This is a genomic window from Stenotrophomonas sp., from assembly GCF_031995405.1.
Classification (GTDB): domain Bacteria; phylum Pseudomonadota; class Gammaproteobacteria; order Xanthomonadales; family Xanthomonadaceae; genus Stenotrophomonas.
In genome coordinates, this window is record NZ_DAMAGC010000028.1 from 1 (window position 1) to 41,260 (window position 41,260).

At 67.3% G+C, this 41,260-nt stretch carries 39 protein-coding genes and 1 pseudogene; 22 read left to right on the forward strand and 18 right to left on the reverse strand.

What is annotated here, in order from left to right:
- The 7 genes and pseudogenes from RTO53_RS07160 to RTO53_RS07190 all read right to left on the reverse strand — a co-directional run.
- Window positions 1-526: pseudogene (locus RTO53_RS07160) on the reverse strand (ATP-binding protein); the annotation flags it as partial.
- Window positions 523-1,866, reverse strand: coding sequence for a sigma-54 dependent transcriptional regulator (locus tag RTO53_RS07165; RefSeq protein ID WP_312237134.1), 1,344 nt, complete (start codon window positions 1,864-1,866; stop codon window positions 523-525). The gene RTO53_RS07165 and the pseudogene RTO53_RS07160, both read right to left, overlap by 4 nt.
- Window positions 1,867-1,946: 80 nt before the next feature.
- Entirely contained in the window at window positions 1,947-2,366 is a 420-nt protein-coding gene (locus RTO53_RS07170) for a PDZ domain-containing protein (RefSeq protein ID WP_312237135.1), read from the reverse strand.
- 1 nt (window position 2,367) lies between these two features.
- A complete protein-coding gene (locus tag RTO53_RS07175) occupies window positions 2,368-3,588 on the reverse strand; it encodes an ABC transporter permease (RefSeq protein WP_312237136.1) in 1,221 nt (406 codons plus the stop codon).
- 16 nt (window positions 3,589-3,604) lie between these two features.
- Complete coding sequence (locus RTO53_RS07180; protein ID WP_312237137.1) at window positions 3,605-4,909, reverse strand: ABC transporter permease; 1,305 nt, start codon at window positions 4,907-4,909, stop codon at window positions 3,605-3,607.
- 7 nt (window positions 4,910-4,916) lie between these two features.
- A complete protein-coding gene (locus tag RTO53_RS07185) occupies window positions 4,917-5,636 on the reverse strand; it encodes an ABC transporter ATP-binding protein (protein WP_256776914.1) in 720 nt (239 codons plus the stop codon).
- Window positions 5,637-5,682: 46 nt separating this feature from the next.
- Window positions 5,683-6,951: an efflux RND transporter periplasmic adaptor subunit gene (locus RTO53_RS07190; RefSeq protein ID WP_312237138.1), complete on the reverse strand. Its 1,269-nt coding sequence runs from the start codon at window positions 6,949-6,951 to the stop codon at window positions 5,683-5,685.
- A 203-nt stretch (window positions 6,952-7,154) separates the two neighbouring features.
- Between RTO53_RS07190 and glmS the strand changes: the two genes are divergently transcribed.
- The 3 genes from glmS to RTO53_RS07205 all read left to right on the forward strand — a co-directional run bounded on the left by glmS (window position 7,155) and on the right by RTO53_RS07205 (window position 10,023).
- Complete coding sequence (gene glmS / locus RTO53_RS07195) at window positions 7,155-8,996, forward strand: glutamine--fructose-6-phosphate transaminase (isomerizing) (RefSeq protein ID WP_312237139.1); 1,842 nt, start codon at window positions 7,155-7,157, stop codon at window positions 8,994-8,996.
- Window positions 8,997-9,427: 431 nt separating this feature from the next.
- Window positions 9,428-9,859: a CBS domain-containing protein gene (locus RTO53_RS07200; RefSeq protein ID WP_312237140.1), complete on the forward strand. Its 432-nt coding sequence runs from the start codon at window positions 9,428-9,430 to the stop codon at window positions 9,857-9,859.
- Entirely contained in the window at window positions 9,856-10,023 is a 168-nt protein-coding gene (locus RTO53_RS07205; protein WP_312237141.1) for a hypothetical protein, read from the forward strand. Before RTO53_RS07200 ends, RTO53_RS07205 begins: the two co-directional genes overlap by 4 nt.
- A 45-nt stretch (window positions 10,024-10,068) precedes the next feature.
- On the opposite strand, the gene RTO53_RS07210 is transcribed toward RTO53_RS07205, so the two are convergent.
- The 5 genes from RTO53_RS07210 to gloA all read right to left on the reverse strand — a co-directional run bounded on the left by RTO53_RS07210 (window position 10,069) and on the right by gloA (window position 14,993).
- On the reverse strand, window positions 10,069-11,520 hold the full coding sequence (locus RTO53_RS07210) for a UdgX family uracil-DNA binding protein (protein WP_312237142.1): 1,452 nt from the start codon (window positions 11,518-11,520) through the stop codon (window positions 10,069-10,071).
- 1 nt (window position 11,521) lies between these two features.
- Window positions 11,522-12,820 (reverse strand): putative DNA modification/repair radical SAM protein, encoded by a 1,299-nt coding sequence (locus tag RTO53_RS07215; protein ID WP_312237143.1) that lies wholly within the window; start codon window positions 12,818-12,820, stop codon window positions 11,522-11,524.
- Between the two features lie 77 nt (window positions 12,821-12,897).
- Entirely contained in the window at window positions 12,898-13,743 is an 846-nt protein-coding gene (locus tag RTO53_RS07220; RefSeq protein ID WP_312237144.1) for a hypothetical protein, read from the reverse strand.
- A gap of 124 nt (window positions 13,744-13,867) precedes the next feature.
- Window positions 13,868-14,296, reverse strand: a complete 429-nt coding sequence (locus RTO53_RS07225) for a VOC family protein (RefSeq protein WP_312237145.1) — start codon at window positions 14,294-14,296, stop codon at window positions 13,868-13,870.
- A gap of 169 nt (window positions 14,297-14,465) precedes the next feature.
- Complete coding sequence (gene gloA / locus RTO53_RS07230) at window positions 14,466-14,993, reverse strand: lactoylglutathione lyase (protein ID WP_312237146.1); 528 nt, start codon at window positions 14,991-14,993, stop codon at window positions 14,466-14,468.
- A 112-nt stretch (window positions 14,994-15,105) separates the two neighbouring features.
- On the opposite strand from gloA, the gene RTO53_RS07235 reads away from it, so the two are divergent.
- Entirely contained in the window at window positions 15,106-16,218 is a 1,113-nt protein-coding gene (locus RTO53_RS07235) for a PLP-dependent cysteine synthase family protein (protein ID WP_312237147.1), read from the forward strand.
- Between the two features lie 105 nt (window positions 16,219-16,323).
- On the opposite strand, the gene RTO53_RS07240 is transcribed toward RTO53_RS07235, so the two are convergent.
- Window positions 16,324-16,719 carry a hypothetical protein gene (locus tag RTO53_RS07240; RefSeq protein ID WP_312237148.1) on the reverse strand — a complete coding sequence of 132 codons (396 nt, stop codon included), beginning with the start codon at window positions 16,717-16,719 and terminating at the stop codon, window positions 16,324-16,326.
- A gap of 173 nt (window positions 16,720-16,892) precedes the next feature.
- Here RTO53_RS07240 and RTO53_RS07245 point away from each other — a divergent pair, with 173 nt between their 5' ends.
- Window positions 16,893-18,929 carry a M3 family metallopeptidase gene (locus tag RTO53_RS07245; protein WP_312237149.1) on the forward strand — a complete coding sequence of 679 codons (2,037 nt, stop codon included), beginning with the start codon at window positions 16,893-16,895 and terminating at the stop codon, window positions 18,927-18,929.
- A gap of 219 nt (window positions 18,930-19,148) precedes the next feature.
- On the opposite strand, the gene RTO53_RS07250 is transcribed toward RTO53_RS07245, so the two are convergent.
- Window positions 19,149-19,949, reverse strand: a complete 801-nt coding sequence (locus RTO53_RS07250; protein ID WP_312237150.1) for an SDR family oxidoreductase — start codon at window positions 19,947-19,949, stop codon at window positions 19,149-19,151.
- Window positions 19,940-20,533, reverse strand: a complete 594-nt coding sequence (locus tag RTO53_RS07255; protein WP_312237151.1) for a DUF1415 domain-containing protein — start codon at window positions 20,531-20,533, stop codon at window positions 19,940-19,942. Before RTO53_RS07255 ends, RTO53_RS07250 begins: the two co-directional genes overlap by 10 nt.
- 254 nt (window positions 20,534-20,787) lie before the next feature.
- Between RTO53_RS07255 and RTO53_RS07260 the strand changes: the two genes are divergently transcribed.
- The 3 genes from RTO53_RS07260 (at window position 20,788) to RTO53_RS07270 (ending at window position 24,585) form a co-directional block, all read left to right on the forward strand.
- Window positions 20,788-22,254 (forward strand): benzaldehyde dehydrogenase, encoded by a 1,467-nt coding sequence (locus RTO53_RS07260; RefSeq protein ID WP_312237152.1) that lies wholly within the window; start codon window positions 20,788-20,790, stop codon window positions 22,252-22,254.
- Between the two features lie 15 nt (window positions 22,255-22,269).
- The gene (locus tag RTO53_RS07265) at window positions 22,270-23,397 is read left to right on the forward strand and encodes an NAD(P)-dependent alcohol dehydrogenase (protein ID WP_312237153.1); all 1,128 of its coding nucleotides are present in this window, start codon (window positions 22,270-22,272) and stop codon (window positions 23,395-23,397) included.
- 87 nt (window positions 23,398-23,484) lie between these two features.
- The gene (locus tag RTO53_RS07270) at window positions 23,485-24,585 is read left to right on the forward strand and encodes a helix-turn-helix domain-containing protein (protein WP_312237154.1); all 1,101 of its coding nucleotides are present in this window, start codon (window positions 23,485-23,487) and stop codon (window positions 24,583-24,585) included.
- A gap of 62 nt (window positions 24,586-24,647) precedes the next feature.
- Here RTO53_RS07270 and RTO53_RS07275 read toward each other — a convergent pair whose 3' ends face one another.
- Window positions 24,648-25,130 (reverse strand): YajQ family cyclic di-GMP-binding protein, encoded by a 483-nt coding sequence (locus RTO53_RS07275; protein WP_088433794.1) that lies wholly within the window; start codon window positions 25,128-25,130, stop codon window positions 24,648-24,650.
- A gap of 78 nt (window positions 25,131-25,208) precedes the next feature.
- Between RTO53_RS07275 and RTO53_RS07280 the strand changes: the two genes are divergently transcribed.
- The 4 genes from RTO53_RS07280 (at window position 25,209) to RTO53_RS07295 (ending at window position 28,206) form a co-directional block, all read left to right on the forward strand.
- Window positions 25,209-26,105, forward strand: coding sequence for a DMT family transporter (locus RTO53_RS07280; RefSeq protein WP_312237155.1), 897 nt, complete (start codon window positions 25,209-25,211; stop codon window positions 26,103-26,105).
- Window positions 26,106-26,246: 141 nt separating this feature from the next.
- A complete protein-coding gene (locus tag RTO53_RS07285) occupies window positions 26,247-27,254 on the forward strand; it encodes a methionine ABC transporter ATP-binding protein (protein ID WP_312237156.1) in 1,008 nt (335 codons plus the stop codon).
- Complete coding sequence (locus RTO53_RS07290; RefSeq protein WP_312237157.1) at window positions 27,251-27,940, forward strand: methionine ABC transporter permease; 690 nt, start codon at window positions 27,251-27,253, stop codon at window positions 27,938-27,940. The genes RTO53_RS07285 and RTO53_RS07290 overlap by 4 nt, the downstream gene beginning before the upstream one ends.
- Window positions 27,937-28,206, forward strand: a complete 270-nt coding sequence (locus RTO53_RS07295) for a HigA family addiction module antitoxin (RefSeq protein ID WP_312237158.1) — start codon at window positions 27,937-27,939, stop codon at window positions 28,204-28,206. Before RTO53_RS07290 ends, RTO53_RS07295 begins: the two co-directional genes overlap by 4 nt.
- A 9-nt stretch (window positions 28,207-28,215) precedes the next feature.
- Here the strand turns inward: RTO53_RS07295 and RTO53_RS07300 are convergent, their stop codons facing one another.
- Complete coding sequence (locus tag RTO53_RS07300; RefSeq protein ID WP_312237159.1) at window positions 28,216-28,821, reverse strand: lipocalin family protein; 606 nt, start codon at window positions 28,819-28,821, stop codon at window positions 28,216-28,218.
- A gap of 161 nt (window positions 28,822-28,982) precedes the next feature.
- On the opposite strand from RTO53_RS07300, the gene RTO53_RS07305 reads away from it, so the two are divergent.
- Both RTO53_RS07305 and RTO53_RS07310 read left to right on the forward strand, forming a co-directional pair.
- Entirely contained in the window at window positions 28,983-29,339 is a 357-nt protein-coding gene (locus RTO53_RS07305) for a hypothetical protein (RefSeq protein WP_312237160.1), read from the forward strand.
- A gap of 34 nt (window positions 29,340-29,373) precedes the next feature.
- On the forward strand, window positions 29,374-31,470 hold the full coding sequence (locus RTO53_RS07310) for a prolyl oligopeptidase family serine peptidase (protein ID WP_312237161.1): 2,097 nt from the start codon (window positions 29,374-29,376) through the stop codon (window positions 31,468-31,470).
- 649 nt (window positions 31,471-32,119) lie between these two features.
- Here the strand turns inward: RTO53_RS07310 and RTO53_RS07315 are convergent.
- On the reverse strand, window positions 32,120-33,307 hold the full coding sequence (locus RTO53_RS07315; RefSeq protein WP_312237162.1) for a pyridoxal phosphate-dependent aminotransferase: 1,188 nt from the start codon (window positions 33,305-33,307) through the stop codon (window positions 32,120-32,122).
- A 112-nt stretch (window positions 33,308-33,419) separates the two neighbouring features.
- Between RTO53_RS07315 and RTO53_RS07320 the strand changes: the two genes are divergently transcribed.
- The 8 genes from RTO53_RS07320 (at window position 33,420) to hslU (ending at window position 41,009) form a co-directional block, all read left to right on the forward strand.
- Window positions 33,420-35,537: a S9 family peptidase gene (locus RTO53_RS07320; RefSeq protein WP_312237163.1), complete on the forward strand. Its 2,118-nt coding sequence runs from the start codon at window positions 33,420-33,422 to the stop codon at window positions 35,535-35,537.
- A 106-nt stretch (window positions 35,538-35,643) separates the two neighbouring features.
- Window positions 35,644-36,069: a YbaN family protein gene (locus RTO53_RS07325; protein WP_312237164.1), complete on the forward strand. Its 426-nt coding sequence runs from the start codon at window positions 35,644-35,646 to the stop codon at window positions 36,067-36,069.
- Between the two features lie 100 nt (window positions 36,070-36,169).
- On the forward strand, window positions 36,170-36,406 hold the full coding sequence (locus RTO53_RS07330) for a lipoprotein (protein ID WP_312237165.1): 237 nt from the start codon (window positions 36,170-36,172) through the stop codon (window positions 36,404-36,406).
- The gene (dapF, locus tag RTO53_RS07335) at window positions 36,399-37,250 is read left to right on the forward strand and encodes a diaminopimelate epimerase (RefSeq protein ID WP_312237166.1); all 852 of its coding nucleotides are present in this window, start codon (window positions 36,399-36,401) and stop codon (window positions 37,248-37,250) included. The genes RTO53_RS07330 and dapF overlap by 8 nt, the downstream gene beginning before the upstream one ends.
- Complete coding sequence (locus tag RTO53_RS07340; RefSeq protein ID WP_312237167.1) at window positions 37,247-37,924, forward strand: DUF484 family protein; 678 nt, start codon at window positions 37,247-37,249, stop codon at window positions 37,922-37,924. Before dapF ends, RTO53_RS07340 begins: the two co-directional genes overlap by 4 nt.
- 22 nt (window positions 37,925-37,946) lie before the next feature.
- A complete protein-coding gene (xerC, locus tag RTO53_RS07345; protein WP_312237168.1) occupies window positions 37,947-38,837 on the forward strand; it encodes a tyrosine recombinase XerC in 891 nt (296 codons plus the stop codon).
- A gap of 91 nt (window positions 38,838-38,928) precedes the next feature.
- Window positions 38,929-39,480 carry an ATP-dependent protease subunit HslV gene (gene hslV, locus RTO53_RS07350; protein ID WP_019183676.1) on the forward strand — a complete coding sequence of 184 codons (552 nt, stop codon included), beginning with the start codon at window positions 38,929-38,931 and terminating at the stop codon, window positions 39,478-39,480.
- Window positions 39,481-39,635: 155 nt separating this feature from the next.
- Window positions 39,636-41,009 (forward strand): ATP-dependent protease ATPase subunit HslU, encoded by a 1,374-nt coding sequence (gene hslU, locus RTO53_RS07355; protein ID WP_312237169.1) that lies wholly within the window; start codon window positions 39,636-39,638, stop codon window positions 41,007-41,009.
- Window positions 41,010-41,260 lie beyond the last annotated feature (251 nt).

Sequence of the window (41,260 nt, forward strand, 5' to 3'; positions counted from 1 at the left end):
CCACCGGCATGGTTTCCAGCACGTCCTGCATGCGCTGGCCTTCCAGTTTCCAGCCGTTGTGCAGCAGCCGGCGTGCGGCCAGGTTGGAGAACACCACGCGCTGGACGCCATCGCCGCCATTGGCCAGCAGCAGCATCGCCACCGGCGTGTTCTGCACCATCGTGTCCAGCAGCAGTTCGCGTTGCACCAAGCCCTGGCGCTGTTCGCGCAGCACATCACCCAGCTCGCGGTGGGCATTCACCAGGTCGCCCAGTTCGTCGTTGCCCGGCCAGTACACGCCGAAGTTGTACTCGCCATCGCGGTAACTGCTGGTGGTACCGGACAAGGCGCGCAACAACGAACGCACCGGTGCGGTAGCGCGGCGCAGGCTCCACCACATCACCGACAGCAGTACGACGATGGAGATGCCGCTGATCCACCAGCCATGGTCCAGCCAGTAGGCCAGGTACCAGGGGAAGGCCGCTGCCAGCGCCAGCACCGGCAGCAGGCGCAGGAACAGCCGGAAGGTGAACGAGCTGCGCTTCATTCGCGCGGAATGCCGTAGCGGTCCATGCGCCGGTACAGCGCCTGGCGGCTCAGGCCGAGCTCGGCGGCGGTCTGGGCGATGATGCCGTGGTTGCGGCCCAGCGCCGCTTCGATGTGGCCCCGGTCCGGGTCGACCGTCGGGCTGGCCGGACGCGGCGCGCTGGCCGCACGCGGCAGGTTGAGATCGCCGGCTTCAATGCGTGGCCCTGTGGCCAGCAGTTGGGCGCGCTGCAGCACATTGCGCAGTTCGCGCACGTTGCCCGGCCAGGCGTGCCGCTGCAATGCGGCGGCTGCGGCAGGGGACAACGGCTTGTCGCCGTCCATGAAGCGTTCGGCCAGCGGCAGGATATCGCCGGCACGTTCGGCCAGTGGTGGCAGCGCCAGTTCCACGGTGTTGAGGCGGTAGTAGAGATCTTCGCGGAACTGGCCGTCGCGGATCATCGCCGGCAGGTCGGCGTTGGTGGCGCTGATTACCCGTACCTTGACCTGACGCTCGCGGTTGGAGCCCAGCCGCTCGAAGCGACCGGTTTCCAGCACGCGCAGCAGTTTCATCTGCCCGCCGAGCGAAAGATTGCCGATCTCGTCCAAGAACAGCGTGCCGCCATCGGCAGCCTCGAACTTGCCTTCGCGTGCCTTGTTGGCGCCGGTGTACGCGCCGGCCTCGCTGCCGAACAATTCCGCTTCGATCAGTTCGGCAGGAATGGCGCCGCAGTTGAGCGCGACGAACGGGCCCTTGGCCACCAGCGAATTGGCCTGGATGATCTCGGCGATCTTCTCCTTGCCGGCCCCGTTGGGCCCGGTGATCAGCACCGGCAGCGCCGAGCGGGCCACCTGGCAGGCCAGGTTCACCACGCGCTCGCTGGCCGGATCGGCAACCACCGCGCCACGCAGGTCGTAACGGGCTTCCAGCGCCGAGCGGTTGCGCTGCTCGCGCTCGCGCCGACGGTCGAGCTCGCGCCGGGTTTCAGACAGTTCCAGCAGGTTGTTGACCGTGACCAGCAGCTTGCGGTCGTCCCACGGCTTGGCCAGGTAGTCGGCGGCGCCGGCGCGGACCAGGTCCACGGCGCTGCTCAGGTGGGTCCAGGCGGTGAGCAGGATCACCGGCAGGTCCGGATGGCGGGCACGGATCTGCTGGAACAGGGCCTCGCCCTCCTCGCCCGAGGTGGTGTCCTCGGTGAAGTTCATGTCCTGGATGACCAGGTCCACCGGCTGTTGTTCCAGCAGCGCCAGGCCGGCCTCGGGCGACAGTGCGTGCAGGGCATCGATGTCGTGCAGCGAGAACAGCACTTCCAGTGCGGTGCCGACGCTGGCGTTGTCGTCAATGATCAGGATCGAAGGCATGCGGCATCGAAAGCCAGGAAGTGGGATCAAGAGTACCGGAGCGCCGGGCCAACGTGGTGCTGGCCCGGCGCTGACCGGCCTCAGTTGCGCGGGCTGGGCGGCGCGGGGGGGGCCGGCGGCGCCGGCGGCGCTGCGGGCGCTACCTTGCGCCAGGCGGCGGTATCCACGTCCAGGGTCGTTTCGCTGCCCTTGCGCAGCACCGTCATCGGCAGCCGCGAGCGGCTGGTGGTGGCCAGCGTATCGGTCAGGTCGGCGATCGTGCGTACCGGCTTGCCGTCGATGCGCAGGATACGGTCACCGCTGCGCACGCCGAAGTAGGCCGCCGGCTCGGTGGCGGTGATCCGTACCATGCCCTGGTTGGCATCGACGACCAGGTGATGGTCGCCCTCGCGCCACTCCAGGCGTCCGGTCTCGGTCTGGGTGGAGGTGGTGGCGGCCAGCGCGGGTGCGCTGGCCAGCAGGAAGGACAGCACGAGGGTGGAAAGCAGGGTCTTGCGCATATCAGGCACTCCGGGTGGCAACGGCGGGTGGAACGGCGGCGGCACGACGGGCCGGGCCGAAGACAGCGATCTGGCCGAGCAGCCACAACAGCACCGCGCCGATCGGCAGGTAGCTGATGGGCATGCGCGGCAGCTCGTAGTTGTTCATCAGGTACAGATTGATCGTGTAGGCCATCAACATGCCGAGCACGATGCCGACCGTGGCCAGCAGGAAGTTCTCGGTCTGGAAGTAGCGCAGGATCTGCCCGCGCGTAGCCCCCAGGGCACGGCGGATGCCGATCTGCTTGGTGCGCTGCTGCACCCAGAAGCTGGCCAGGCCGACGATGCCCAGCGCGGTCACCACCAGCAGGGCGACGCAGACGGTGATCAACAGGCCGACCATGGCGCGGTCGTTGGCGAAGTACTTCTGGCGCTGCTCTTCATAGGTACGCTTGCCACGCACCAGGCGGCTGGAATCAACGCGTTCCAGCGCTTTTACCGCCGCTTCGAGCACCTCATTGCGACGCGCCGGATCGGTGACCCGGATCAGGTAGAAGGCCTCGTCGTAGCCCATGCGCAGGGGCAGGATGAGCGAGAAGCGGGTATCGCCTTCGCGGTTGGTCGGGCGGGCCAGTTCCTTGACCACGCCCACCACGCGCAGCGGCATGTGCCCGCTGTAGACGGTCTTGCCCACGGCCGCGGTACCGGGGAACAGCTTGTCGGCGGCCGCCTTGGACAGAATCACCGCCGATCCGTTGGCTTCCAGATTCGGATCGTTCTTGGCGGCCTCCACGTCCTGGTACTCATCGGCCTGGAAGTCACGGCCGGCCACCATTTCCAGGCCCAGTGTGTCCACGGTGCCTTCGCTGCCGAAGTACTGCGACGCGCTCAGGGTGGGGCGCTCCTGGTCCGGTGTCAGGCCCAGGCTGGTGTTCCAGGAGTTGTTGCGGAACGGCATCTGGTTCAGCGGCACCACGCTCTTGACCCCGGGGATGCCGCGCAGCGCGGCCAGATCCTCGCGGGTACGTGCGGCCACGTTGACCTGGGTGCCGATGCCGCCCAGACGGACTTCGACCAGTTCGCTCTCGGCGATGCCGCTGGGCTGGTTGATCTTCTCGATGCGCTGACCGATCAGGAACAGCGCGTTGCAGACGATCGCGCAGGTCAGCGCGATCTCCAGCACGATCAGTGCGGCGGCGGTCTTGTGCCGGCGCAGCGTGGTGAGGATGGGACGGATATCCATGATGTGCTCCGGATCCTTACTGCGATTTGAGTTGGATGGCGGGCGCAACCTGCATGGCGCGCAGCGCCGGCAGGAACCCGGCCAGCAGGCTGGCGACCAGGGTCAGCCCGAAGGTCAGCAGCAGCATCTGCCCATCCAGCGTGGCCAGCTTGGCGTACTCCACCGGCTGCTGGCGCACGGCATACAGGCCGAGCGCCGCCAGTCCCAGGCCCAGCACACCGCCGGCCAGGCCGACCGTTCCTGCTTCTACCAGCGACTGCAGGAAGATCTGCGCACGGCTGGCACCCAAGGCCCGCCGTACACCGATCTCACCGCTGCGTCGCAGGAACTTGGCCAGCAGCAGGCCGACGGTGTTCACCAGGCAGACCAGCAGGAAACCCATGGCCAGCCACAGCTGCAGGCGCACGTCCCCCGGTACCACCTGTTTGTAATCCAGCCACGCCATCACGTTGCGCAGGCGGATGTTGTTGGGGCGCTCGAAGCGACCGGCCGCACGCTGCTGGGTGGAGTAGTTGTCCAGGTAGGCACGGTAGTCCGACGCCTGTGAGGCGCTCTCCAGCTCCACCCAGTACTGGATCCAGGTGCAGCTGGCGTTGAGCGAGGTTTCGTCGGTCTCGTTCTTGCGCCCGAAGCAGTCCATGTTGCCGTTGCGGCCGAACTTCAGGTCCATGGCGGTGGAGAACGGCATGAACACGTCTTCGCTGTCGCCGTACTTGCCGGTCTCCAGGTCGTAGAAGTGCGGATTCGGATTCCACGTGTCGAGCACGCCGATCACGGTGAAGGTATTGCCATCCATCCGCAGCGACTTGCCGACGCTGTCGGCGCCGTCGAACAGCTTCTGGTTGAGCGTGCGCGAGATCACCGCGACGCGACCGCGGCCCTCGTCCTGGTCGGCCTTCCAGCCGCGCCCGAACAGGAAGGGCGCATCGAACATCGGGAAGAAGTCGGCCGAGGTATAGCGGGCATCGGTGGTGAACGGGCGCAGCGCGCTGCTCTCCGGTTCCAGGGTGACGCCACCGCCGGTCATCATCGCCTGGTGCTTGGCGCGTTTCTCGCGCAGCAGGGTTTCGGCATCGAAGCGGGTCAGCTGGTCATTGGGTTCTTCACCGGCCTGGTAGCCCAGCATCGGCTGCGGGTCCAGCTGCACGTAGAACAGGCGGTCGCTCTTGTGCGGGATCGGATCGCCGGACAGCACGTGGAAGACGGTGAGGGTGGTCATCGACGCACCGATGCCCAGCGCGATGGCGATCACCATCAGCGCGGTCAGCACCCGGTTGCGCCGGAAGCTGCGCAGGGCCAGTCGGAAGTAGTAGGCGAGCATGGTGGCCTCAGTCGTGGGTGGTGGCGACGACAGCACGCGGGGTGGACAGCACCGGCTCGCGCAGCAGGTCGGTGGCCTGGCCATCGACGATGTGCACGTTGCGCTGCGCGCGGGCGGCCAGTTCCGGGTCATGGGTGACCATCACGATGGTGGTGCCGGCGGCGTTGATTTCCTCCAGCAGCTCCATCACTCCGCGTGCCATCTGGCTGTCCAGGTTGCCGGTCGGTTCGTCGGCCAGCAGCAGGCGCGGGCTGCCGGCCAGGGCGCGTGCGATGGCCGCGCGCTGCTGCTGTCCGCCCGAGAGCTCGGCCGGGTAGTGCTTCATGCGCGAGCCCAGCCCGACCTGGCCCAGCGCCTTCTCGATGCGCTGCTTGCGCTCGGCGGCGGGCATGCCGCGGTAGCGCAGCGGTACATCGACGTTGTCGAACAGGTTGAGGTCGGAGATCAGGTTGAAACCCTGGAAAATGAAGCCGATCTTCTGGTTGCGCAGCCGGCTGCGCGCATCGTCGCCCAGCTTGCTGACGTCCTGGCCATCGAGCATGTAGGTGCCGCTGGTGAAGGTTTCCAGCAGGCCGGCGATGTTGAGGAAGGTGGTCTTGCCCGAACCAGAGGGGCCGGTCACCGCGACGAACTCGCCTTCGCGGACATGCAGGTCAAGCGACCGCAGGGCATGGGTTTCCACCTGTTCGGTGCGGAACACTTTGGCGACCGCGCGCATCTCGAGCATGACTGTTTTCCTTTACCGTTCGTTGAGGATGAAATTCGTTGTGGAGTCAGTTGATGGACACATGATCGGCATCGCCGAACAGATCGCTGCCGGAAACCACGACGCGATCGCCGGGTTGCAGGCCAGAGAGGATTTCCACTTCGCCCAGGCTGCTCACGCCGAGCTTGACCGGGCGGCGCACCGCCGTGCTGCCGTCCATGACGTAGGCCTGGCCGTTGCCCTGTTCGACGAAGGGGCCGCGCTCGACCTTGAGCACGTTGCGACGGGTATCGAGTACCACCCGGGCCTGCATGCGCTGGCTCTGGCGCAGGCCCTGCGGCTGCTTGTCGGAGAAGCGGATGCGGGCGTTGACTTCACCGGCCACCACTTCCGGAGACACCGCGCTGATCTCGCCCGGGAAGGGCTGGCCGTTGCCGCTGGTGAGCTGGGCCGGGATGCCGATCGCCAGCTCGCGGGCGAAGCTTTCGGGCACCTTGATCTCGATCTCGAAGCGCGACAGATCGACCACGCCCAGGATCGGCGCGTTGGCAATCACGTTGGTGTGCTGGGTGGCCTGCACCTGGCCGACCTGGCCGTCGAACGGCGCGCGCAGGGTCAGTGCATCGACCTGGCGCTGTACTTCGGCCACCACCGCCTTCTGGCGCTCGGCCAGCAGGTGCTTGTTGCGCGCATCCAGGTCGGCGCCCTGGCCCTGCAGGCGTGCGTCGGTCTGCGCGTTGGCCAGCTGGATGTCGGCTTTCTTGAGGCTGTCATTGGCCTTGGCCAGGTCGATCTGCGGCACCGCGCCGCCGTCGAAACCGCGCTGGTAGCGCTGCAGGTCGCGGTCGGCGGCCTGCCGCTCGATGCTGGCCTGGTCGGTTTCCTTGCGCGCCTTGGCACGGGCCAGGGTGGCATCGAGGGTGGAGCGGCTCGCTTCGGCTTCCAGGCCGGCCAGGGTGGCCTGTTCCTGGGCAAGCTTGCTGCGCAGTTCCGGGCTGTCGATCACCGCCAGCTCCTGGCCCTTCTTGACCACGTCGCCGGCCACCACCTTCAGGTCCACGGTACCGGCGGAGATCGCATACAGGACCGGGCTGTTGGCCGCGATCACCCGGCCGTCGGCGGCGATGTCGCGGACCAGGTCGCCGCGGGTGACCTCGGCGATGCGCACCCGCGCCCCGTCGAACGAGCGGCTGGCGCCCAGCCAGGCGCGCACAGCGAAGCCGATCGCCAGCAGCACCACCAGTGCGGCCAGGCCCGGCCACAGCCAGCGCTTCCACGGGGCTGCCGTGCCGGCAACGGAGAGGGTCTGGTCCTGGGCGGAAGTGTCGCGGATCATCGGGCTCGTTCGCGGTTGGGTTGCCCAGTACAAAGCAGATCCCGTGCCAACTTTTGGCCATTTGAAATCAACAGCTTGCGAGCGCGTGACGGTTGTCCGCCTGTCCGCGGACACCCGCCGGACACTTTCGTTAAGCGGACAGCGGCGTCCCGGGCACTGGGCCCACGCTAGAATGCAAGGCTCGATACCCTGGATCAGAATCTATGTGCGGCATTGTGGGAGCCATCGCCAATCGCGATGTGGTACCGGTCCTCATCGAAGGCCTGAAGCGACTGGAATATCGCGGTTACGATTCCTCCGGCATCGCCGTGCTCGACCAGCGCCAGGCGCAGCCCGATGTGCGCCGCGTGCGCCGCACCGGCCGCGTGGCCGAGATGGAGAAGGCTGCCATCAGCGAAGGCTTCGATGCGCTGCTGGGCATCGGCCACACCCGTTGGGCAACGCACGGTGGGGTCACCGAAGCCAACGCGCATCCGCATATCAGCCATGGCGTGGCGCTGGTGCACAACGGCATCATCGAGAACCACGAGGAACAGCGTGAGAAGCTGCGCGCGCTGGGCTATGTGTTCGAGTCGCAGACCGACACCGAAGTCATCGCGCACCTGATGCACCATCACCTCAAGGATGGCGACACCTTGCTGTCGGCCCTGCAGCGCACGGTCAAGGAACTCACCGGTGCCTACGCGCTGGCGGTGATGAGCCGGGCCGAGCCGGACCACTTCGTATGCGCGCGCATGGGCTGCCCGTTGCTGGTCGGCCTGGGCGAGGGTGAAAACTTCGTCGCCTCCGACGTCTCGGCGATCCTCTCGGCCACCCGCACGGTGATCTTCCTGGAAGAGGGCGATACCGCCGACATCCGCCGCGACGGTGTGCAGGTGTATGACGAAAACGACCAGCCGGTGGTGCGCGATGTGCACCTGTCCGACGTGTCGCTGGCCTCGCTGGAACTGGGCCCGTACCGCCACTTCATGCAGAAGGAAATCCACGAGCAGCCGCGCGCGCTGGGCGACACCATCGAAGCGGCGATCGACGCCGGTGGGTTCCCGGCCGAGCTGTTCGGCAAGAATGCCGAAAGCGTGCTGGCCGGCATCGAAGGCGTGCAGATCCTGGCGTGTGGCACCAGCTATTACGCCGGCCTCACCGCGCGCTACTGGATCGAGTCGATTGCCGGGCTGCCGTGCAGCGTCGAAGTGGCCAGCGAATACCGCTACCGCGCCGCGTATGCCAACCCCAGGCACCTGATCGTCACCATCTCCCAGTCCGGTGAAACCCTGGACACGATGGAAGCGCTGAAGTACGCCAAGTCGCTGGGCCACCTGCATACGTTGTCGATCTGCAACGTGCCGGAAAGCGCGATCCCGCGCGCGAGCGAACTGGTCTGCTACACCCGCGCCGGCGCCGAGATCGGCGTGGCCTCGACCAAGGCCTTCACCACCCAGCTGGCCGCGCTGTTCCAGCTGACCGTGGTGCTGGGCAAGCTGCACGGGCGCATCGACGCCGCGCAGGAAGCGGACTACCTGGAGCAGCTGCGTTTCCTGCCGGGCAGCGTGCAGCATGCGTTGAACATGGAGCCGCAGATCGCCGCATGGGCCGAGCGTTTCGCCCGCAAGAGCAGCGCGTTGTTCCTTGGTCGCGGCCTGCATTACCCGATCGCGCTGGAAGGCGCGCTCAAGCTGAAGGAAATCACCTACATCCACGCCGAGGCCTATCCGGCCGGCGAGCTCAAGCATGGTCCGTTGGCCCTGGTCGACGAAGACATGCCGGTGGTGGTGATCGCGCCCAACGACAACCTGCTGGAGAAGGTCAAATCCAACATGCAGGAAGTGCGCGCGCGCGGCGGTGAGTTGTTCGTGTTCGCCGACCAGGACAGCAACTTCGTCGAGTCCGAGGGGGTGCACGTGATCCGCACGCCGCGTCATGCCGGCGTGCTCAGCCCGGTGGTGCACACCATCCCGGTGCAGCTGCTGGCCTATCACACTGCATTGGCACGCGGCACCGACGTGGACAAGCCGCGTAACCTGGCCAAGAGCGTGACGGTGGAGTGAGTCGGCGGCGTGCGCTGAGGCAGACGGATACGAAGGGGTGGCCCAGCCGGGCTACCCCTTTTTTCATGCCGCGCCCGGTAGAGCCACCCCATGGGTGGCTGCGTGATTCCCCGGTGGAAGCGCAGCCACCCATGGGGTGGCTCTACCGGGCAGGCGGTCACCGCGTCGCCGCCATTGGGTCGCGCCACCCGGCAGGGCGCCGCGGAACTTTAGTCGTGCCCGGCGGCGGCGTTCAGCGACGGTTTTAGCCGCGGTGCCATTCTCGGGGTCGTCAGCCGTTTTCGACGACGAACTGTCCCAGATCTGCAAACTCCTGGGCCAAGGTGCGGCCGTAGAATCGAGTGACCGAGGACCGGGCGCACGCCGTGCCGCCTGCCTCGCCGCAACCAGGCGCACCTCTCGACTTCAGTAACCTGCAACAGGAAACAAGAATGAACGTCCGCGAAGTTCTGCAATCCAAGAAAGAAGCCATCGTCACCATCGACGTGGAGGACACGATCGGTGCGGCCGCGCACAAGATGAGCGCGCACAAGATCGCTGCCCTGGTGGTGATGAAGGATGATGCGCCGGTAAGGATCATTTCCGAGAAAGACATCGTGCGCAGTCTGGCCGAAGACGGCCCGCAGGCCGGCAGGCGCGTCATTTCCAGCTTGCCGTCGGCTGGCCTGGAAGGCATCGCGCCGGAGGCGACCCTCAAGCAGGCCATGGCGCTGATGACCTACTCGCGCCACCGCCATCTGATGGTGACCGAGAACGCCAAACTGGTTGGCATTCTCAGCCTGGGCGACATCGTCAAGAACCTGCTGACCGAGCTGGAACTGGAAAAGGCGGTGCTGCAGGACATCTACATGGCGGCGCATTGACCGACCAGATCGACCTCGTGGCGTGGCGCTGCCGGCACCGACAATCGGTCGGCACCGGTAGGGTCATTGCCGCGTCGATCCTGCTCAACTTGGCGGTGCTCCGTCCAGACCCGCATGCGGGGGACTGCGTCGCCCTTGTGGGCTATCTGGCGTTTCAGCGCTGAACCGGTAGATTTTCCCGACCAGGCCGGCACGTTGCATGTCAGCCATCAACGCGCGCGCTGCGGACCGGTCAGCTGGCGAAGATCATCGACAAACAGCTGGTATGCCGCCGCACGCGCGTCGCCTTCGGGCTGCCGCAGCACCCATGCCGGATGCACCGTGGCGAACGCCCGGGTGCCGTCGTCCAGTGCGTGCCAGCGCCCACGGTTCTCCATCAGGTTGAACCCTGCCCCGAACACCGCCGAGGCGGCGCTGGCGCCCAGGCATGCGATCACCGCCGGGCGTACCTGCTCGATCTCATTCAGCAGCCACGGGCGGCAGGCGTTGATATGGGTTACCTGTGGCTTGCTGTGGATGCGCCGCTTGCCGCGCCGCTCGAAGCGGAAGTGCTTGACCGCATTGGTCAGGTACAGCGTGCTGCGATCGATGCCCAGCTCGCGCAACGCGCGGTCCAGCAGCTGGCCGGCCGGGCCGACGAACGGATGGCCGCTGAGGTCCTCCGCGTCGCCGGGCTGTTCGCCTACGAGCATCACCTGCGCATCGCGCGGGCCCTCGCCGAACACGGTCTGGGTGGCCGGCTCCCAGAGCGGGCAGCGGCGGCAGCCCGCCGCCGCCGTGCGCAGCGCATCCAGGTCGTCGCCATTGGCGGTGGCCGGCGCACGCAGCGCAATGCTGCGTGCGGGGATGCGGCGCTGCGGCGCGTGCGCGCCACGGTCGTGCATGTCCTGCACACGGTCGCCGGCATCACGCACCAGCGTTGGCAACAGGCTTGCCTCGGGAAGATGCTTCCAGTATCTGACCGGCATCTCCTGCTGCATCATCCGCGTGTTGAGCCGCGCCGGATTGAAGATGTTGGCGTAGTACGTGCGCCAGAGTTCTTCCCGCGCATCTTCGGCAGGCGCGTCGTCCTGCCTGCCGCCCGGGCCGAATGACAGCGCCTGCCCATCCCAGCTGACGCTGCGCGCCGGGGTCAGGATCGCCCAGCGCATGCCGGTGAAGCGACGCGCGAAGAACGGTGCAACGCGGTCCACGATGTGGTGGTCCGGCTCGAACCAGGCGATGAAGGCGTCCTGCTCGCCGGGCACTTCGCGGAAGCGCACGAACGCCTTCATCTTGTGGGTGTCGCGGCGCACCGCCTGGGCCAGTGCCATCGCGCGTTGCACGTCCGGGTCGGTGGGAATGGACAGCAGCCCACGTTCGCCCGACGCGATGCGCCACAGCATCCGATACAACAATGCCATGCGCTGCGGATCGCGATGGCACAGGCAGGTGGCGGCAAGCTCGACGAAGGCCCTGGATACGTAGGTGGGCGTGTCGGCTGCGGTGGTGTCGGCATCGCGCATCGGCGGCAACGCGGGCGCGTCCAGCAACGAGGACTCCTGCCCCTGCAGCCAGTCCAGCTCGGCTGGTGCGACGCCACGGTGCAGGGCCAGGCGCGCGGCGTCGCGCCACGCCTCCAACGACCACGCCGGGTCGATGCGTACGCTCCAGCGTGCCATCTCAGTGCGTGGCAAGGTCAGGGAACAGCGAAGCCTGGCGCGGTGGCGGCGCCAGCCGTGCACGCAGCGTGGCGGGGTCGTCCAGCTGTTTGCGCGGATGGTGGTCAGCCAGCTGCACGAACGGCAGCAGCTTGCTCATCGGTGCGCGCAGCCGCGCCACGTCGGCCACGCGCAAGCGCACGTGTCGACGCGCCATCAGCACGCGCTTGACGTTGCGCACGCCCAGCCCGGGTACGCGCAGCAGCAGTTCCTTCGGCGCGATGTTGAGGTCGACCGGGAAGCGTTCCGGGTGACGGATCGCCCAGGCCATCTTCGGATCGATATCCAGGTCGAGCATGCCGCCCTGGGTGGTATCGGTGATCTCCTCCACGCCATAGCCGTAGAAGCGCAGCAGCCAGTCGGCCTGGTACAGCCGATGCTCGCGCGCCAGTGGCGGGGCCTGCAGCGGCAGGATCCGGCTCGCATCGGGGATGGGGCTGAAGGCCGAGTAGTAGACGCGGCGCATGCGGTAGTTGCAGTAGAGGTTGTCAGCCGCGGTGAGGATCTGCTGGTCGCTGGCACCATCGGCGCCGACGATCATCTGCGTGCTCTGGCCGGCGGGTGCGAATTTGGGCGGGCGCGGCCGCGCACGCGATACACGCGGCGCAGGCGTGGTCGTGGCAGCTGCGGCTGCATCGCCCTTCCTGGCCTCCTTGGCCTCTTCGATCCGCCAGCGCAGCTCACCCATGGCACCGCGGATGGAGGGCAACGATTTCTCCGGTGCGAAGCTGGCCAGGCCCGCCTCGGTCGGCAGCTCGATGTTGATCGACAGCCGGTCGGCATACCGACCCGCTGCGGCCAGCAGTTCCGGCGACGCTTCGGGAATGGTCTTGAGGTGGATGTAACCGGCGAAGCGATGCTCCTCGCGCAGCACGCGCGCGACCTCGACCATGCGCTCCATGGTGTAGTCCGCGTTGCGGATGATGCCGCTGGAAAGGAACAACCCTTCGATGTAGTTGCGCTTGTAGAAGTCCATGGTCAGCGCGACGACCTCGTCCACGCTGAACCGCGCGCGCTGCACATTGCTGGATACCCGGTTGACGCAGTACGCGCAGTCGTAGATGCAGAAGTTGGTCAGCAGGATCTTCAGCAGCGACACGCAACGGCCATCGGGGGTGTAGCTGTGGCAGATGCCGGGGCCGTCGGTGCTGCCGATGCCGCCGGACGCGCGCGAATCGCGCCGCCCCGCGCCGCTGGAAGCACAGGACGCGTCGTACTTGGCGGCATCGGCCAGGATCGCCAGTTTGCGTATGGTTTCCATGCGCAAACGCTAGGACAGGGCGGTCTCATCCTGTGAGATCGCCCGTATGGAAGATGAAGAGTTCATCTTCGGCGGCATCAGGGATGTGCGTCGAACCAGGCCACGATGCGGGCGGGCGAGCTGGTGAACCAGGCATGGGCACCCAGCGCTTCGGTGTACAGCGCGGTCTCGATCCCCTGCGCCTGCAGGCGGCCGTAATACGCGTTCATCGTCCACCACGGCACCACCGGATCGATGAAACCGTGCAGGAACAGCGTCGGCGGATGGTCGGCCGGCAGCACCTCGGGCACGGTGCACATCGGCCCACCGCAGGTCGCATACGAACCGGACTGCACGGCCAGCGCGCGGAACTCGCCGGGGAAGGACACCGCCATGCGGCTGGTGTTGTAGCCGCCGCTGGAAATGCCGGTGGCGTAGCGCCGCAGCGGATCGAGCGGGCCGAACGTGCCGGCGGCGATCGCATCGAACACGTTGCCGAGGAAGTCGTAGTCGGTGCCCAGCTCATAGGTGCTGGACAGCCCGGGCAGGTTGGTCTGCCAGAACAGATCGGCCGGTGCGGCGGGCGCGACCACCGCGTAGCCGTGGTCGAGCAGGCGCTGGATCAGCTTGCCTTCGTGGAAACCACCAAACGGGTCGGTGTCGGCATAGTGGAAGTCTTCCAGCGGGAAGAACGAACCCTGGTACAGCAGCACCACCGGCCAGCCCTGCGGCGGTGGTGTGCCGACCGGCAGCTGGTAGGTGACCCGGCGTTGTCCCACCACACCCGAATCGATCCAGGCGGTCTGATGGGTACAGCTGACCTCCGCCGGCCGTAGCAGTGTGCGTGCGCGTTCGGTGCAGCGCGATTGCGCCAGCGCGTTGCAGCATGGCAATGCCAGCAGGCAGAGCAGCAGGGCCCAAGGACGAAGACGAAACTGATGCATGCCGAGCTCCCTGCCAGGCCACGTCGGTGGGCGCGGCGTTCCAGATCGCGGGCCGGGCATTGCCCGGCCGCCCCGTTGCAGTGGTATTCCAGCACGTCCGCGTGAATGCGGCGCGAGCGCGTGGCTAGAAGGTGACCTTCACCGAATCGGCGCTGTAGCTGGCCGGCCCATGGAACACCACTTCGATGTTGTTGCCATCCGGATCCAGTGCGAAGGCAGCGTAGTAACCGGGATGATACGGACGCTCGCCGGGCGCGCCGTTGTCGGTGCCGCCACTGGCCAACGCGGCCGTGTGGAACGCCTCCACGGTGGCGCGGTCGCGCGCCTGGAACGCCAGGTGGTGGCGCCCGGTGAGGCGACCGGCCGCGGCGTCGCTGTCGGCGCTGGAAACAAACAGTTCGTCGGCCCAGAAGTAGGTGTCGCCTTCGCCGGCGATGGGAATGCCGATGGTGTCAAACACCGCCTGATAGAAACGGCGGCTGGCGGGGAGGTCCTTGACTACCAGTTGCAGGTGGTCGATCAGGCGGCCGCGATGCAGTTCCATGGTTTCCATGCGCACTCCACAGGATGGGCAGGTGCACAGGTATACACCGGGGCGGAGGGCGCGACATGCACGTTGCTGACTGCGTGGGGGGGCGGACAACAGCGGACCCGGCATACGGACCGGGGGGCGGTTCCCACGTGGGCACCGCACCCTCCAAGGGCACGGCGCCGCTGCCGGATCAGGCGACCGGGGTGTTGGAGATGATCTCCACCCAGTAGCCGTCGGGGTCCTTGATGAAGGCCAGATGCTTCATGCGGCCGTCTTCCAGGCGCTTCTGGTAGGGCACGTCGAGGGCATCGAAGCGCTTGCAGGCGGCCTGGATGTCCGGCACGGACACGCAGATGTGTCCGAAACCGCGCGGGTCGCTGTTGCCGTCGTGGTAGACCGGGCCGTCCTGGCTCTCGGTGCCGTGGTTGTGGGTCAGCTCCAGCACGCCGGGGATGCCGGCCATCCACACGCGGCGCGCGTCATCGCCGACCGGGATCTGCGTGCCTTCCGGCAGCAGGGCCAGGAAATACAGGCTGAACTGCGCCTCGGCGAAGTCGCGCTGGTCGATCAGGCGGAAGCCGAGCACGCGGGTGTAGAAATCCAGCGAGGCGGCGCTGTCCTTCACGCGCAGCATGGTGTGGTTGAACACGAAACCGGTGGTTTCGGCCGGAACCTGCGCGGCGACGCCGGGCTGGGACTGCAGGGAAGCAAGGCTCATGGGGGGACATCCTGTGGCAGCGGGGGCCGTGGGGTCACGGCCATGGCGTCCATTTTAGCGGGGCGACTGCAAGGCGACGTAGAATGCTGCGTCTCCTTGCACAGTCCTGGCCATGTCGCAGCGTGAATGGGTGGCTGCTGCCATCCGCAAGATCGAAGCCGATTTCAACCGTTCGGCCGATACCCACCTGATCCCGATGGATCTGCCCGGGCATGCCGGCATCGACCTGTACTTCAAGGACGAATCCAGCCATCCCACCGGCAGCCTCAAGCACCGCCTGGCGCGCTCGCTGTTCCTGTACGCGCTGGCCAACGGCTGGCTGCGCGAGGGGCGCCCGGTGATCGAGGCCTCCAGCGGCTCGACCGCCGTGTCCGAGGCCTATTTCGCCCGGCTGCTGGGCCTGCCGTTCATCGCGGTGATGCCGGCCACGACCTCGCCGGAGAAGATCGCCGCGATCGAATTCCACGGCGGCCGCTGCCACCTGGTCGAGCGTGCCTGCGACCTGAACGGCGATTCGGAAACGCTGGCCCGCCAGACCGGTGGCCACTTCATGGACCAGTTCACCTATGCCGAGCGCGCCACCGACTGGCGGGCCAACAACAACATTGCCGAGTCCATCTTCAAGCAGATGGCCGAAGAGCCGCACCCGGTGCCGGAATGGATCGTGTGCAGCCCGGGCACCGGCGGTACCGCCGCCACGCTGGGCCGCTACGTCAGCTACCGCCGGCATGACACCCGCATCCTGTGCGCGGACCCGGAAGTGTCGGTGTTCTATGACGGTTACTGCGCCGCGCTGGCGGGCCAGCCGTGGCGCGATCTGACCTGCAGCGGCGGCTCGCGGGTGGAAGGCATCGGCCGGCCGCGGGTGGAGTCCAGTTTCATTCCCACCAGCGTCGATGCAATGGTGAAGGTGCCCGACGCACTCAGCCTGGCGGCGATGCGGCATGTGAGCCGCCAGCTGGGGCGTCGCGTCGGTGGGTCCACCGGCACCAATTTCATCGGCGTGCTGCAGGCCGCCGAGCGGATGCGCCAGGCCGGGCGCAGCGGGTCGATCGTGACCATCCTGTGCGACAGCGGCGAGCGCTACGCGCACAGCTACTACAACCCGGAGTGGTATCCGCGCCAGGGCATCGACGTGGAACAGGCCGATGCGGTGATCGCCGCGGCAGTGGCCGGGCAGGGCTTGCCGACGTTGCCCTGTGCATCGCTTGAGGCGCTGTATTGAGTTGTAGAGCCGACCGTGGGTCGGCTGCCCGCCAAACGGGTTCCGTGAACCTCACCGCCCAGCGCAACGTCGACTGCAGCCGACCAACGGTCGGCTCTACGGGCCTCAGTCGGTCAGGCACTGGTAGGCATCCAGCACGGTGTCGCGCAGCACCGGCGGCAGGGTTTCATAGGTGGCTGCCAGGTCGTCGAACTGCAGGGCCAGATCCACGCCGATGCGTTGCCCGGCCTGCACGGCCAGGATCACCAGCAGCGTGCACAGCACGAATTCGCGTTCGTGGCCGGGTTCGCAGCGGATCGCGCCGCGCTCGATGACTTCATACGGATACCAGAGCTGGTCGTCCTGCAGCCGCCCGGCCTGTGGACCCACCACCTGCGCCAGGGCGGCGCGATGACGCGGCTGTTCGTCGGCCTGTCCGAGCGCGGCGATCCAGTCCAGCTCGGCCGCGCTGGCCGTGCCGATCAGCGCGAAATGCGGCTGTGCGTAGGTGAGCTCGTCCATGATCGCGCCGCACTGCCAGCGTAGGAGACTCCAGCCTCGGTCGGCGCCCGTCAGTCGCGCGTGAACATCGGCTGGCCGAGCCTGGGCGGCGCATCGCCGGCAGGGCTTGTGCCGGACCGGGGGCAATGCCATATCGTGGGGGAATGCCGCTGCCGCGGCCCCGTTGTCTGGAGATGCCTGTGACCCCCACCAACCCCCTGCTCGATTTTTCCGGTTTGCCGCGCTTCGACGAGATCCAGCCTGAGCACATCGCCCCGGCGATCGACGCGCTGTTGGCCGAGGCCGAGGCCGCGGTAACCGCGGCCGAAACCGTCAGCCCGGTGACCTGGGCCAGCTTCGTGGTGCCGCTGGACGATGCCACCGAGCGCCTGTGGCGCGCCTGGGGCCAGGTTGGCCACCTGCAGGGCGTGGTGAACACCCCGGCGCTGCGCGAGGCCTACAACGCGAATCTGCCCAAGGTGACCCGCTTCGGCAGCGCGCTGGGCCAGAACCTGGCGTTGTTCCAGCAGTACCGCGCGCTGGCCGCCGCGCCGGAAGCGGCGCAGTACGATGACGCCCGACGCAAGGTGCTCGACAACGCGCTGCGCGACTTCCGCCTGGGTGGCGCCGAGCTGGATGACGCCGGCAAGGCGCGCTTCAGCGCGATCAAGGAAGAACTGTCGGCGCTGTCGGCGACCTTCTCGCAGAACGTGCTGGACGCGACCGATGCGTGGTCGCTGCACGTCGAAGCGCCGGCCGAGCTGGCCGGGCTGCCCGACGATGTGATCGCCGCGGCGCGTGCGGCGGCGGAGAAGGACGGTCTTCCCGGCTGGAAGTTGACCCTGCAGATGCCGTGCTACCTGCCGGTGCTGACCTACGCCACGCACCGCCCGCTGCGCGAGGCGCTGTACCGTGCCAACGCGCTGCGTGCTTCCGAATTCGGCGATGCCGCGTGGGACAACAGTGCCAACATCGATCGGGTGCTGGCACTGCGCGCCGAACTGGCCGCGCTGCTGGGCTTTGCCAACTACGCCGAGTATTCGATCGCCACCAAGATGGCCGAAGACGCCGCGCAGGTGCTCGGCTTCCTGCGTGATCTTGCCGGGCGGGCCAAGCCGCATGCGCAGCGCGACCGCGCCGAACTGGACGCGTTCGCGCGCGACGAACTGGGCCTGCAGACACTGGAAGCCTGGGACCTGGCCTTCGCCAGCGAGCAGCTCAAGCAGGCCCGCTACAGTTATTCCGAGCAGGAAGTGAAGCAGTACTTCACCGAACCGAAGGTGTTGGATGGCCTGTTCGGCGTGATCGAAGCCCTGTACGGGTTGCAGGTGCACCCGGACACCGCGCCGGTGTGGCATCCGGACGTGCGTTTCTTCCGCCTGGTCGATGCGCAGGGCGCGTTGGTGGGCCAGTTCTACCTGGACCTGTACGCACGCGAAGGCAAGCGCGGTGGCGCGTGGATGGACGACTGCCGCAACCGCCGCGATACCGCGGCCGGCGTGCAGACCCCGCTGGTGTACCTGGTGTGCAACTTCGGCAAGGGTGCCGAGGGCAAGCCGGCCACCTTCAGCCACGACGAGGTCATCACCCTGTTCCATGAAATGGGCCATGGCCTGCATCAACTGCTGACCCGCATCGGCGAGCTCGGCGTGGCCGGCATCAACGGTGTGGAATGGGATGCGGTTGAGCTGCCCAGCCAGTTCATGGAGAACTTCTGCTGGGAATGGGAGCGGGTGCAGGACATGACCGCGCACGTGGACAGCGGCCAGCCGCTGCCGCGCGCGCTGTTCGATCGCATGCTCGCCGCGCGCAATTTCCAGAGCGGCATGTTCACCGTGCGCCAGCTCGAGTTCGCCCTGTTCGACATGCAGCTGCACAGCACCTTCGACCCGCTGCAGGACAACGTGCTGCAGTTGCTCGAGCGCGTGCGCGACGAAGTGGCGGTCAACCGCCCGCCGGCGTGGAACCGCTTCCCGCATCAGTTCAGCCATATCTTCGCTGGCGGCTATGCGGCCGGGTATTACAGCTACAAATGGGCCGAGGTGCTCAGCGCTGATGCGTATGCCGCCTTCGAGGAAGCACCGGACCGCACCGCCGACACCGGCAGGCGCTTCCGCGACGAGGTGCTGTCACGCGGGGGCAGCCGCAGTGCGGCGGAGAATTTCGCCGCCTTCCGCGGGCGCGCCCCCAGCGTGGATGCGCTGCTGCGGCACAACGGCATGGCGGGGTAAACCGCCGGACGGCGGCAGCGAATTCCGGCGGCAGGGGGGTAGAGCCGAGCCATGCTCGGCTGACGCGATGCAGACCCGAAACGAAGGGCAGCCACTGGACGAAGGGCTGCCGTCGGAACGAAGGGCAGCCACTGAACGAAGAGCAGCCGAGCATGGCTCGGCTCTACCGGGCCGGGCGGCCGGGCGGCCGGGTGAGCCGTGGGGCCGTGCGGCCCGGCTTCATTCGGCGTAGATCATCTTCCGGGTCATGCCGCCATCCACCACGTGGTCCTGTCCGGTAATGAAGCCGGCCAGGTCCGACAGCAGGAACACGGCCAGCGCGCCGATATCCTCCGGCTGGCCCACGCGCCCTGCCGGGTGCTGCGCATGGTCGCGGCGCGACAGCGTCGGCGTGCGGCGGCGCGACGGCGCACGCCAGGCGTCGGTGGTGATCCAGCCCGGGCTGATGCTGTTGACCCGCACCGTCGGACCTTCGCTCAGCGCCAGCGCGTGAGTGAACGCCACCAGACCGCCCTTGGCGGCGGCATAGGCTTCGCTGTCCGCTTCGGACTGCCACGCACGGGTCGAGGCGATGTTGATGATCGCCCCGTCGTGTTCGCGCAGGGCCGGCAGCGCGTGCTTGCTGCACAGAAACGCGCCGTGCAGGCTGGACAGTCGGCGCTGCCATTCGGCCAGCGTCATTTCCGCCAGCGGCGTGCCATGCGCGCTGGCGATGCCGGCGTTGTTGACCAGCCCATCGATGCGGCCGAAGCGCTTCAGCGTCGCCTTCACCAGGGCCTGCACGCTGCGTTCGTTGGCTACGTCCGCGCGCTGGAACGCCGCGCGTTCGGGCAACGCCCACTCCTTCAGGCAGGCCTTGCCGGCGTCGGCATCGAGGTCGGCGATCATCACGCTGCCGCCTGCGCCCAGCACCGCCTGTGCGATGCCGCGGCCCACGCCCTGCGCACCGCCGGTGACGACTACCACGCGATCGCGCAGCGGCTGCGGCGCCCACTCGGTGATGGATGGGGTCAGTGGCACCGGGAGTTGTCCTTGCGCCCGAGCAGGCGCGTCCAGCCTTCCACGCCCAGCTTGTCCAGCGTTTCGATGTTGCGCTCCACGATCACGTCCGGATCGGGGAACACGGCCACCGCGCGCTCGACGCTGTCCTCGCGCAGCAGATGCAGGGTCGGGTAGGGCGAACGGTTGGTGTAGTTGCTGACGTCATCGGCGGCCGCCCCGGCGAACTGGTACTGCGGGTGGAAGCTGGCCACCTGCAGGATGCCCTGCAGGTCCAGTGCCTCGATCGCGGCATCGGCGTTGTCGAGGAAATCGTTGTATTCCAGGAAATCGCCCAGCACGTGCGGATGCACGATCAACGTGGTGTCGATCTGCTCGGCCGGGGTATCGCGCAGCAATACAAGCTCCTCGGCCAGTTCCTCCACCAGCGCCTCCGGGGTGGTGGCATCGCTGAGCACGAAACGCACCTGGTCCTTGACATACACCGCCTTGGCGAAGGGGCACAGGTTCAGCCCGATCACGATCTGTTCCAGCCAGGTGCGGGTTTCGGCGATGAAATCGGTGCCGTCCGGGGCGCTGCTGTCGGTCAAGCGGTCATCGTTCATGGCGGGCGGTATCGCGGGCTGGGCAGGCGATTGTACGGCGCACGGCGGCAGGGACGCGTATGCGGGCGGCGAGGTCGCCGTCCAGCGGCGGACGCTGCAGCGGATGCCCACTGTCCATTAACTGGACAGTGGGCATGCTGGAAAGTCCTTGTCCGGCAACCACTTGTGCGGGATGCAGGCAGTGGCCAATAGGCAACGTCGCAGCACGGGTATTGAATGTCCGGGTGAACCAGAACGATAAAGGCGAGCAGACAATGACTGACACAACCTCCTTCCTTCCCACCGATCTGTGGTCCGGCAAGCTGTTCGACGGCACGTGGCAGACCGGCGCCGGCGTCCAGGACGTGATCGAACCGGCCACCGGCAACACTCTGGGGAAGATCGCCATGACCGACCCGGCCGGCATCGCCGCGGCCGCCGCCACCGCCGCCCAGGCGCAGCGCGCATGGGCCGCCGCCCCGTACGAGACGCGCGCCCAGGTGCTGCGCCGCGCCGCGCAGCTGGCCGAGCAGTACAACGATGACATCGTGCAGTGGCTGGTCCGCGAAAGCGGCTCCACCCGGCTCAAGGCAGGTTCCGAAGCGAAGGTGAACGCCAAGGCGCTGCACGAAGCGGCAGCGTTGCCCTCGCGCAGCATCGGCGAAGTACTGCCCTCCGAACCGGGCCGCCTGAACCTCGCGCGGCGTCGTCCGCTCGGCGTGGTCGGGGTGATCGCACCGTTCAATTTCCCGTTGTACTTGGCCATGCGCGCGGTCGCACCGGCGCTCGCGCTGGGCAATGCCGTGGTGCTCAAGCCCGATCCGCGTACCGCCGTGTGCGGCGGCTTCGTCATCGCGCGCCTGTTTGAATTGGCCGGGTTGCCGGCCGGCCTGCTGCACGTGCTGCCCGGTGATGGTGCCGCCGGTGCCGCGCTCACCAGCGATCCCAACATCGCCATGATCCAGTTCACCGGCTCCACCGGTGCCGGGCGCAAGGTCGGCGAAGCGGCGGGCAAGCACCTGAAGAAAGTATCGCTGGAACTGGGCGGCAAGAATTCGCTGATCATCCTGGATGACGCCGACCTCGACCTGGCCGTCGCCAACACCGCCTGGGGCGTGTACCTGCACCAGGGCCAGATCTGCATGGCCACCGGCCGCGTGCTGGTCCAGCGCAGCATCCATGCGCGCTTCCTGGAGAAACTGGTGGCCAAGGCCAGGTCGCTCAAGGTCGGCGATCCGGCGGCTGGCGATGTGGCCATCGGCCCGCTGATCAACGCGCAGCAGCGCGACCACGCCGCGCGCATCGTCGCCGAGGCGCAGTCGGCCGGCGCCACCTTGGCCACCGGCGGCGGCTACAAGGACCTGTTCTTCGAACCGACCGTGCTCAGTGACGTCGGCCGCGACAACCCGGCCTTCCGCGAAGAGATCTTCGCGCCGGTCGCGGTGGTGGTGCCATTCGACACCGACGACGAAGCCGTCGCGCTGGCCAACGACAGCGAGTACGGCCTGTCGATGGCGATCGTGTCGAGCAATGTCGGTCGCGCGCTCACGCTGGGCGAGCAGCTACGTACCGGCCTGCTGCACATCAACGACCAGACCGTGAACGATGAGGTGATCAATCCGTTCGGCGGTGTCGGCGCGTCCGGCAACGGCACCAGCATCGGCGGTCCGTCGAACATCGACGAGTTCACCCAGTGGCAGTGGCTGACCGTCAAGGGCGAAGCGCCCGCCTACCCGATCTGAGCCAAGGAAACCGACATGACCGCAACAACCGAACTGCGCGACATCACCGTGGCCGTGGTGCGCGAGAAGGAACAGCCGTTCACCATTGAACAGGCCCGCATCCGCGGCCCGCAGGATGACGAGGTGCTGGTGCGCGTGATCGCCACCGGCCTGTGCCACACCGACCTGATCGTGCGCGACCAGTACTACCCGGTACCGCTGCCGGCCGTGCTCGGCCACGAAGGCGCGGGCATCGTCGAAGCGCTCGGCCCGGGCGTGAAGGACCTCAAGGTGGGCGACCACGTCGTGCTGACCTACGGCGCCTGCGGCCACTGCAATCCCTGCAGCGGCGGACACGGTGCGTACTGCAAGGATTTCTTCGGGCTCAACTTCGGCGGCGGCGCGCTGGATGGTTCCACCGCGATCCAGGATCCGGACGGCAACCCGCTGCACGATCACTTCTTCGCGCAGTCCTCCTTCGCCACCTATGCGCTGAGCCGCGAGAACAATGCGATCAAGGTGCCCGAGGATGCGCCGATCGAACTGCTCGGCCCGCTCGGCTGCGGCATCCAGACCGGTGCCGGCGCGGTGATCAATTCGCTCAAGGTCAGCGCCGGCAGCAGCTTCGCCAGCTTTGGCGCCGGTGCCGTCGGCTTGAGTGCGGTGATGGCCGCCCGCGTCGCCGGGGCGACCACCATCATCGCCATCGACGTGGTGCCCTCGCGATTGGAGCTGGCCAGGGAGCTGGGTGCTACCCACGTGATCAACAGCCGCGAGGTGGATGTGGTCGACGCCGTGCGCGAGATCACCGGCGGTGGGGTCAGCTTCGCGCTGGAATCCACCGGTCGTCCCGAGGTGCTGGCGCAGGGCATCGAGGCGCTCGGCGGACGGGGCGTGATCGGCGTGGTCGGTGCGCCGAAGCTCGGCACCAAGGCCGAGTTCGACGTCAACAACCTGCTGCTCGGCGGACGCAGCATCCGTGGCATCGTCGAGGGCGACAGCGTGCCCAAGGTGTTCATCCCGCAGCTGGTGCAGCTGTACCAGCAGGGCCGCTTCCCGTTCGACAAGCTGGTCCGGTTCTATCCGCTGGACCAGATCAACCAGGCGGCCGAAGACAGTACCCGCGGGGTAACCCTCAAGCCGATCCTGACCCTCGGCAAGTGAAACAATCCGTCGCGGACATGGGTGTCCGCGACGGCGCAGGCAGTCAGCTTGGCGGGTGTACGCTGTCGGTCCCCTGGGAGGTGACCGATGGCCGTGATGCAACGGGAACAGCAGCAGGTACTGGCTGCCGCGCGCCAGCGCTTCGCCGACGGCGGGGCGCTGGCCGAATCGTTGTTGGCGCCGTCGGTGCAGCGCTCCTGGGAACGCTCGCGACTGGCTGGCGTGCAACCGTGGCAGGAGCCGCATTACGCTCCGCTGGCAACCTCCGGTCCGCGCCTGGAAGATCCGGCCGACCGCCGCCTGGCGCGCTGCGTGCGCGAGGACCTCGACCATCTCTGGGCCGCGTTCGGCGGACGCCAGTGGACCCTGTTCTGCGTCAATGCCGAGGGCACGGTCGTGGCCCAGCGTGAGCATGGCCTGGCGGACGTGCCGGTACTGCGCCCGATCCAGATCGGACGACGCCTGCGCGAGATCGACATCGGCACCACCGCCCCGGCATGCAGCCTCGCCGACGATGCGCCCGCGCTCGTGCGCGGCAACGAACATTACCTCGACCGTTTCGCCTCGGTGTTCTGCCTGAGCGTGCCGCTGCATGGACTGGATGGCCAGGTACTGGGCGCGCTGGACATCACCGGCACCGGCGAACGCGATGCCGAACTGCTGCACGGCTATTTCCGCCAGGCCGCGCTCTCCACCGAAAACCGTTTGATGCGCGAACACCGGCCCTGCCACCTGCTGGCCGTGCAGCACGACGCGCGCTGGCTGCATTCCCCGTTGCAGGGCCTGCTGGCAGTCGAAGAAGACGGCCACGTCCGTGCCGCCAACCGCGTGGCGCGACGCCTGTTCGGCTTGCCGCGACGTGGCCCGCTGCCCCTGCTGACCCTGGACGCCCTATTCGCCGGTGCCAGCGTGCACCAACGCCGCCGCCTGCTGCAGGCGGGCCCTGCGTACCGCGTACGCCTCGCCGAAGACAGCGCCGTGCAGGTCCAGTACCTGCGGGGGCCGCTGGCGGCGCGCGCAGGGGTGGGGAGTGCTGCAGACGTCCGCCAGGTCGGCAGCCGTTCGCTGCGCGCGCTGACCACGCAAGGCGTGCGCGACGCCGTGGCCGCCCATCAGGGCAACATCACCGCGGCGGCGCGCCAGCTGGGTATTTCACGCACGACGCTCTACAAGCACCTGCGGGGGTAGGTGTGCGTGGTTGCCGGCCAACGGCCGGCACTACCGGATCCGCGCGCCCGATCCGCGTTCGATCAATCGCGGAAATTGTCGAACTGCAGCGGAACCTCGAAGGTTTCCTTCCTCAGCAGCGCCATCGCGTCCTGCAGGTCGTCGCGCTTCTTGCCCGTCACCCGTAGCTTGTCGCCGTTGATCTGGCTGTCCACCTTCAGCTTGGCTTCCTTGATCTTCGCGGCGATCTTCTTGGCCACCTTCTGCTCGATACCCTGCTTGACCGTGATCTTCTGCCGCGCACCGGCAAGATTGGATTCGATGTCACCAAACTCCAGGCACGCCGCGTCGATCTTCCGCGCGGTCAGGCGCTGGCGCAGGATGTCGGTCATCTGCTGCAGCTGGAAATCGCTCGGCGCGGACTGGGTGATCACGCTGTCTTCCAGCACGAACTTCGCATCCACCCCCTTGAAATCGAAGCGCGTGGAAAGCTCGCGGTTGGCCTGGTCGACCGCGTTGGTCAACTCGTGGGTGTCGACTTCGGAAACAACGTCAAAAGAGGGCATGGGCAAACTCCAGCGGGTGAATGCACACATTCTATCAAGCCACCATGGACGGCCCGGCCAAGGCGGCGATAATGGGTCATGAACACGCAGAAATCCCCCACCCGCGCCGTCGCCTGGATGCTCGTTGCCGTCGCCTGCTTCTCGCTGATGGATGCCGGCATGAAGCAGCTCTCGGCCAGCTACCCCACCATGCAGGTCACCTTCCTGCGCGGCGCCGCCTCGCTGCCGTTCGTGCTGGTCTGGGTGCTGGCCACCGCCGGCCCGCGCTCGCTGGTGCCCCGGCGCTGGGCCCTGCACCTGCTGCGCGGCGTGCTCGGCATGGCAATGATCGGCTGCTTCGTCTACGCCCTGCGCAGCCTGCCGCTGTCCACCGCCTACACGATCTACTTCGTCGCCCCGCTGCTGATCGCCGCGCTCTCGGTGCCGCTGCTGGGCGAGCACGTCGGCCCGCGCCGCTGGATCGCCATCGGCGTCGGCCTGGTCGGGGTGCTGGTGGTGCTGCGCCCGGGCGTGGGCGGCTTCATCTCCATCCCCGGGCTGATGGTGCTGCTGGCGGCCACCGCCTACGCGGTCGCCGCGATCACCGTCAGCATGCTCACCCGCACCGACACCCCGCAGTCGATGGTGGTGTGGTTCCTGGTGATCATGGCCATCGGCGCCGCCCTGCTGGCCCTCCCGGACTGGCAGCCGCTGCAGCTCGGCCACGCCGCGCTGATCGCCGGCATGGGGCTGGCCGGGGCAGGGGGCCAGGTCGCCCTGACCCGGGCCTTCCAGCTCGGCGAGGCGTCGATGATCGCCCCGCTGGAATACACCGGGCTGGTCTGGGTGATCGGCTGGGACCTGTTGTTCTGGGGCGCGTTGCCGGATGGGGCGACCTGGCTGGGGGCGGCGATCATCGTCGCCTCCGGCCTGTACCTGCTGCACCGCGAGCGCATCCGCCAGGTCCAGCCGCCCGCACCGCTGGACCACCCCTGAGACGGGACGGGGCCCCGACCGGCCCCGATCACGCGCGCTTAGAACCAAACGGAATATCATTGCGCGCTGCCGCACGGGCCAGGGCCGTCCCGCGCTGGTAGGCTGCACGCCCCCTCCCGTCGATGCCCGGTTGACCGCGAAGTGATCGAGTTCCAGCGCCTGCACAAATCCTATGCCGTCGGCGGCCGCGCGATCGCCGCGCTGCAGCCACTGGACCTGACCATCGAGGCCGGCGAAGTGTTCGGCATCATCGGCCATTCCGGTGCAGGCAAATCGACCCTGATCCGCCTGATCAATCGGCTGGAAGAGCCCACCGGCGGGCGCCTGCTGATCAACGGCGAGGACGTCACCGCGCTCGACGCGGCCGGCCTGCGCGTGCTGCGGCGGAAGATCGGCATGATCTTCCAGCACTTCAACCTGCTGTCCTCGCGCACGGTGGCCGCCAATGTCGCCTTCCCGCTGGAACTGGCCGGCACCCCGCGCGCGGAGATCGATGCGCGCGTGGACGAACTGCTGCACACCGTCGGCCTGGAGGCGCACGCGGGCAAGTACCCGGCGCAGCTGTCCGGCGGCCAGAAGCAGCGCGTCGGCATCGCCCGCGCGCTTGCCACCCGTCCGCAGATCCTGCTGTGCGATGAGGCCACCAGTGCACTGGACCCGCAGACCACCGCCTCGGTGCTCAAGCTGCTGGGCAGGATCAACCGCGAACTCGGCCTGACCATCGTGCTGATCACCCACGAGATGGACGTGATCCGCCGTGTCTGCGACCGCGTTGCGGTGCTCGATGCGGGCCATCTGGTGGAAACCGGCCCGGTCACCGAAGTCTTCCTGCATCCCCAGCATCCAACCACGCGACGCTTCGTCAACGAGTCCGAGCAGGTCGACGAAGGCGAGCTGCACAAGGATTTCCAGGCCGTGGCCGGGCGCATCGTGCGCCTGACCTTCCTGGGGGCGGATACCTACGAACCGCTGCTGGGCCGCATCGCGCGCGACACCGGCGTGGACTACAACATCCTGTCCGGCCGCATCGACCGGATCAAGGACACCCCATATGGCCAGTTGACGGTGTCGCTGGTCGGGGGTGACGTGCAGGCCGCGCAGGCCGGCTTCGTCGCCGCGGGTGTCCACCTCGAGGAGCTGCGTCGATGATCCTGGCCACCGCAGGCGGCTTTTTCCGCCATCTCGACGCGGGCAAGTGGGCCGATATCGGCCAGGCCACGCTGGATACCCTGCTGATGCTCGGCGGCTCGCTGCCGCTGACCCTGGTCATCGGCCTGCCGCTGGGCGTGCTGCTGTTCCTCACCGGCTCGCCGCAGCTGCACCGCAAGCCGGTGCTGTATGGCGCGCTGGCGCTGCTGGTCAACCTGCTGCGCTCGGTGCCCTTCATCATCCTGATGATCGTGCTGATCCCGCTCACGCTGTGGATGATGGGCACCTCGCTGGGCGTGCGCGGGGCGATCGTGCCGCTGGTGATCGGTGCCGCACCGTTCTATGCACGGCTGGTGGAAACCGCGCTGCGCGAAGTCGACCGCGGCGTCATTGAAGCCACCCAGGCGATGGGCGCCACCACCTGGCAGCTGGTCACCCGCGTGTTGCTGCCCGAAGCGCGGCCCGGCCTGATCGCCGGTGCCACCGTTACCGTTATCGCGCTGATCGGCTTTACCGCGATGGGCGGTGCGATCGGTTCGGGCGGCCTGGGCGACCTGGCCTTCCGCGATGGCTACCAGCGCTCGCACACCGACGTGGCGCTGGTCACCGTGGTGCTGCTGCTGGTGCTGGTGCAGGTCCTGCAGATGCTGGGCGATTGGCTGGTGACGCGTTACAGCCGGAAGTGATTGGCAGGTGCCGACCGTTGGTCGGTACGCGGCCCGTTCCGCTGAGCATCACGGGGTTGGCGAGGGCACTGGACGTGCCGCCTACGCGTCTGCACGCGATCGTGCATGAAACCCGCGGGGTCACTGCCCACACCGCAGTGCGCCTGGCACGTCACTTTGGCGGCGATGCCGCCTCGTGGTTGGCCCTTCAGGCCGAATACGACCTCAAGACGCTCCCGACCCGCCAGGAAATCGATCGCACGGTGCAGCCACGCCAGGCGGCGTGAACGCCCGCATCAGCGAACGTTCGGAACCTCATAGCCCAGCCGGTCCACCTGCTCGGGGTGCTGCGGCACGCGCTTGAGCTTGTCGGTATTGACCCCGTACTCGTCACGCAGGCGGGTGGCCAGTTCCTTGTACAGGTCCTTGTCCATGTCCGGCTTGCGCGCGAAGATCCAGGCCATCTCGCGGCCCGGGTAGCCGAGCATCGCCCACGAATAGTCCGGCGCCACTTCCAGCACGCGGGTGTGGGTGGGCACGACCTTGTAGAACCAGGTGCGCCAGTTGTGGTTGCCGCTGTCCTCGTCCACCGAGGCGCGCACCGTCAGCTGCTGCTGCGGTTCGGAGAAGCCGTTGCGGTAGCGGTAGGTGATGCTCACCTTCTGGTCGCCACGCAGGCGGAACTCGTTGACGCTGGCCACGTGGCCGCGCTCGACCGGATTGGGAACCCGACCGATCACGTACCAGGTGCCCATGAACCGCTGCAGGTCGATCGGAGCGCCTGTCGATTCGCTGGCCACCGGTGCCGGGGTCGGCTTGGCCTCGTGGCGGAAGGCGCAGGCGGACAGCAGCGACAGCGTCGACAGCAACAGGACAGCGCGAAGCGGGCGGTTCAGAGACATGCGGCAGGAAGCTCCAGTGGCTGGCAGGGGCATGGTGGGTGGGACGACGGAGAACGTCAATGGTGGCGTTCACGCTGGCCTTCCACGCGGCGGCGGCAGGTCGCAGCCAGTGAGATGGTGGCAGGGCAAGGTGACACATCACTTTCGCACGGAGTCGTGTCATGCCCTTGTCGTCTTCGCGTCGTCAACCACGTTCACACGGTCCCTCGCGCACCGCCGGCGCGCCCGATCCGCAGGTGCTGCGTTGGGTCCGGCAACTCGCCCTGGCCGGGCTGGCGCTGGTCCTGGTGTGGCCGGCCGCCCGCGGCAGCAGCGTCTGGCTGGGCTGGTTGCCGCTGTGGCTAGTGGGCATGCCGTGGCTGGCCTGGTGGAGCCTGTACCGGTTCCGGCTGCCGCAGCTGCTGCTGCGCCGCCGCGGCACGCGCCGTCGCGGCCCACAGGCCCGGCGCCGCACCCGCATGGCGCCACGCACTGCGCGCCCTGACCTTCGACACGGGAGCGCCGGGCAGACCGTGTGATAGCGTCCGGGGCTTATGACTGCCTGGAGCTTCAATGTCCAACATCGCTTCGGCCTGCCTGCTGGCGGGCCTGATCACGGCCGGTACGCTGGGTACCGCCATGGCTGCTGAGACCCCCGCCGATCCCTACGCGTGGCTGGAAGACGTCACCGGCGACACGTCGCTGGACTGGGTCAGGCAGCAGAACGCCAAGTCCGAGGGCCGCCTGGCCCAGACCCCGGCGTTCAAGCAGATGGAAGCCAGCATCCGCGAGGTGCTCGATTCGGACGCCAAGATCCCCGGCGTGCAGAAGATCGGTGACTACTACTACAACTTCTGGAAGGACAAGCAGCACGAGCGCGGTCTGTGGCGCCGCACGACGCTGGCCGAATACCGCAAGGCATCGCCGACCTGGGAGACCGTCCTCGACCTGGACGCGCTGAACAAGGCCGAAGGTGAGAACTGGGTCTGGCACGGTGCCGACTGCCTGCGCCCGGATTACTCGCGCTGCCTGATCGCGCTGTCGCGCGGCGGCGCCGATGCCGACGTCACCCGCGAATTCAACCTGGCCGACAAGACCTGGATCAAGGACGGCTTCTTCCGCCCCGAATCCAAGGGGGGTCTGAACTGGGTCGATCGCGACACGGTGTTCGTCTACACCGATTTCGGTGCCGGCACGATGACCACCTCCGGTTACCCGCGCGTGGCCAAGCTGTGGAAGCGCGGTACCCCGATGGCCTCGGCCAGCGTGGTCTACGAAGGCAAGCCCGATGACATGTACATCGCGGCGATGCACGACGACACCCCGGGCTACGAGCGCAACCTGGTCAGCCGCACGCTGGCCTTCTACAACAACGAGATCTACCTGCGCGGCAACGACGGCACGCTCACCAAGATCGATGCACCGAACTCGGCCGAGAAGGGTCTGCGCAGGCAGTGGTTGACCCTGGAGCTGCGCGACCCGTGGACCGTGGGCGGCAAGACCTACACCGCCGGTTCGCTGCTGGCGACAAAGCTGGATGATTTCATCGCCGGCAAGCGCACGTTCGAGGTGCTGTTCGCCCCGACCGCGACGACGTCGTTGGCCGGTACCAGCTGGACGAAGAACCACCTGGTGCTCAACGTGCTCGACGACGTCAAGAGTCGCCTGAGCGTGCTGACCCCGACCGACACCGGCTGGAAGAAGAGCGACTTCACCGGCGCGCCGACGTTCGGCACAGTGGCCGTCAGTGCGGTCGATGCCGATGACAGCGACGCGGTGTGGATGACCGTCACCGACTACCTGACCCCGACCACCCTGGCTTTGGCCGAGATCGGCAAGCAGCCGGAAGTGCTCAAGACCATGCCGGCATTCTTCAATGCCGACGGCAAGGTGATCGAGCAGCACTTCGCCACCAGCAAGGACGGCACCCGCGTGCCGTACTTCGTGGTGCATGCCAAGGACATGAAGCTGGACGGTTCCAACCCGACCTTGCTGTACGGCTACGGCGGCTTCGAGATCTCGCTGACGCCGTCGTATTCGGGCGGCATGGGCCGGGCGTGGCTGGAGAAGGGCGGTGTGTACGTGGTGGCCAACATCCGTGGCGGCGGCGAGTACGGTCCGCGCTGGCACCAGGCGGCGCTGAAGCAGAACCGCCACAAGGCCTATGAGGACATGGCCGCGGTGGCGCGGGATCTGGTCAGCCGCAAGATCACCTCGGCCAGGCACCTGGGCGTGCAGGGCGGCAGCAACGGTGGCCTGCTCACCGGCAACATGCTCACCCAGTACCCGGAGCTGTTCGGGGCGGTGGTGGTGCAGGTGCCGCTGCTGGACATGAAGCGCTACAGCCATCTGCTGGCAGGCGCGTCGTGGATGGCCGAGTACGGCAATCCGGACACGGCCGACTGGGACTTCATCAAGACCTTCTCGCCGTACCACCTGTTCGATCCGGCCAAGACCTACCCGCCGGTGCTGTTCACCACCTCCACCCGCGACGACCGCGTGCATCCGGGCCATGCCCGCAAGATGGCGGCCAAGATGATCGATGCGGGCAAGGATGTGACCTACTACGAGAACATCGAGGGCGGTCACGGCGGGGCGGCGAACAATGCCCAGGCGGCGCATATGTCCGCATTGGCCTATAGCTTCCTGTGGGAGCAGTTGTCCAAGTAAGCTGGGTTGCTCGACGGTCCAGGCCGTCGAGCAGGCCGCAGGCATCCAGCATTCACCGGAGGCTGCGCCTTGGGAGCGAACTCCGGGTGGTGGGGCGTCGTGTTGGCCTCACCCCAGTTTCAACGCCACGCAGCAATGCGTGGCGTTTTTTTTGGGTTTTCTTTCGCCTGCGGCGGGCTTTCAAGTGCCGAAGGCAACTGCAGGATCAACGTCCACAGCTGCTCGTGTGTACTTTCGCTGGTCTGGGCGGGTACGGGTGGGTTGGCGGGACACGCCGTAAATACATCCCTGTAGGCTCGCATGCGCCATCCATGGCGCATGACGGTCCCGCCAACCCACCCGTACCCGCCCTTGACAGTGTGCGGGTGCTGAAAGGAGGAGCGAGATCGAAAAGCGGATGAGCGAGCGGCCTTGCTGCCGCTTTGGCGTCTGCCATGCGCACCGACCCACTGTCTGAGGGTGGGGTGTGTGGATTCGCGGGACCGTCGTACGCCATGGATGGCGTACGCGAGCCTCCACGGATGGATTTACGGCGTGTCCCGCGAATCCACACATCCCCGCCCAGCTCGACCGTTCGCCGCCGTTGCGGCTTTTGCGCCGTTTCAGCTTTTGCAGCTTTTGCAGCTTTTCAGCTTCTAACTCTGCCGCATCACCGCACCCACGTCTCCAACCCACGCCGGATACGCGCCACCGCCTCTTCCAACCGCGGCACCTCCTGCGTGTAGGCCAACCGCACATGCTCGTTCGCGCGGTAGTGCCCGAAATCCAGGCCCGGGGTAAACGCCACGTGCTGGGTTTCCAGAAAGTGCGTGCAGAACGCCTGTGCGTCATCGGTGAACGCGCTCACGTCGCAATACAGGTAGAACGCCCCTTCCGGCTCTACCTCGATACGGAAGCCCAGCGCGCGCAGTGCCGGCAGCAGGTAATCGCGACGCTCGCGGAAGGCCGCGCGGCGTTGCTCGAAAATCGCGATCGTCTCCGGCGCGAAACAGGCCAGCGCCGCATGCTGGGCGATGCTCGACGCACTGATGTACAGATTCTGCGCCAGCTTCTCCAGGTCCGGCACCGCCTGCGGTGGTGCCACCAGCCAGCCCAGGCGCCAGCCGGTCATCCCGTAGTACTTGGAAAAACTGTTGAGCACGAATGCCTCATCGTCCACCTGCAGCACGCTCGCCGCGTCCATCCCGTAGGTCAGGCCGTGGTAGATCTCGTCCACCACCAGGTGTCCGCCCCGGGCCTTCAACGCCTGCGACAGCCCGCCCAGCTGCTGCGCCGACAACACCGTCCCGGTCGGGTTGGCCGGCGACGCCACCAGCGCGCCCACGCTGTCGGCGTTCCAGTGCCGCTCGACCAGTTCCGGGGTCAGTTGGTAAGCCGTCTGCGGGCCCACTGGCACCAGCTGTGCCGCGCCTTCCACCAGACGCAGAAAGTGCCGGTTGCAGGGATAGCCCGGATCGGCCAGCAGCCAGTGCCTGCCCGGGTCCACCAGCAGGCTGCTGGCCAGCAGCAGCGCGCCCGAGCCGCCGGGGGTGACCAGGATGCGCTCGGGATCGATCTGCACCTGGTAGCGGTCGTGGTAGAAACCGGCGATGGCCTGGCGCAGGGCCGGCAGACCGCGCGCGGCGGTGTAGCGGGTGTGGCCGGCAGCCAACGCGGCCTGGCCGGCCTGCACGATCGGTGCGGCGGTGGTGAAGTCGGGCTCGCCGATTTCCAGGTGGATGACGTCGTGGCCGGCCTGCTCCAGCGCCTGCGCGCGGGCCAGCAGCGACATCACGTGGAAGGGTTCGATTTCCTGGCTGCGGCGGCTGTAGCCGGCCGTGATGGTGGGGATGCTCATCTGGCGCATTCTAGGGGCAGTGGCGATCGCCCTGCTTGCCGCTGCCCCGGCGCCCGCCCAGACTGGGGCGAACACGGACGCCATTGCAATCCCCCGCCAGGAGCCTTATCTCGTGAAACCCGCCCTCTGCTTATTGGTTGCCAGCCTGATGACCTCCACCGTGCATGCCGCCCCCGCGCTGACCCCACCCGACGCCGAGAAGCATCCGCACACGGTCAAGGCGCCGTTCGGGGCCACCCGCAACGACGACTATTACTGGCTGCGCGACGACAAGCGCGAAGCGCCGAAGATGCTGGCCTACCTGAATGCGGAAAACGCCTATACCGACCAGGTGATGGCACCGCTCAAGCCGCTCGAGGACACCCTCTACAAGGAGATCGTCGCGCGCATCAAGCAGGACGATGCCAGCGTGCCCGCGCGTGATCGCGGCTACTGGTATTACACCCGCTTCGAAACCGGCAAGGACTACCCGATCCAGGCACGGCGCAAAGGCAGCATGGACGCGCCGGAGGAGATCCTGCTGGACATCAACGTGATGGCCGAGGGCAAGAACTACTTCGATGTCGGCGATGCCGATGTCAGCCAGGACAACCAGCTGCTGGCCTGGGCCGAGGACGACGTCGGCCGCCGCCAGTACGTGATCCGCTTCAAGGACCTGCGCACCGGCCAGGTGCTGCCGGACCGTATCGAGAATGTCTCGCCCAACGTGGTCTGGGCCGATGACAACCGCACCCTGTTCTACGTCGAGAACGACCCGGAGACCCTGCTCACCGTGCGGGTGAAGAAGCACGTGCTGGGCACGCCGACCAGCAGCGATGTACTGGTTTACGAAGAGAAGGACGATAGCTTCTACATGGGCGTGGGCCGCACCCGCGACGACACGTACCTCACCATCGAACTGCACAGCACCGTCAGCTCGGAAACCCGCTACGCACCGGCCGCCGATCCGCAGGCATTCACGCTGCTGGCCGCGCGCGCGCGCGATGTCGAATACGACGCCGACCATTTCAACGGCCGCTGGGTGATCCGTACCAACGACGCCGGCGCGAAGAACTTCAAGCTCGTCACCGCGCCGAGCAATGCCACCTCGCGCAAGCAGTGGACCGACTGGGTCGCGCACGACGACGCGGTGCTGGTCGAAGGCTTCGAACTGTTCGACGGCTTCAGTGCGATCGCCGAACGCTCCAACGGCCTGGAGCGGATCCGCCTGCTGTATCCGGACGGTCGCCAGGATTACGTCAAGGCCGACGAACCGGCCTACTCGATGGGCCTGGCCGCCAATCCCGAGCCGGACAGCCCGTGGCTGCGCTACGCCTACAACTCGCTCACCACCCCGACCACCACCTTCGAACTCAACACCGTCACCGGCGAGCGTCGCCAGCTCAAGCAGCAGCCGGTGATCGGCTACGACCCGTCGCAGTACACCACCGAGCGGGTCTGGGTGACCGCGCGCGATGGCGTCAAGGTGCCGGTGTCGCTGGTGTATCGCAACGGATTCAAGAAGGACGGCAGCGCCGCGCTGTACCAGTACGCCTATGGCAGCTACGGCATGTCGATGGACCCCGGCTTCAACCAGAGCGTGGTCAGCCTGCTCGACCGCGGCGTGGTCTACGCCATCGCGCACATCCGCGGTGGCGAGGAAATGGGCCGCGCGTGGTACGAGGACGGCAAACTGCTCAAGAAGCAGAACACCTTCAACGACTTCGTCGATGTCACCCGTGAGCTGGTCCGCTTGGGCTATGCGTCCAAGGACCGCGTCGCGGCCTCCGGTGGCAGCGCCGGTGGCCTGCTGATGGGCGCGGTGGCGAACCAGGCCCCGCAGGATTATCGGGTGATGGTCGCGCAGGTGCCGTTCGTGGACGTGGTCACCACCATGCTCGATGCCAGCATCCCGCTCACCACCAACGAGTACGACGAGTGGGGCAACCCCGAGCAGCGCGAGTACTACGACTACATGCTCACCTATTCGCCCTACGACAACGTCAGGAAGCAGGCCTATCCGGCGCTGTTCGTCGGTACCGGCCTGTGGGATTCGCAGGTGCAGTACTGGGAGCCGGCCAAGTGGGTGGCCAAGCTGCGCGACGACAACACCGGTACCCATCCGATCGTGTTCCGCACGAACATGGAGGCCGGCCACGGCGGCAAGTCGGGGCGCTTCCAGCGTTACCACGAACTGGCCGAATCGTACGCGTTCGTGCTCGACCAGCTCGGTGTGACCCAAGCCCCGTAAGGCTGGCGGCTGGCCGGCAACCCGGCGTGCCGCCGGCCCCGCGTCGTCGGCACACCGCAGGGCGCGGACCATCGCCGTTGCCGTCCGGCCTCGCTATGCTGCATGCATGACCCTGCCTGAGCGCCCCGACGTTCCCGATGCACCGGCCCCGCGGCCGGCGGTGCGGTTCCGCTGGGCGTGGTGGCTGCTGGCCTACGCCAGCCTGGGCACCGGCATCGTCGGCATCTTCGTGCCGGGGTTGCCGACCACGGTCTTCATCCTGATCTCAGCCTGGGCCGCCTCGCGCGGTTCCGAGCGTCTGCACACCTGGCTGCTGCAGCACCCGCGCTTCGGCCCGGCCATCGTCAACTGGCAGGCCCACGGCGCGGTCAGCCGCTACGCCAAATGGATGGCCACCCTGACCATGGCCGCGTGTGCGGGCATCATGCTGTGGTGCGTGCCGATCGCCTGGGTGAAATGGCTGTCCATCGGCAGCATGACCATGGTGGCGATCTGGCTCTGGAGCCGGCCGCTGCCCCCCACCGACGGGTAGTGCCGGCCGCTGGCCGGCAGCGCGGGACCCGATCAGGCCGTGAGGCCGCGTTCATCGAATCGATACCCTCGGCCAAAGAGGGCACGGCTATACTCGGGGCATGAGCATCCCCCATCGCAACCGAATCCTGATTCCGTTGGCAGCGGCCTCGCTGCTTCTCCTTGCCGCCTGCGGCAACAAGGGCCCGCTGGTGTTGCCGCAGAAGCCGGTCCCGGTGGAAGAAGTGGCCGAGCCGGCCACTGATGCAACCACGCCCCCGGCCGATGACAGCAACGCTCCGCCGGTGGTGCCCGATCCGGTCGATGCGCCGCTGAAGTCCGAAGACGGGAATGAATAAGGCCGCATCCACGGCACTGCGCTTCAGCAAGATGCACGGTGCCGGCAATGATTTCGTGGTGCTGGACCTGCGCGACGGCACCCCCGAACCCACCCCGGCGCTGGCCGCGCGCCTGGCCGACCGCCACACCGGCGTCGGCTGCGACCAGATCCTCACCATCGAAGCCCCGCGTGCGGAAGGCTCGGTGGCGTCCTACCGGATCTGGAATGCCGATGGCTCCCAGTCCGAGCAGTGCGGCAACGGCGCGCGCTGCGTGGCGGCCTGGCTGGTGCGCGACGGCGCAGCCAGCGGCGAGCATTTCACCATCGACAGCCCGCTGGCCACCCACAGCATCGAACGCCTGGCCGATGACCAGTACGCGGTGGCCATGGGCGTGCCGCGTTTTGAGCCCCAGCAGATCCCGTTGCTGGGCTTCGCCCGTGCCCGCGATGAATACCTGCTGCCGCTGCAGGGCGACACGGTGCGCTTCGGCGCGGTGTCGATGGGCAATCCGCATGCGGTGATCGAGGTCGGTCTGGTCGACGCGGCGCCGGTCGAACGGCTTGGACCGCTGCTGCAGCAACACGCCACCTTCCCGCAGTCGGTCAACGTCGGCTTCGTGCAGGTGCTCGATCCCACCCATGCGCGCCTGCGCGTGTACGAGCGCGGCGTCGGCGAGACGCTCGCCTGCGGCAGCGGTGCCTGCGCCGCGGCGGTGGTGATGATGCAGCGCGGACGCCTGGAGCGCGATGCCACCCTGTCGCTGCCCGGCGGTACCCTGCGGCTGCGCTGGCCGGCCGACGACGCCCAGGTGGTGATGTCCGGCCCGGCAGCCTTCGTCTTTGAAGGGGAGTGGAACGCATGAACGAGACCGTCGAAAAGATCGGTGCGCATGAAGTCGCCGCATGGCTGCGTCGGCATCCGGCGTTCCTCAAGCAGTTCCCCGACCTGGCCCTGACCCTGGTGGTGCCGCGCGATGACGGTCCCACCGCGTCGCTGGCCAGCTACCAGCTGGAAGTGCTGCGCGACAAGAACCGCGAGCTGTCGCGGCGGCTGGCCGAGCTGGCCGGCAACGCCCAGGTCAACGAACGCCTGGCCGTGCGCACCCATCAGCTGACCCTGGCGCTGATGAAGCAGACCACCGCCGCCGACACGCTGCGGGCGATGGCCGCCTCGCTGGAAGAAGATTTCGCCGGCGACCTGGTCCGGCTGGTGATGCTGCACCCGGTGGACGGGCTGGAGCAGGCGCCCTGGTTGCAGGTGATCGCCGAGGACAGTGCCGCGCTCGGCGCGTTCCGCGATTGCCTCAAGGATGGCGAGCCGATCTGCGGCCGCCTGCAGCAGGAAAAGAGCGCGTTGCTATACCAGGCGCGCGTGGAGGAAGTGCAGTCCAGCGCATTGCTGCCGCTGCCGGGCGTGGGCCTGATCGCGGTCGGCAGCCGGGATCCCAACCGGTTCTACCCGGGGATGGGCACGCTGTTCCTGCGCATGATGGGCGAGTCGCTGGGCGTGGCGTTGAAGCGCTTCGCGCTGGTCTGAGTTCTTACGCCGCCCCGCTGCCATGAGCGCCGCCGCCGAGTTCCTTGCCTACCTGGAGGTCGAGCGGCGCATGTCGGCGCACACGCTGGATGCCTACCGCCGCGACCTGGACGCGCTGGATACGTGGTCGCAGAAGCAGGGCGCGAAGATCGAAGCGCTGGATGGCGAGCAGTTGCGCCAGTTCATCGCCGCCGAGCATCGTCGCGGGCTGGCGCCGAAATCCTTGCAGCGCCGGCTTTCGGGCTGCCGCAGTTTCTATGCGTGGCTGCTCAAGCACCGTCGCATCACGGTCAGCCCCGCCGCCGGATTGAAGGCGCCCAAGGCGCCACGCAAGTTGCCGCAGGTGCTCGACGCCGATGAAGCCGTGCAACTGGTCGAACTGCCCACCGATGCGCCACTTGGCCTGCGCGACCGCGCGCTGCTGGAGCTGTTCTATTCCTCCGGGCTGCGCCTGAGCGAGCTGTGCGCGCTGATCTGGCGCGACCTGGATTTCGCCACCGGGCTGGTCAACGTGATGGGCAAGGGCAACCGCCAGCGTCGCGTGCCGTTCGGTTCGCACGCGCGCACCGCGCTGGAAGGCTGGCGTGGCGAGAGTGGCGGTGGCGAGGCACAGCCGGTGTTTCCCGGTCGCAAGGGCGGGCCGATCACCCAGCGCGCAATCCAGATCCGCATCCGTGGGCTGGCCCAGCGCCAGGGCCTGTTCAAGCATGTGCACCCGCACATGCTGCGGCACAGTTTCGCCAGCCACATCCTGGAATCCTCCGGCGACCTGCGCGGGGTGCAGGAGCTGCTCGGGCATGCCGATATCGCCACCACGCAGATCTACACCCACCTGGATTTCCAGCACCTGGCCAAGGTCTACGACGCGGCCCATCCGCGCGCCAAGCGGCGCAAGAGCGGCAACGAAAGCTGAATCGATCCACTGCGTCACCCGGGCGCAGGGCAGGGTGGGTTGAAGCCTCCGGCAACGACCCCACCTCAGTCCTTGTCACCCCGGAGGCTCCATGGACCCCAGTCAGAACCCCAACGTATTTCATGCCACCACCATCATTTCGGTGCGCCGCAACGGGCATGTCGCCGTCGCCGGCGACGGCCAGGTCACGCTCGGCCACACGGTGATGAAGGGCAACGCCCGCAAGGTGCGCCGGCTGGGTCGCGAGGGCCAGGTGCTGGCCGGTTTCGCCGGTGCCGCGGCCGATGCGTTCACCCTGTTCGAGCTGTTCGAGGCCAAGCTGGAAAAGCACGGCCAGCTGCAGCGTGCGGCGGTGGAACTGGCCAAGGACTGGCGCACCGAGCGCCGCCTGGGCAAGCTCGAAGCGCTGCTCGCGGTGGCCGACAAGGACACCTCGCTGATCATCAGTGGCACCGGTGATGTGATCGAGCCGGAGGACGGCATCATCGCCATCGGTTCCGGCGGTTCCTACGCACTGTCAGCCGCACGCGCGCTGATGGCGCACACCGAACTGGACGCCCGCACGATCGCCACCGAGTCGATCAACATCGCCGGCGACATCTGCATCTACACCAATCGCAACGTGGTGGTCGAGGAGCTTTGATCCGAAGGGTCAACGCTCGGTAGAGCCACGCCATGCGTGGCTGCGATGTTCGATCTGCCACGCATGGCGTGGCACTACCTTGCACCCGATACATGGCGTAGTGCCGGCCGCTGGCCGGCAACCCCGACACACCACATTCATTCGTGAGCACACCCATGCCGCACAAGATTGAAGTTTCGTCCGCCACCATGACCCCGCGCGAGATCGTGCAGGAACTGGACCGGCACATCGTGGGCCAGCACGACGCCAAGCGTGCGGTCGCCATCGCGCTGCGCAACCGCTGGCGGCGCATGCAGCTGCCGGCCGAGCTGCGCAATGAAGTGATGCCCAAGAACATCCTGATGATCGGCCCGACCGGCGTCGGCAAGACCGAAATCGCGCGCCGTCTGGCGACGTTGGCCAACGCCCCGTTCGTCAAGGTCGAGGCCACGCGCTTCACCGAAGTGGGCTACGTCGGCAAGGACGTGGAGCAGATCATCCGCGATCTGGCCGACACGGCCGTCAAGCTGTACCGCGAGCAGGCCAAGGTGCGCGTGCGCACGCAGGCCGAAGAGCGTGCCGAAGACCGCATCCTGGATGCGCTGCTGCCGCGTCGCAGCGCCGGGATCGGCTTCGATGCCGAGGCCGCGCGCAACGAGCCGTCGGCGCAGGACAATGAAACCCGCATCAAGTTCCGCCGGATGCTGCGCAATGGCGAGCTGGACGAGCGCGAGATCGAGCTGGAAGTGTCGGCCAACGTGAGCATGGACATCATGACGCCGCCGGGCATGGAGGAGATGGGCCAGCAGCTGCGCCAGATGTTCTCGAGCATGGGTGGGGCGAAGGCGCAGAAGCGTACGCTGTCGATCAAGGCGGCGCGTCCGCTGCTGGTCGAGGAAGAGGCCGGCAAGCTGGTCAACGAGGACGATATCCGCAGCGCGGCGATCGAGGCCTGCGAGCAGCACGGCATCGTGTTCATCGACGAGATCGACAAGGTGGCCAAGCGCGGTGACAATGTCGGCGGCGGCGATGTGTCGCGCGAGGGCGTGCAGCGCGATCTGCTGCCGCTGGTGGAAGGCTCCAACGTGTCGACCAAGTACGGCACGATCAAGACCGACCACATTCTGTTCATCGCTTCCGGGGCATTCCACCTGGCCAAGCCGAGCGATCTGATTCCGGAGCTGCAGGGTCGTTTCCCGATCCGGGTGGAGTTGGGCGCGCTGAGCAAGCAGGACTTCGTGCGCATCCTGACCGAGCCGAAGGCAGCGTTGACCAAGCAGTACGAGGCGTTGCTGCAGACCGAGGGCGTGTCGATGAAGTTCACCGTGGATGCGGTCGATCGTCTGGCCGAGATCGCCTTCCAGGTCAACGAGCGCCAGGAGAATATCGGTGCCCGTCGTCTGCACACGGTGCTGGAGCGTCTGCTGGATACGCTGAGTTACGAAGCCCCCGACCGCGATGGCGAGACCATCAGCATCGACCAGGCCTACGTGGACGCGCATCTGGGCGAGCTGGTGCAGGATCCGGACCTGAGCCGTTACATCCTGTAACGGCTTGGGATGATCGAGCGATACAAATGCGGCGGCGCGAAAGCGTCGCCGCATTTTTTTTGGGTTTTTTGCGGGTGTCTACGGGGGGGAGGGCAACCGCAACCGCAACCGCGACCGCAACCGCAAGCAGGTTGCCGCTTGCGGCGTGGCTGGGCGGGGGTGTGTGAGTTCGCGGGACAAGCCGTGAATCCATCCTTGGAGCAACTGTGTTGGTGGAGGGGCTTCGGCCTCTCCGGCGGACAGGCACGGCC

Bases quoted from the DNA above. Each gene is read 5' to 3' on its own strand.
- RTO53_RS07165 (WP_312237134.1), bottom strand. From the start codon at position 1,866: ATGCCTTCGATCCTGATCATTGACGACAACGCCAGCGTCGGCACCGCA.
- RTO53_RS07170 (WP_312237135.1), bottom strand. From the start codon at position 2,366: ATGCGCAAGACCCTGCTTTCCACCCTCGTGCTGTCCTTCCTGCTGGCC.
- RTO53_RS07175 (WP_312237136.1), bottom strand. From the start codon at position 3,588: ATGGATATCCGTCCCATCCTCACCACGCTGCGCCGGCACAAGACCGCC.
- RTO53_RS07180 (WP_312237137.1), bottom strand. From the start codon at position 4,909: ATGCTCGCCTACTACTTCCGACTGGCCCTGCGCAGCTTCCGGCGCAAC.
- RTO53_RS07185 (WP_256776914.1), bottom strand. From the start codon at position 5,636: ATGCTCGAGATGCGCGCGGTCGCCAAAGTGTTCCGCACCGAACAGGTG.
- RTO53_RS07190 (WP_312237138.1), bottom strand. From the start codon at position 6,951: ATGATCCGCGACACTTCCGCCCAGGACCAGACCCTCTCCGTTGCCGGC.
- glmS (WP_312237139.1), top strand. From the start codon at position 7,155: ATGTGCGGCATTGTGGGAGCCATCGCCAATCGCGATGTGGTACCGGTC.
- RTO53_RS07200 (WP_312237140.1), top strand. From the start codon at position 9,428: ATGAACGTCCGCGAAGTTCTGCAATCCAAGAAAGAAGCCATCGTCACC.
- RTO53_RS07210 (WP_312237142.1), bottom strand. From the start codon at position 11,520: ATGGCACGCTGGAGCGTACGCATCGACCCGGCGTGGTCGTTGGAGGCG.
- RTO53_RS07215 (WP_312237143.1), bottom strand. From the start codon at position 12,820: ATGGAAACCATACGCAAACTGGCGATCCTGGCCGATGCCGCCAAGTAC.
- RTO53_RS07220 (WP_312237144.1), bottom strand. From the start codon at position 13,743: ATGCATCAGTTTCGTCTTCGTCCTTGGGCCCTGCTGCTCTGCCTGCTG.
- RTO53_RS07225 (WP_312237145.1), bottom strand. From the start codon at position 14,296: ATGGAAACCATGGAACTGCATCGCGGCCGCCTGATCGACCACCTGCAA.
- gloA (WP_312237146.1), bottom strand. From the start codon at position 14,993: ATGAGCCTTGCTTCCCTGCAGTCCCAGCCCGGCGTCGCCGCGCAGGTT.
- RTO53_RS07235 (WP_312237147.1), top strand. From the start codon at position 15,106: ATGTCGCAGCGTGAATGGGTGGCTGCTGCCATCCGCAAGATCGAAGCC.
- RTO53_RS07240 (WP_312237148.1), bottom strand. From the start codon at position 16,719: ATGGACGAGCTCACCTACGCACAGCCGCATTTCGCGCTGATCGGCACG.
- RTO53_RS07245 (WP_312237149.1), top strand. From the start codon at position 16,893: ATGCCTGTGACCCCCACCAACCCCCTGCTCGATTTTTCCGGTTTGCCG.
- RTO53_RS07255 (WP_312237151.1), bottom strand. From the start codon at position 20,533: ATGAACGATGACCGCTTGACCGACAGCAGCGCCCCGGACGGCACCGAT.
- RTO53_RS07260 (WP_312237152.1), top strand. From the start codon at position 20,788: ATGACTGACACAACCTCCTTCCTTCCCACCGATCTGTGGTCCGGCAAG.
- RTO53_RS07265 (WP_312237153.1), top strand. From the start codon at position 22,270: ATGACCGCAACAACCGAACTGCGCGACATCACCGTGGCCGTGGTGCGC.
- RTO53_RS07270 (WP_312237154.1), top strand. From the start codon at position 23,485: ATGGCCGTGATGCAACGGGAACAGCAGCAGGTACTGGCTGCCGCGCGC.
- RTO53_RS07275 (WP_088433794.1), bottom strand. From the start codon at position 25,130: ATGCCCTCTTTTGACGTTGTTTCCGAAGTCGACACCCACGAGTTGACC.
- RTO53_RS07280 (WP_312237155.1), top strand. From the start codon at position 25,209: ATGAACACGCAGAAATCCCCCACCCGCGCCGTCGCCTGGATGCTCGTT.
- RTO53_RS07290 (WP_312237157.1), top strand. From the start codon at position 27,251: ATGATCCTGGCCACCGCAGGCGGCTTTTTCCGCCATCTCGACGCGGGC.
- RTO53_RS07300 (WP_312237159.1), bottom strand. From the start codon at position 28,821: ATGTCTCTGAACCGCCCGCTTCGCGCTGTCCTGTTGCTGTCGACGCTG.
- RTO53_RS07305 (WP_312237160.1), top strand. From the start codon at position 28,983: ATGCCCTTGTCGTCTTCGCGTCGTCAACCACGTTCACACGGTCCCTCG.
- RTO53_RS07310 (WP_312237161.1), top strand. From the start codon at position 29,374: ATGTCCAACATCGCTTCGGCCTGCCTGCTGGCGGGCCTGATCACGGCC.
- RTO53_RS07315 (WP_312237162.1), bottom strand. From the start codon at position 33,307: ATGAGCATCCCCACCATCACGGCCGGCTACAGCCGCCGCAGCCAGGAA.
- RTO53_RS07325 (WP_312237164.1), top strand. From the start codon at position 35,644: ATGACCCTGCCTGAGCGCCCCGACGTTCCCGATGCACCGGCCCCGCGG.
- RTO53_RS07330 (WP_312237165.1), top strand. From the start codon at position 36,170: ATGAGCATCCCCCATCGCAACCGAATCCTGATTCCGTTGGCAGCGGCC.
- dapF (WP_312237166.1), top strand. From the start codon at position 36,399: ATGAATAAGGCCGCATCCACGGCACTGCGCTTCAGCAAGATGCACGGT.
- RTO53_RS07340 (WP_312237167.1), top strand. From the start codon at position 37,247: ATGAACGAGACCGTCGAAAAGATCGGTGCGCATGAAGTCGCCGCATGG.
- xerC (WP_312237168.1), top strand. From the start codon at position 37,947: ATGAGCGCCGCCGCCGAGTTCCTTGCCTACCTGGAGGTCGAGCGGCGC.
- hslV (WP_019183676.1), top strand. From the start codon at position 38,929: ATGGACCCCAGTCAGAACCCCAACGTATTTCATGCCACCACCATCATT.
- hslU (WP_312237169.1), top strand. From the start codon at position 39,636: ATGCCGCACAAGATTGAAGTTTCGTCCGCCACCATGACCCCGCGCGAG.